This is a genomic window from Chromohalobacter sp. 296-RDG (assembly GCF_029889885.1).
Taxonomy (GTDB): Bacteria; Pseudomonadota; Gammaproteobacteria; order Pseudomonadales; family Halomonadaceae; genus Chromohalobacter.
On record NZ_JARANY010000014.1, the window covers coordinates 1 to 57,671 of the forward strand.

The following is a 57,671-nucleotide window of genomic DNA, read 5'->3' on the forward strand; positions in this document are numbered from 1 at the left end:
GTCGCCGGTGCGGTACTGCCACGCCACTTCGAGATCGCCGACGTTATCCGGGGTGACTTGATCGAGCGGCGAGTAACGCGTTGCGGCGCTGTCGCGCCCGTAGGCAACCCAGTCTTCATCGTCGGGCGTATCCGCCGGCTGAGCATCGCCGACATTGGTCGCCAATGAACTCTCGGCGACCTCCGGTACGTCCTCGATATGCTGATAACCGCGCGGCACGAACGCCAAGGCACCGGCGACGATCAGGCCCAGGCACAATACGCCCGCGACCGAGAAACCCACCTTGCGCGAGGGGCCGCCCTTGAGACTCGGCATGACCAGCGCGACCAGAATAGCCAGGATCAACGCGACATCGAGACGTGGAATCCAGCGCCAGTAATTCAGCCCAGACTCCCATGCAGCCCAGATCAGCGTCCCCACGAACGCAAGGCCGTAGAGCCAGGCGCCGGACATGCGACCGCGCACCAACTGAATACCGGAGACGAGCATCAGGATGCCCGCGATAGCGTAATACCAGGAACCGCCCAATGACGCTAGATAAAGCCCGCCGCCGCCCAGCGCGAGGCCGACGAGCGCAACGATGATACCCACGAGCTTGGCAAACGGACCGCCAACTCTGCGGGAAGATGTAGTAGCCAAAACATTTCTCCTTGAATGACAGTGACCCCTTGTATCGCCGGTGAAAGCGACACGCCATGCGGCTTGAAGCGCGTGTCCGACGCGCCCCATCACCTTGATGGCTCGCCCTAAGGATAGGTCATTTCAAGCCTTCTACATAATTGATTAATAAAAGATATAAGGAACGAAAGACAGGCAGGACGCTTGGCATGCGCGCACGAAAATGGACGCATGTCCCATCGACATCATCAGAGAAAGGAGATAGCTGGAACTTGCCGAAATGACCAGAGGCCATGAAGAAAGGTTGGTGCCCGAGGTCGGACTCGAACCGACACGGTGTCGCCACCGGCGGATTTTGAATCCGCTGCGTCTACCAATTTCGCCACCCGGGCAACGAGGACGTATTATACGGAGAAGATTGGTGACGTCAATCATTCGGGCCTGACTTCGTCGTCTGTCTCGACTATCATGGGCCGCCTTCGTCGAGCGCACACCGCACGTGCCTCATCTCCGATTTCAGTTTTTCGATTCCAGGTCGTTTTCTTCAATTCCATGCAGCGCGCCGATTTCCATTTCGATCTCCCCGATGAGCTTATCGCTCGTTACCCGTCCGAGACGCGCAGCGATTGCCGTCTACTCTGCCTGGATGATGAAAGCGGCGAGGTCCAGCACCGCCGTTTCACCGATCTGCTGACGCAGCTCGAGCCCGGCGACCTGCTGGTGTTCAACGATACCCGCGTGATTCCCGCGCGGCTTTTCGGGCAAAAGACTAGTGGCGGACGCGTGGAGATGCTCCTCGAACGCCCGCTGGATGCGCATCGCGGTCTGGCACACCTGCGCGCAAGCAAGACACCCAAGCCCGGTACCGAGCTGATGTTCGAGGGCGACATCCGCGCAGTGGTCGAGGAACGCCACGAAGCCTTGTTCGAGCTGCGCTTTTTGGGCGAGACACCGCTGATCGAGTTGCTCGAACGCCACGGGCACATGCCGTTGCCGCCTTATATCGACCGCGAAGACGAACTCGATGACCGCGAGCGCTATCAGACCGTCTATGCCCGTCGCGAGGGCGCGGTGGCGGCGCCTACCGCCGGCCTGCATTTCGACGCAGCGCTGATGGCCGCGCTGCGTGAGCGTGGCGTGGAGATGGGCTATGTCACCCTGCATGTGGGTGCGGGTACCTTTCAGCCGGTCCGCGTGGACGATATTCGCGAGCACCATATGCACAGCGAATGGCTGGAAGTCGACGAGACCCTATGTCGTCAGGTCGAGACCACCCGAGCGCGCGGCAAGCGTGTAATCGCCGTGGGCACGACCAGCGTGCGCTGCCTGGAAACCGCTAGCCAAGGACGCGACGACGGTCGCATCACGCCTTACCGGGGCGACACCGATATCTTCATCTATCCCGGTTACGCCTGGCGCTGCGTCGATGCACTGATCACCAACTTCCACTTGCCCGAGTCGACGCTATTGATGCTGGTCTCAGCGTTTGCCGGCTACCACCAGGTGATGCATGCCTACCACGCAGCCGTCGTCGAGCGCTACGCCTTCTTCAGTTATGGCGATGCCATGTTCCTCAGCCGAGCCGAGACGTCCCATCCTTTTCCCGAGACTGCCCATGCCTAACAAGGCCACCATGCCCAACGAGGTTCCCCATGCGTAACGAGAGCTTCATGCGTTTCGAGCGCCTCGCCGAAGATGGCATGGCGCGACGCGGCCGTTTGAGCTTCCCGCGCGGAACCGTGGAAACGCCCGCCTTCATGCCCGTCGGCACCTACGGCACGGTCAAGGGCATGACGCCCGAATCGGTCGAGCAGATCGGCGCCGAGATCATCCTCGGCAACACCTTTCACCTCTGGTTGCGACCGGGCACCGAGGTCATCGAAACCCACGGCGGCCTCCACGACTTCGCCCAGTGGCAAAAGCCGATCCTCACCGATTCGGGTGGCTTCCAGGTCTTCTCACTGGGCGAAACGCGCAAGATCACCGAGGAAGGTGTGCACTTCCGCTCGCCCGTGGATGGCGCCAAGGTCTTCATGGGGCCCGAGGAGTCGATGGCCGTGCAGCGATCGCTGGGCTCGGACATCGTGATGATCTTCGATGAATGCACGCCCTATCCAGCCACCGAGGAAGAAGCCAGGCGTTCGATGGAGATGTCGCTACGCTGGGCTCAGCGTTCGCGCGCCGCGCATGGCGATTCACCTTCGGCGCTGTTCGGCATCATTCAGGGCGGCATGTACCCCGAGCTTCGCGAGCGCTCATTGAAAGGCCTTCTGGACATCGACTTCGACGGACTCGCCATCGGCGGTTTGTCGGTGGGCGAATCCAAGGAAGAGATGCTCAAGGTACTCGACTATTTGCCGGGCTGGATGCCAGACGACAAGCCGCGCTACCTGATGGGTGTCGGCAAGCCTGAGGACCTGGTCGAAGGCGTGCGGCGCGGGGTGGATATGTTCGACTGCGTGATGCCCACGCGTAACGCGCGCAATGGCCATCTCTTCACTGCTGACGGTCCCGTCAAGATCCGTAATGCCCAGCATCGCCACTCCACACAGGCACTCGAAGAGGATTGCGATTGTCATACGTGCCAGTACTTCACGCGCAGCTATCTGCACCATCTGGACCGTTGTGGCGAAATGCTCGGCGCGATGCTCAATACCGTCCACAATCTACGCTATTACCAGCGTGTAATGGCTGGTTTGCGCACTGCCATTGAAGCGGGTACATTGACTGCCTTTGTCGAGGACTTCTACGCACGGCGCGGCATGCCGGTGCCGCCGCTATCAGCGTGATCGAAGGCCATCCGGGACACGCTCTCGGGCCCAGATTCACCCTCACTACCATCCGGAGATAATAATCCATGCTGGAGTTTTTCATTCCCGCAGCTCACGCGCAGGATGCCTCACCCGCGGGCGGCGGCATTGCCCAGATCGTCATGCTGGTCGGCTTCGTGCTGATCTTCTACTTTCTGCTATGGCGCCCGCAGTCCAAGCGTGCGAAGCAGCACAAACAGCTGATCAGCAATCTGGCCAAGGGCGATGAGATCGTCATCGGCGGCGGCCTGATGGGACGTGTCACCAATGTCGGCGACGATTTCATCAGCTTGGAAATCGCCGAGGGCACCGAGGTGAACGTTCAGAAGAACTCCGTCGCCGCGGTATTGCCCAAGGGCACCCTGAAGTCCATCTGATCTCCTATCAGGAGGCGCGAAACCGCACTCCTCAACGCCACCGGCCATGCTTTATGGTCGGTGGTTGTCTTCTGCGTCAGCAACAAGGACAGGGCTTCCATGCTCAACCGTTATCCCCTGTGGAAGTATCTGCTGATACTCATCGTACTTCTCGTCGGCATCATCTACGCGTTACCCAATCTTTACCCCGCCGACCCTGCCGTTCAGATCAGCAGCACTGCCAGCGGCACCGCACTCGATCAAGAGCGTCTCGACCGCTTGACTCAAGCGCTCGAGGATGAAGGTATCGACATCAAACAAAGCGAGCTGGATGGCAACAGTGCACTGATTCGCCTCGACCAGGCCGATCAGCAAATCGCTGCCCGCGACATTCTCGACGACCGTCTGGGTGACGCCTATACCGTAGCGCTCAATCTCGCCGATGCGACGCCCGACTGGTTGGCCGGCCTTTCCGCCACCCCCATGAAGCTCGGCCTCGACCTCCAGGGCGGGGTACACTTCCTGTTGGAAGTCGACATGGACGCCGCCGTCCAGCAACGTCTGGAAGCGAATGCCAGCGCCGTCCGCGATATCCTGCGTGACGAGCGGATACGTTATCGTGACACCGAGATCGGCGACCGCACGATCACGTTCCAGTTCGCCAACGAGGATGACCGCAACGCTGCGCGCGGCTTGATCGCCGATCAGTTCCCTGACTTCGATTACGAGAACGCAGACAGTGATAGCGGTACGGCCCTGACGATGACCTTCACCGAACAGGCCGTGCAGGATCTGCAGGACTACGCTGTCAACCAAAACCTGACGACGATCCGCAACCGCGTCAACGAGCTGGGCGTCTCGGAGCCACTCGTGCAGCGCCAGGGCCCCAGCCGCATCGTCGTCGAGCTGCCCGGGGTGCAGGACACCGCCGCCGCCAAGCGTATCGTGGGGGCCACGGCGAACCTGGAGTTCCGCCTGGAAGCGCGCCCGGATACGCCCGACCGCGAGATCGAAACGCTCAACTTTCGCAATGACGAAAATCGCAACGCTGAGTTGATGCGTGACGTCATCGTCACCGGCGATCATGTCTCCAGTGCCAGCCGCAGCTTCGATCAAAACAACCGTCCGCAGGTCAACATCAACCTCGATGGCACCGGCGGTTCGATGATGAGCCGCGCCACGCGCTCCAACATCGGGCGCAACATGGCGGTGGTCTTCATCGAGCACAAGACCCGTACACGCACGGTGATGGAAGACGGTAAAGAAGTCGAAAAGCGCGAAGGCTATACCGAGCGCGGCATCATCAGTCTGGCGACCATACAAAGCGCCTTGAGCAACCGTTTCCGCATCACCGGTCTCGATTCCTCGAGCGAGGCGGCAGACCTGGCCTTGCTACTGCGCTCCGGCTCGCTGGCGGCCCCCATCTATTTCGCCCAAGAGCGCACCATTGGGCCTAGCCTGGGCGCGCAGAACATCCACCAGGGCATTCTCTCGGTAGAACTCGGCTTGTTGCTCGTGGTGCTGTTCATGCTGGCGCGCTACAAAGCCTTCGGCGTGGTCGCCAACATCTCGCTAGGACTAAACCTCGTGATGCTGGTCGCGTTGATGTCGATGCTCGGCGCCACCCTGACGCTCCCCGGGATTGCCGGTATCGTGCTGACACTAGGCATGGCGGTGGATGCCAACGTATTGATATTCGAACGAATACGTGAAGAGATCAGAGGCAAGATGCCGGCCCAGCAAGCCATACACACTGGCTTCGAGCGCGCCTTCACTTCGATCGTCGACGCCAACATCACCACCCTGCTGGTGGCGGTCATCCTGTTCTCGATCGGCACCGGGCCGGTCAAAGGCTTCGCCGTCACGCTGTCGCTGGGCATTCTGACCTCGATGTTTACCGCCATCCTGGTCTCACGTGCCCTGATCAACCTCACCATCGGCGGACGCCCGCTGAAGAAAATCTGGATCTGAGGAGAGCGAGCGATGCGACAGTTAGACTTCATGGGCAAACGCCGCATAGCCTTCGTCATTTCCGTGCTGCTCGCGGTCATTGCGATCGGCGCCCTGGCATTCAAAGGCCTCAACCTGGGCCTGGACTTCACCGGCGGCACGCTGGTGGAAGTCCGCTATGAGCAAGCTCCAGCCCTGGACGACCTACGCAGCAAATTGAGCGACGAGGGCTTTGAGGATGCCCAGGTACAAACCTTCGGCACCTCCAACGACATCCTCGTACGCCTGCAGCAGACGTTCGACAACGACGTCGGGCAAAGCGTCGTGGGTATTCTGGACAGCGAAGCGAATCCGGTAGACCTGGTCCGCGCCGAGTTCGTCGGTGCGCAGGTCGGCGATCAGCTACGCGATCAAAGCGGCATGGGCATGCTGCTGGCCCTGGCGGTGGTCATGGTGTATGTGGCGTTCCGCTTCCAGTACAAGTTCGCACTCGGCGCCCTGATCTCCCTCGGTCATGACGTGGTGATCATACTCGGCATCTTTGCGTTGTTCGGACTGGACTTCGATTTGACGGTACTGGCCGCCATATTGGCGGTGATCGGTTACTCGCTCAACGACACCATCATCGTCTACGACCGAATACGCGAGAATATCCGCAAGTCGCAAATCGACGACATGGCGCAGATATTCAACGAGTCGATCAACCAGACCTTGGCGCGCACCATGGCGACGTCTGGGACCACATTGCTAGTACTATTGGCACTGTTCTTCCTCGGCGGGGACATGATCCACAACTTCTCGATCGCCTTGATACTGGGCGTCGTCGCGGGCACCTTCTCGTCGGTGTACGTGGCTGCCGCGTTGTTGCTGGCCATTAAACTGCAGCGCCAGGATCTGATCCGGACCAAGAAGGAAAACGACGAGGAAGAAGAACTGCCCTGAGACTTCAGCGGCCTAGCCGTTCGGTATCCGATACGCCTCCCCTCCCGGGAGGCGTATTGCGTTGGGGCTTGCATTGCGCTGAGAGCTAGTCGCGCGACACGATCTTCAATCCATGACGGCGCAGCTTGCGCACCACGCCGGGCTGACTGATCCCCAGACGCTCGGCCATGGCATAAGTGCTCGACAACCGCATCGCCAACTCGCCGAGAATCTCGGCCTCGACGGCCTCAAGCGTCTCGCGCAGGGTGTGCCCCTCTTCTAGCGTCGCCAGCGGACTGCCTCCACTTGCCGCTGTGCTCACACGCGCTGGGGCCACGTCTCGCTCCTCCATTGGCGCCCCGATGACGCCACCCTCGGCGGACAACCAGGCGCGTTCGAGCCAGTTTTCCAGCTCGCGGACATTCCCCAGCCAGTCACCCCCCATCAACTCCGGCCACACGCGAGGATGCAGTACCTTGTCCATGCCATAGCGCTCGTTGAGCCAGGCGAGCTGACGTTCCGCGAGGCCGGGGATATCTTCACGGCGCTCGCGCAAGGGCGGCAGCGTGACGGGGATCACGTTGAGCCGATAGTATAGGTCGAGGCGAAAACGCCCCTCCTCCACGCGTTGCGCCAGGTCCTGGTTGGTGGCGACCACCAAGCGAAAATCGACCCGCCGCGAGCGCGTATCGCCCAGCCGTGTCAGGTAACCGTCCTGAATCACCTTCAGCAGCTTGCTCTGCATGGCCAGGGGCAGCTCGCCGATCTCGTCGAGAAACAACGTGCCCTTGTGGGCCTGCTCCAGAAGCCCGGCCTTGCCCATCCGTGCGGCGCCGCTGAACGCACCGGGTTGATAGCCGAACATCTCGGATTCGAACAGCGACTCGGGGATCGAGGCGCAGTTGACGTCCACGAAAGCGCCATCGCACCGCTGGCTCCAGCGATGCAGCTGGCGCGCGAAGGCCGTCTTGCCGACTCCCGACTCGCCGAGCATCAGTACCGTGGCGTCGGTCGGTGCCACCCGCTTGATGAGCTGCGCCACCTCATGCATGACCTGGCTACGCACCTCCAGCGACTCCAGCTCCAATGCATCCCCCGATGCCGGCGCGCCGCCACGCTTGAGGTGCTCATTGAAGCGACGCTGTAGAAGTGCGTATTCATCCTGCAGCAGGCGCAGATCGGTCATGTCCATGGAGCGACTGATAACGCGCACCAAGCGCCCGGATGCGTACACCGGATATGCCTCAGCGATGACCTGACGCCCCGTACCGGTTCGCTGCATGACCTGCGCCGGCTGGCCAGTGCGAATGACCTCCAGCGAAACCGAGGGCGACAGCACGCCGCGTGCCTCCAGTTCGTAAACAGTGGTCGCGCACAGCGCCTCGCGGCTCAAGCCATAGACGGCAGCACTTCCCGGGCTGACATCCAATACCTGACCATCGACATCGACGATGAAGACATGATCGTGCCCGGTATGCACCAGTGCTTCGAGCGTTTGTGCGTCGATATCGTGATCTCGCATGCCGTCCTCGATTCATTTCTGTATCACGATGCAATATTGGATCACCTAAAGCCGTCGAGCAATACAAGACTGCATCACTCATGGAGCTAAGTCCTTGATTACAGGAAGACTACCACCTGGCATGGTTCATGCTAATAACAAGGAGGCACCAACAACGATCCACCGCTTCTACCAGGAGCCCAGCATGAGCGATCACGACACCCCGATTTTCAATCAACCCTTGGGCGGTAACGAGATGCCGCGCTTCGGCGGCATCGCGAGCATGATGCGTCTGCCCACCCAGGCGAGCGCCGACGGGCTTGATGCTGCTTTCGTCGGCATTCCCATGGACATCGGCACCTCGAATCGCCCGGGAACCCGCCTGGGACCGCGCCAGATCCGCGACGAGTCGCGCATGCTGCGGCCCTACAACATGGCCACCCGCGCGGCGCCGTTCGACAGCCTGCAAGTGGCGGACACTGGCGACGTAGCGATCAACACCTTCGACCTGAAGAAAAGCGTCGAGATCATCCGACAGCACTATCGTGAACTGCTCGGCCACGACGCCGTGCCACTGACACTCGGTGGCGACCACACCCTGACATGGCCGGTGCTGCAGGCCATCGCCGAGAAACACGGCCCAGTAGGGCTGATCCATATCGACGCCCATGCCGATATCAATCCACACATGTTCGGCGAAGAAGTCGCTCATGGCTGCCCGATTCGTCGCGCCCAAGAAGAAGGCCTGCTGGACAGCCAGCGCGTGATCCAGATCGGGCTGCGCGGAACAGGTTATGCCGCCGATGACTTCGACTGGTGCCGCGAACAAGGCTTCCGTGTCGTCACCGCCGAGCAGTGCTGGTACAAGTCGCTGGAACCGCTGATGGCCGAGGTGCGTGAGCAGATGGGCGATCGCCCCGTGTACATCACCTTCGATATCGACGCTCTCGATCCCTCGGTGGCGCCCGGTACCGGCACCGCCGAAGCAGCCGGCCTGGCCATGTCGCAAGGTCTAGAGATCGTCCGTGGCACCTGGGGGCTGAATATCGTCGGCGGCGATCTGGTCGAAGTCGCACCGCCCTACGACACCAGCGGCAACACTGCGTTGATGGGCGCCACGCTGCTCTATGAAATGCTCTGCGTGCTCCCCGGCGTCAAGCGCCGCTAAGCCATGCCCCATGCTTGGGGCTCTACAACAACAAGTGGTGACATCTATGTCCGCATCCCTCGATTCCACCGCACCTGGCGGTGGCGCTCCCCACAACGCACGGCTGACGCCGCGCGGGCTTCTCAAGTTTCTCGTCCCCTCACTGATCGGCATCGGCATGTTTCTGGTGCCCTTCTCGACGGGCGATACCATCAACATCGGCATGGGCATGCTCGCTGACGGTCTTCAGGACGTGCTCGGCGACGCATTGCCCGCCATTGCCACGCTGGTACTGTGCCTCTCGGCATTCGTCACCACCTACGTCAAGTTCGCCAAGCCCCACTGGGCCCGCGAGAATGCCTTGGGTGAACTGTTCGACGTCGAGCCGCTGTGGATGGCGATGCGCTTGCTGGGTGCTGCCTTCGCGATCATGACCTATTTCCAGGTCGGCCCCGAGTTCGTGACCGTTTCTTCCACCGGCGGGGTAATGCTCAACGACTTGGCGCCAGTACTGCTGACCTTTTTCTTCTTCGCCGCCATTCTGCTGCCTTTCCTGGTCGACTTCGGTTTCATGGAATTCATCGGCAGCCTAGTCCGCACTCCATTCCGCAAGATGTTCGGTCTGCCCGGACGCAGCGCCATCGACGCCACCGCTTCGTGGATGGGCTCGGGCACCGTGGGGGTGCTGATCACCACGCAGCAATACGAGCAGGGCTACTACAATCGGCGCGAGGCCTCGGCCATTGCCACCAATTTCTCCATCGTTTCGATTGCCTTTGCACTTCTGGTGACCAACTTCATCGGCATCAATCACCTCTTCGTGCCGTTTTATCTCACCGTGGTTGTGGCGGGATTGGTGGCTGCAGTGGTCGTCCCGCGCCTACCGCCACTCTCTCGCAAGCCGAACACCTACCATGAGCCGGTGGGTTGCCGCCTTGCCGAGGAACGCACCGGCACTCAAGGCCTGTTTCGCTATAGCCTGGACATGGCTGTGGAACGTGCTGACAAGGCGCCGGGACCGCGTCAATTATTGCGCCACGCATTGCTTAACGTAGCCGATATCTTCTTCGGACTGCTGCCGCTGGTCATCGCCATCGGCACCGTGGCATTGATCCTCGCCGAGTTCACCCCACTATTCACCTGGCTGTCCTACCCGATGGTGCCGATCCTCGAGTGGATGAACGTGCCCGAGGCGGCGGCCGCCGCGCCGGCCACGCTGGTGGGCTTCGCTGACATGTTCCTGCCCGCCGTGCTGGCCAGCGATATCGAGAGCGAACTGACCCGCTTCGTGATTGCCTGCCTGTCGCTGACACAGTTGATCTATATGTCGGAAATCGGCGCCTTGCTGCTCAAGTCCAAGATTCCGCTCAAGCTCTGGGAACTGGTCGTCATATTCTTGCTGCGTACCGCCATCACGTTGCCGATCATCGTCGTGATGGGCCACTGGCTGGTGGCTTAAGGAGCTCCCCATGACCAACGACACGAACGCACCTTCTCCTCGCTCGATCAGCTGCGCCGAGGCGCTGGTTCGCCTGCTACGTGACAATTACGCCGTGGATACCGTCTTCGGCATTCCCGGCGTGCATACCGTGCCGCTGTATCGTGGCTTGGAAGCGGGCGGCCTGCGCCATGTCACGCCGCGCCACGAACAGGGCGCGGGGTTCATGGCAGACGGCTATGCCCGTGCCAGCGGCAAGCCCGGGGTCTGTTTCATCATCACCGGGCCGGGAATGACCAATATCGCCACCGCCATGGGACAGGCGCTGGCCGACTCCGTGCCCATGCTGGTGATCTCCAGCGTCAACCGCCGCGATACTCTGGGACGCGGCCAGGGGCGGCTACACGAGTTGCCCAGCCAGCAGAACGTGCTGGCGGGCGTGAGTCGTTTTAGCCATACACTGCTCGACCCAAGCGCCTTGCCGGAAGTCCTGGCGCGCGCTTTTGCGGTCTTTCGTTCCGCACGGCCGGGGCCGGTACATATCGAGATCCCCATCGATCTTTTCGATGCGCCTATCTCCCTACCCGATAATCGCTCGCCAGCGCGGCTGTATCGCCCCGCGCCGCATCCCGACGGCGTGACACTCGCCGCCGAGTGGTTACGCGAGGCTCGTGCCCCGCTAGTGTTGTTGGGAGGCGGCTGTGCGGATGCATCAGAATCGGCTAGGGCGCTGGTCGAGCACCTCGACGCGCCGACCGTGACCACCATCAACGCCAAGGGGGTACTTGGGCGCGGGCATCCACTCAACCTGGGCGCTAACGCCACCTGGCCCGAGGTGCGTGCACTGGCTCGCGACGCCGACGTCATCCTCGCCGTGGGCACCGAGCTTGGCGAAACCGATTACGACGTGGTGTTCGACGACGGATTCACCCTGACGGGACGCTTGATTCGCATCGACCTGGAAGCGGAGCAGCTGGTACGCAATCAGGCCACGGCGCTGGGACTTGTCAGCGGCGCCGGCACCGCGCTTTCGGCTCTGCTAGCGCACTTCCCCACCCCGCTAGAGCGTCAGGGCGCGGAGCGCACCCGCGCCATCCATGCAGCGTTGGCGCTGAAGACGCGTCCCGACATGGCGCCGTTCGTGCCGCTTTATGCCGCGCTCGATCACGCCTTGCCCGAGGCCATCATCGTCGGCGACTCTACCGCCCCGGTCTACGCTGGCAATCATCTCGTCGAGCGTGCAGCGCCACGGCACTACTTCAACGCCTCGACCGGTTACGGGACCTTGGGATACGGCCTGCCGGCGGCGCTTGGTGCCCAGCTGGCCCAGTCCGGCACGCCGGTCGTGGCCCTGATCGGCGATGGCGGCGCAATGTTCACCCTGAGCGAGCTGGCCACCGCCGTCGACGAAGGACTGCCGGTCGTCGTGGTACTCTGGAACAATGCCGGCTACGAGGAAATCCGTCACTACATGGACGCGCATGGCGTCGCTCGCATCGGCGTCGATCCCACGCCGCCCGATTTCCAGCGCCTGGCGGAAGGATTCGGTCTCGCTTCGCATCGCGTCGAATCCCCCATCGAATTCGATCTCGTCCTCAGTAACGTCTCGCGCAACGCACCCACGCTGATCGAGATCGATGCCGAACGCTGGCAGGCGGCACTCGGATGAGCGCTCTGCCGAGACACACTTCCACCCATAGAGATAACATGGCCACCAAATCCTATGCAGACGCGCATCGTTCACGGCGGCCATTTTCCCAGTTTTTCCGGGTCACGCTTGCACGCCATGATCGATGATTGGCGCCGTGAGCACGCCCTTTGAAGGAGTCCTCATGCAACAACTCGATCATCAGTTCATCGACAATCGCTGGGTAGCCAGCCAGGGCACACGGCGCCTGGCGGTGATGGACCCGTATCATGAGCGCCAGGTCGCCGAGGTCACGGCTGGCGACGCCGCAGACGTCGACGCGGCAGTGGACGCCGCACGTCGCGCCTTTCCCGGTTGGAACGCCTTGGGCGGCGAGGCGCGCGGAGCGTATCTGGAGGCGCTGGCCGATACCCTGACGGCGCGTCGTGAAGCGCTGATGGAGATTTCTGCGACCAACAATGGCAAGGCCCTCGCCGAGGCCGGCATCGATCTCGACGACGCCATCGCCTGCTATCGTTACTACGCACGCCAGGCACGCGAGCTGGAAGCCCGGCAGGGTCGCCGTATCACGCATGACATCGAAGGTGTCGACGCCTATTGCTATGAAGACCCCGCCGGCGTGGTGGGCCTGATCACGCCGTGGAACTTCCCGCTGGTGACCAGCGCCTGGAAGATCGCATCTGCCCTGGCAGCGGGCTGCACGGTGGTCTTCAAGCCTTCCGAGGTCACACCGTTGCCGGAACAGGTCCTCGCCGAGATCGCCCTGGAGATCGCGTTGCCGCCGGGCGTGCTCAACCTGTTGCATGGCGATGGTGATGGCATCGGCATACCGCTGACGCATCACCGCGGCATCGACAAGCTGTCGTTCACCGGCAGTAACGCCGTGGGCGAACGCGTGATGCAGGCCGCCGCCGAGGGTAGTCGCGGGGTGTCGCTGGAGCTCGGCGGCAAATCGCCGATCCTGGTGCTCGACGATGCCGAAGTCGAACAAGCCGCCGACTGGGTCATGGCTGGCATATACTTCAACAGCGGGCAGATTTGCTCGGCGACCTCACGCTTGATCGTGCATCAATCGCTTGCCGAGGCGCTTTATGAGGCGCTAGCGACACGCATCGACGCGATCCGCCTGGGCAATCCGCTGGGCGCGGACACCGATATGGGACCGATGACCAGCCAGCGTCAGCGCGACCGAGTCCACGACTACCTAGCCATCGCCGAGCGCGAAGAGCTTCAGCCAGTACGCGACGCCCGTCATCGGCAGTTGCCGGATCAAGGCTATTTCATCGCCCCAACGCTGTATCGCGACGTGCCCACCGATAGCCGCCTGTGGTGCGAGGAGGTTTTCGGCCCGGTGCTGTGCGCACGCAGTGTCGCCTCCGACGAAGACGCCATCACGCTGGCCAACGCCAGCGACTTCGGCCTGGCCGCCACGGTGATCAGCGGCGACCCTCAACGCGCCAAGCGCGTCGGACGGGCCTTGCGTGCCGGCAACATCTGGTACAACAGCGAGCAAATCGTTATGCCGGAAGCCAGCTGGGGCGGCTTCGGGCATAGCGGCATCGGCCGCGAGCTCGGACCTTGGGGGTTAGCTGCCTATCTCGAGGTCAAGCATCTGATCGGCCCGACGGACTGACCGACACGAGCCGCACAATGAAAAATACCCCGTCAACGCGATGTCGGCGGGGTATTTCATGCGGACAAGCCCAAAGAGCTTACATCCGCGGCTTGAGCTGCTGTACCAGTGTCTTGTAAAGGCGTGGCGTAGCGGCCATGAGATTCTGTTCGATGCTGACCGTGGGACTACCGTCTGGACCGCCCAGCAGTGCACCGGCCTCCTTGAGGAGGAGGCTGCCAACCATTTGATCCTGTTCTTCGAGCCCCAGCACGAAGGCGACATCGACACGGCCAGCAGCGAGTTGCGCGAGATCCAGAAGGCCACTACCGCTGCTGAGGAAGTTTTCGACCTGCGGCCCGAGGCCTTGAACCAAGGCTAAATACGTCGGGAGATGGCGCGAACGCAGCCAGGGCTCCGGCAAACCGACAGCAATGCGCGCACCCTCGACCGCGATATGATTGGGCACGCGAATGCGGCGTCCATTGAGCTGCGCACCACGCCCACGGCTGACGAGATATTCATCGTCGCTGAAGGGGCAAACAATCACCGCATGCTCGGGCTTGCCCTTGACCAAACAGACAACGGAAATGGCAAAGCTGGGCGATGCCACGGCCAGGTTGGAATAGCCGTGGAACGGCTCGATACGCCAGTGGAAATCAGCGCCCTCACCTTCGCCGTCACGGTGCGCCGTATAGCGACCGGAAAGGCCATGCTGGGGGTAACTGCGACGAAACTGCGCGTCGATGAGTGTTTCTGCGTTACGCGCAGTATCTTCCAGCAGCTGATCGAGCTGCCGGTCGCCACGCGCGACTTCGATGCGGTCGCGAGCACGCACGAACTGCTCGGCGGCACTACGCGCGGCGCGCAGTGCGAATTGAACCATGGGATGCATGATACGGGCCTGAATCTCGGAAACTGTTAAAGAACGTCGCGCATCCTAGCAGAAGGCGCCCACGACGGGAAGTTTCGCGGCCTCAAGCCATGATAGACTCGCCACTCGTTTCTCAGCCGCGCGCCTATCATCATGCTCGACAAACTGCGTATCGTTCTCATTGGCACCAGCCACCCTGGCAACATCGGCGGCACCGCCCGCGCCATGCACAATATGGGTCTTGCAGATCTGGCCCTCGTCGCGCCGCGTTGCGAAGTATACGGCTCCGAATCCCACGCTCGTGCGTCCGGTGCCGATGCCCTGGTGAGCAATGCCACGGTGTATGCCACGCTCGAGGAGGCTGTCGGTGACTGCACCTTCGTGGTCGGCGCCAGCGCCCGCGTACGCCACCTCCCCTGGCCCATGCTCACCCCGCGCGCGCTGGGCGAACGCCTTCCCGGCGAGTGCGCACCCGAGGCCGCCCAGGCGGCGCTGGTTTTTGGGCGCGAGGACAGCGGCATGACCAACGGCGAACTGCAGCGCTGCCATGCCCATGTGCACATCCCCACCAATCCTGACTTCAGCTCGCTCAACTTGGCCGCTGCGGTCCAGGTGCTAACCTATGAATGTCGACTGGCGGCGCTGGGCGCGGACGATGCCCCGGAGACGCCGTTCGGTGTCGAGTGGGACAACCCGCCGGCCAGCCATGACGACATGGAGCGCTTCTTCGACCATCTCGAACAAACGCTGATCGACATCGACTTCCACGATCCCGACAATCCGCGTCAACTGATGGCGCGTCTGCGCCGACTCTTCATGCGCAGCCACATCGACAGCATGGAAATGAATATCTTGCGCGGCATTCTCGGGGCCGTGAACAAGCAAAGCCGGGCATTGGCACGCCAGGAGAGCCACGACGGGAATGGTTGACCGCGTTACTGGGTTTTCCCATAATACGAACACATTTCAGGCAAGCATTCCATACGGATTGTATGTCCTGCCTGGTCAATCGCTTCATCACCGACGCCCGATCACCTCGACTTATGCGCTTGACGACCAAGGGACGCTATGCCGTCACCGCGATGCTGGACTTGGCGTTACATGCCGATGCCGGCCCCATCAGCCTCGCCGACATTTCCAAACGCCAGACGATCTCGCTGTCCTATCTGGAACAGCTATTCGCGCGGCTCAAGCGTGCCGAGCTGGTCAAGAGCGTACGCGGCCCGGGCGGCGGTTATATGCTCGCGCATGCGTCCAGCGCCATTTCGGTGGCTGCGGTCATCGGCGCGGTAGATGAGTCCGTGGACGCAACGCGCTGCCAGGGACTCTCGGACTGCCAGCAGGGCGACACCTGCCTGACGCACCATTTGTGGTGCGATCTGTCGGACAAGATCCATGGCTTCCTCGACGCCATCACGCTCGCCGAGCTGGTGGAACGCCAGGAGGTCCGCGATATCGCCGCTCGCCAGCAGCGCGTCGCGCCGGAGACGATCAGCACTGATACCATCAGCATTGCCCAGCAATGATTGTGCAGGGCAGTAGACGCCAGCGCCATCATCGATACGAGCCGTCATGACCTCACCCGTGTATCTTGACTATGCCGCCACCACCCCCGTCGACCCACGCGTCGCCGAGGTGATGGCGCGTCACCTGACACTCGATGGCGTCTACGCAAATCCGGCGTCGCGTAGCCATATGCCAGGCTGGCTTGCCGAACAGGCGGTGGAAAGTGCCCGTCGCCAAGTCGCCGACTTGATCGCCGCCGATCCGCGAGAGATTGTCTGGACCAGTGGCGCTACCGAGGCCGACAACCTTGCGTTGATCGGCTTCATGCGCGCCAACCGCACGCGCGGTCGACATCTAGTCACCTCGCGTATCGAACATAAGGCTGTTGTCGATACCGCTATCGCGCTCGAGGCCGAAGGTTTCGACGTGACTTGGTTGACGCCCGGTGCGGATGGCCGCGTGACGCCCACGCAGCTCAACGACGCCATACGTGAAGATACCGTTCTGGTCTCGTTGATGGCCGTCAACAACGAGCTGGGCAGCATCCACGAGCTGGCGGCATTGGCCGGGGTCGTCCACGCGGCCGGCGCGGTCTTCCATGTCGATGCCGCCCAGGCCACTGGAAAAATCGCGCTGGATGTCAACGCCATGGGCATCGACCTGTTGTCGATGTCAGCGCACAAGACCTACGGTCCCAAAGGCGTCGGCGCGCTCTATGTACGCCGCAGCCCCGACATTCGCCTCGACGCACTGATCCATGGCGGTGGTCACGAACGTGGCATGCGCTCGGGCACCTTGCCCACGCATCAAATCGCGGGCATGGGCGAAGCCTTCGCCCTGGCGGTCGACGCACGGGAAGCCGATCACGCCCATGGCCTAGCCATGCGCCAGCGCTTTCTCGACGGCCTCGAGGCATGTGAAGGCGTGCACTGCAACACAACGCTCGACGTCTCGGTCCCCATGATCGTCAACCTGGCTTTCGACGACGTCGACGGTGAGTCGCTGCTGATGGCGCTGCGCGCGCTGGCGGTATCGACCGGCTCGGCGTGCAATTCGGCCAGTGTCGAGCCATCCTATGTATTGAAGGCCATCGGCACCGATCGCATTCGCGCCTTGGCGTCCATTCGCTTCAGTTTCGGCCGCTTCACTACCGAGGCGGACATCGACACCGCAAGCGCCGAGCTCAGACATGCACTCGGCGCCCTACGCCAATGATTCGAGGTCGCCGCACTGCGCATCGCGACCCAAGCAAGGAGGTCAACATGGCTAATATAAGTATCAGTTCCGCTGCTGCCGAACAGATCCAGCATGTGCTCGCCGAGCGCGGCAATGGCCTCGGCCTGCGCGTGGCGGTCAAGCCCAGTGGCTGCTCCGGCTACAGCTACGTGCTCAACATCGCCGATGAAGTGGGCACCAACGACGTACCCTTCGAGGATCACGGCGTCAAGGTGCTCGTCGACAAAGAGGCCTTGACCATGCTCGACGGCACCGAGGTGGACTACGTCAACGAAGGGCTTAACCGTTACTTTCGCTTCAACAACCCTAATACTACAGACGAATGCGGCTGCGGGGAGAGCTTCAGCGTCTAAAGGCGTCCCTCCATCAAGCGTGCGCCACGTTCGGCGACACGCTACAATGGCGCGCTTTTTTCGACATCCGTCGAGTTTAATGCAACGCGTCGCCTCGAGCGGCGCGTTAGCGTATCGATCAAGACCCTCGATTTCAGTCACGGAGACATTGACCTCATGGCCAACGAACGCACCCTGTCCATCATCAAACCCGACGCCGTCGCCAAGAACGTCATCGGTGAGATCGAAAGCCGCTTCGAGAAGGCCGGCCTCAAGATCGTCGCCGCCAAGATGCTCCAGCTTTCTCAGGTCCAGGCCGAAGGCTTCTACGCTGAGCATAAGGAGCGTTCCTTCTTCGGCGATCTGGTGGGCTTCATGACTTCCGGCCCGGTGATCGTGCAGGTACTGGAAGGCGATGACGCCATCGCTACCAACCGTGACCTGATGGGCGCGACCAATCCCAAGGAAGCCGAAGCCAGCACCATCCGCGCCGACTTCGCGCAGTCCATCGATGCCAATGCCGTGCACGGCTCCGACTCGCCGGAATCCGCCGAGCGCGAGATCGCTTACTTCTTCGGCAGCGAAGAGATCTGCGCACGCTGATCGCTTCCCGCGGGGGCCGCAAGGCCCCCGCACCGCCATCCACCGAGCGTACGACCCACCATGACCCTCGAGACCACCACGCCCCGTACCAACCTTCTCGGCCTAACGCGCGAGGAGATGGAAAACTTCTTCGTCTCATTGGGCGAGAAGAAATTTCGCGCCGCCCAAGTAATGAAGTGGATTCACCACGAAGGCTGCGACGACTTCGAGTCGATGACTAATCTCTCGAAGGCACTGCGTACGCGCCTGGAGGAGGTCGCCGAAGTGCGTGGTCCACGCGTGGTCTACGAAGGCGCCTCGAAGGATGGCACGCGCAAGTGGGTCCTCGAAGTGGAGGACGGCAGTCACGTGGAAACCGTGCTGATTCCCGCCGAGGGCGGCAAGCGCCGCACGCTCTGTGTGTCGTCTCAGGTAGGCTGTTCGTTGGATTGCAGCTTCTGCTCTACCGGTAAGCAAGGTTTTCAGCGCAACCTCACCAGTGCCGAGGTCATCGGTCAGGTGTGGGTGGCCAGCAACAGCTTCGACGCGCGGCGAGACACCAACCGCCCGGTCACTAACGTCGTGATGATGGGCATGGGCGAGCCGCTAATGAACTACAACGCTGTCGTGCCGGCCATGAAGCTCATGCTCGACGACAACGGTTACAGTCTTTCCAAGCGCCGCGTCACACTCTCTACTTCCGGCGTAGTCCCGATGATCGACAAGCTCGCCGACGAACTCGACGTGAGCCTGGCGATTTCGCTGCATGCTGCCAACGATGAGCTGCGCAATGAGCTGGTACCGCTGAATCGCAAGTACAACATCGCTACGCTGCTAGATGCCTGCCGTCGCTATCTCGATAAATGCGATGCCACGCGCATGCTGACCATCGAGTATACGCTGATGAAAGACGTCAACGATCAGCAGCACCATGCCCAAGAGCTGGCAACGCTACTCGAAGGGCTGCCGAGCAAGATCAATCTGATTCCTTTCAATCCGTTCCCGCACTCGGGCTACGAGAAGCCTGCACGCAATCAGGTCATGCGTTTTCAGCATTGGCTCGAAGAGCTGGGCCATACCGCCCCCGTTCGCATGACGCGCGGCGATGACATCGATGCCGCCTGCGGCCAGCTGGTGGGGCGCGTCAAGGACCGCACCAGGCGTCACGAGCGTTACATTCAATCCATTCAGATCGACGCCGATTGAGCCTTGCCTTGACTTCACTAAGGTGCGGCGCTTTGATGGGACACTTCCAGACGACGAATTCCGTCTCATCGCACCGATTGATGCCATTGTTTCGAGAGGGCTCCATGACGCGCCGCCATCGACCACCTTCGATCCGCTCGTTGAGTGCCGCGATGTCGCTCGTCTGGCTATTGAGCGGTTGCGCCATCCAGGTCGAAAGCAACTCCTCTTACGCATCGCCGAACAACGGTCAAGCGGTGTCGGCATATACCGAGCTGGGGCTGGCCTACCTCAAACGCGATAACTTGACGCGCGCCCGCGATGCGCTGGAACACGCCTTGGAACTGGGGCCCGACGACCCACGGGCGCTGGAAGGCATGGCTCTTCTCTATCAACGTCAGGATGAGCCGGGACTCGCCGAGGAATATTTCAAGCGTGCGCTGGATGCCGACGGCAATTATACTCGCGCGCGCAACAACTACGCTGCTTTCCTGTACGATGAAGGCAAGCTCGACGCCGCCTGTACGCAACTGCAGCAAGCAACACAAGACACCACGTATAATAATCGCGCCCAGTTGCTTGCCAATCTGGGCCGATGCCGGTTCGAGCAAGGCGATCTCGATGCCGCGCGACGCCCGCTGGAACAGGCCATCGCGTCCGACTCACGCGCTGCACAGAGCCTGCTCCTGCTGGCAAGACTCGACCATACGCAGGGTCATGATGAACGTGCCTGGGAACGCTTGCAGCGTTTCTTTACCTTGGCCGAGGCGACCCCAGAAAGTCTCGAATTGGCGAGCGAGATCGCTCGCGCACGGGGCGACGAGGAAGCCGCAGCCTTTTATCATCGGCAGCATGACGATTCCTGAGGCATGATCCGACCACACGAATTCGAGAAGGATGCTCTGGTATGAGCGACACTCACGAACAACACACTTCCCCCGCTGCCACCGAGGGTCATGAACCTCCGGGCACTCGTCTGCAGCGCGAGCGCGAGCAACAGGGGCTGTCGCTGGAAGAAGTCGCCGAGCAGCTCAACCTCCGGCCCGCCGTGGTCACCGGCCTGGAAGAAGACCGTTTTGATCAGGTGCCCATCGCCACCTATCGTCGAGGTTATCTGCGTGCCTACGCCAAGCTGCTGGGGCTCGACGACAATCGTGTGGCGCTAGACTACGACGCTCTGCATGGTCGTGATGATCTCGACCGCAAAGTCACGCCGCCATCGTACCGCTCGCAACCGCCCTCACGGATCGGTGCCTGGATCTTCAAGCTGGCCACGCTAGTCATCATCGTCGGCTTGATCGGCTTGACGCTGCTCTGGTGGCAAAGCCGCGAAGGCAACGAATTCTTCGGCCTCGGCGACGACCCTGCCGCCATGGAAAGTGCGGATGGCGCTAGCGCTCCTGAGGGCAGCGCGGGGAACGACGCCATGGCGAACGAAACGGCCTCCAACGATGACGTTTCCCCGGACGACGAGGCACAACGCGACAATGTCGCATCGCAGGCCGGTACGGACGAACCAGATAACGTGGGCGAACAGGACAACCTGCCGCCGCTACCCGACGAAGATGACAGCTTGGGGCTGGTCGGTAGCGACGACGCGAGCGCTGATGGCACCTCGAATAATGATGCCACCAGCCGCGACGATGTCGACGCGCAGGGCACGAACGTCGCCGCCAGCGGCACCTCGGCGGATGCCGCATCCGCCACGCAAGACGACGACCGCGATGGCGCTAGTAACGATGCCAGCGCTAACGGCGCCAATAGCTTGACACTGACCTTCAACGAACAATCATGGACCGAGATCTATGATGCCGACGATCAACGCTTGTTGGCAGGGCTTCAAGACCCCGGAACCAACACCCAGCTAGAAGGAACGCCGCCGTTTCGCCTGACCATTGGCAACGCCACCGGCGTCGAGCTCCGCTATCAGGACGAGGATATCGACCTGAGCCAGCATACCGGCGGCAACAATGTCGCCCGCTTCACCTTGGGAGAGTGATACGTCCATGCATATGCAATCTCCGATTCAACGCCGTCAATCTCGCCAGATTCATGTCGGGAATGTACCCGTCGGTGGTGGCGCGCCCATCGCCGTTCAAAGCATGACCAACACCGACACCCTGGACGTCGCCGCCACCGTGGCACAGATCCGCCAGCTCGAGGCCGCAGGCGCGGATATCGTGCGCGTTTCGGTGCCCACCATGGAAGCCGCCGAGACCTTCGGCCAGATCAAGCGCGAGGTCACGGTCCCGCTGGTCGCCGACATCCACTTCGACTACAAGATCGCCCTGCGCGTGGCGGAACTGGGTGTCGACTGTCTGCGCATCAACCCCGGCAATATCGGCCGTGAAGACCGCGTGCGCGCGGTGGTCGATGCCGCCCGCGAAAACGGCATCCCGATTCGCATCGGCGTCAACGCCGGCTCGCTGGAAAAGGATCTGCAGAAGAAATACGGCGAACCGACGCCAGAAGCTCTGGTCGAATCCGCCATGCGGCATATCGAGCACCTCGACCGCCTCGATTTCAAAGATTTCAAGGTCAGCGTCAAGGCCTCCGACGTGTTCATGGCGGTGGCTGCCTATCGCCAACTCGCGCAACGCATCGACCAGCCCCTGCATCTGGGCATTACCGAAGCCGGTGGCTTGCGTTCGGGGACCGTGAAGTCCTCGATTGGGCTTGGCATGCTGCTGATGGAAGGCATCGGCGACACCATTCGTGTCTCGCTGGCCGCCGACCCCGTCGAAGAGATCAAGGTCGGCTACGACATGCTCAAGAGCATGCGCCTGCGCTCCAAAGGCATCAACTTCGTCGCCTGTCCGAGTTGCTCACGCCAGAACTTCGACGTCATCGGCACCATGAATGCCCTCGAGGAACGCCTCGACGACATCATGACGCCGCTCGATGTGTCGGTCATCGGCTGCGTGGTCAATGGCCCCGGCGAGGCCAAGGAAAGCGATATCGGCCTCACCGGCGGCGACCCGGCCAACCTCGTTTATGTCGACGGCAAGCCGGCCAACAAGCTTCGCAACGACCATCTGGTCGACGACCTGGAAGCGCTGATCCGCGATAAGGTCCGCGAAAAAGAGGCCCGCGAACGCGATACCATCGCCCGCGAGGCATAAAGCGCCGCTCGCGCGCCCCGTACCGGTTCAGGAGTCAGCATTGAGCAACAAGATCCAGGCCATCCGTGGCATGAACGATCTGCTACCGGAGCAGTCGCCTGTTTGGCAATACTTCGAGCGTCAGATCCAGCATCTCATGCAGCGCTATGGGTATAGCGAAATCCGCACGCCCATCATCGAGCAGACCGCACTGTTCAAGCGCTCGATCGGCGAAGTGACCGATATCGTCGAGAAGGAGATGTACACCTTCGAGGATCGCAACAGCGATAGCCTCACACTGCGGCCCGAAGGTACCGCCAGCTGCGTGCGCGCGGCGCTGGAGAATGGTCTGCTTTACAACCAGACGCAACGCCTGTGGTATCAAGGCCCGATGTTTCGCCACGAGCGTCCGCAAAAGGGACGCTATCGCCAGTTCCACCAGGTCGGTGTGGAAGCCTATGGCATGTACGGGCCGGACATCGACGTCGAGATGATCCTGCTCAGTGCCCGGCTTTGGGAAGCGCTCGGGCTGATGCCCCACGTCCAGTTGGAGCTCAACTCGCTGGGCTCCAACGCGGCGCGCGGCGCCTACCGTGATGCGTTGGTCGCTCACTTCGAGGCGCATGCCGATGTCCTCGACGAGGATTCCCGGCACCGTCTAAGCACCAACCCGCTGCGCATCCTGGACTCCAAGAATCCCGACATGGCGCCGGTGCTCGCCGACGCGCCGCGCTTGATGGATCATCTCGACGAAGAATCGCGGACGCACTTCGCCGAGCTCACCGCCATGCTCGAGGCGGCCGGTATCGACTACGTCATCAATCCGCGCCTGGTGCGGGGGCTAGACTATTACAGTCGAACCGTGTTCGAGTGGACCACCCAAGTGCTGGGCAGCCAGGGCACGGTATGTGCCGGCGGTCGCTACGATGGCCTGGTCGAACAGCTCGGTGGCAAGCCCACGCCTGGCGTAGGGTTTGCCATGGGCGTCGAGCGGCTGATCCTGCTACTCGAAACGCTCGACCTGATCCCCGAGGCCGCGCGACCGCGCACCGACGTCTATCTGACGGCCATGGGCGATGCCGCCAGCCGCGAAGCGATGCTGCTGGGCGAGCGTCTGCGTAGCGACCTGCCCGGCATGCACCTGCAACTCCATTGCGGCGGCGGCAGCTTCAAGAGCCAGATCAAGAAAGCCGACAAGAGCGGGGCTCGCATGGCACTGTTACTCGGCGAGGATGAGCTGGCCAGCGGTCAGGTGGGGATCAAATTCCTGCGTGAAGATCGCGATCAAGAAAGCGTGGCCCTCGATGCGCTCGCGGCGCGTCTCCAGACGCTTCTCGCGGAGGCTTGAAGAGCGGACTTGAAGAACGGACTTGAAAAACAAGGCGCCGTTTTATACGCATAGCCATTGAAGGAGACCGCCCGTGGCGGAGCTTATTACTAGCGAAGATGAACAGCTTGAGACGCTCAAGCGCTGGTGGAAAGAGTACGGCAAGGCGATTATCGCCGGCATCGTACTGGCTGGCGCTGGGGTTTTCGCCTGGAACGCCTGGCAGGATTACCAAACTTCTCAAGCGGAAGCGGCGTCGCAACGCTACCAACAGCTCACGATGCTGATGCAGCAACCGCAGATGAGTGCCGAGCAACGCAAACAAGCCACGACCATGATCGATGGTCTGGAAAGCGAGCACGGTGGCACCCTATACGCCGAGCTTGCCGAGCTGATGCGTGCCCGCCTGGCCGTCGACGCCGATGACCTGGAGGGTGCACGCGATACACTGTCGTCCTTCATCGATGGCAGCGAACATGCCTATCTCAACGGCCTCGCACGCCTCAATTTGGCACGCGTGCAGCTTGCCCTGGACAACGTCGAAGGCGCCCTGACCACGCTCGAGGGCGATATTCCCACCGCGCTAGAGGCGCAAGCCGCCGAGATCAGCGGCGATGCCCACGCCGCGCTAGATCAACCCGGTGAGGCACGCCAAGCTTATCAGGACGCGCTCGCCCGCGCCGAAGAGCAGGATCAACCGCTTTCCGGCGTACGACTCAAGCTCGACAATCTCGGTGTAGAGGACGCCAGCTGATGAAATTGAACCACCTACTGTTACCGGCCGCGCTTACCTTGTCCACCTTGCTGGTGGGCTGTGCCGGCGACGTCGAGCCGCAATATCCGCCCAAGGAACTCCAGGACTTCTCGGCCTCGGTGACCCTCGACGAGCGGTGGTCCACCTCGGTCGGCGACGGTCTAGGGCGGGCACGTTACCCCTTGATGCCTCTACTCGCCGACGGCACCCTTTATGCCGCCGACGCAAGCGGCCTGTTACGCGCGCTCGACGCCGATAATGGCGACACCCAATGGGAAGTACGCTTCGACACGCCGCTTTCCAGTGGCATGTCCCGCGATAGTGCGCGTTTATATGCCGGTACGCGCAACGGTTCCGTCGTCGCCATCGACCGCGAGGACGGCAGCGAAGCCTGGCGTTCCAAGGTCTCCAGCGAAGTGTTGGCCGCCCCTCAGGTCAACAGCAAGCTGGTCGTGGTGCAGAGTGTCGACGGCACGGTGACAGCCCTGGATCGCACCTCCGGGCAGGAAGAATGGACCTACAGCAGCAACCGGCCTTCGCTGACTCTGCGCGGTACGGGTACGCCGCGTGTCATTGAGCCCGTCTCGTTTGTCGGCTTCTCCAATGGCCGCCTGGTGACGCTCGATAACCGTAGCGGACAACCGCTTTGGGACATGCGCGTCGCCGTGCCGCAAGGGCGTACCGAAGTGGAGCAGCTCGTCGATCTCAATGGCCAGCCGGTGCTGTCTCAAGACGGTCGCCTGTTCGTGACCAGCTACAACGGCCGCGTCATGGCGCTGGAAGCCACCAGCGGCGAAGTACTCTGGTCGCGCGACGAATCCAGTTATCTGACCCCGCTACGCGTCGGCAACTACCTCTTCACCGTCAACGAAGCCAGCCATGTCCTGGCGCTCGACGTCGATAGTGGCAATGTACTGTGGGAATCCGACGCCCTCGAAGGACGTGACTTGACCGCGCCCACTTTCGTCGACGGCAAGCTGGCGTTGGGCGACTATCAGGGTTATGTCCACCTGCTCAACGCCAGCGATGGTGAACTCGTGGGTCGCACAGAACTCGGCGGCGATGGCATCAGCCTGCCCTTGCTGGCTAACGACCAACGAGTCTACACCCTCACCAACGACGGCGAACTGGCGGCCTACGATATCGACGCAAGCAACGATTGAGAGACATCAATTGAGCTCATGAGCGGGCACCTCGCGATGAGGTGCCCGCGTCATTTGTGGGCCCTTAACGATCAGCAATGCTAGAATCACGCCACGACAACGTGACGCTTGCGTCATGTCTCCTTTGAAGCGACCTCGTCGCATGCCCAGCCTCACTCAACGCTTTTGTGCGCCGGTTTACGAGATAACATGAATCCTGTCATCGCCCTGGTAGGCCGACCCAATGTCGGCAAATCGACCCTATTCAATCGCCTGACTCGTACGCGTGACGCACTGGTCGCCGACTTTGCCGGCCTGACCCGTGACCGCAAGTACGGCAACGGTGCACTCGGCGACAAGACCTACACGGTCATCGACACCGGCGGCATCAGCGGCAATGAAGAAGGCATCGACGCCGCCATGGCCGAGCAGTCGCTGCTGGCCATCGACGAAGCCGACATCGTGCTATTCATGGTCGACGGGCGTAGCGGCCTCAGCGCCACCGACGAAGCCATCGCCAATCACTTGCGCGTCAATCAGAAGAAAACCTGGCTGGTGGTCAACAAGACCGATGGGCTCGAAGAACACTCGGCTGCAGCGGACTTCTGGCAACTCGGCCTGGGCGATCCGCGCCCGGTCGCCGCTGAGCATGGACGCAACGTGACCGCCTTGATCGACGAGGTGCTGGCGCCCTTTCCTCCGCGCGAGGCCAACGCCGCACCGCCGGATATCAGCAACGGCATTCGCATCGGGGTCATCGGTCGTCCCAATGTCGGCAAGTCGACACTGGTCAACCGCCTGCTGGGTGAAGAGCGCGTCGTCGTCTTCGATGAGGCCGGCACCACGCGCGATGCCATCGAGATCCCCTTCGAACGCCGCGGCAAGCCCTATGTGCTGGTCGACACCGCCGGCGTGAGGCGACGCAAGAACGTCAAGGAAACCACCGAGAAGTTCTCGATCGTCAAGACACTCGAAGCCATCAAGGACTGCCATGTGGCGGTCATGGTGCTCGACGCACGCAGCGGCCTGGTCGAACAGGATCTGCACCTGCTCGACTATGCCCTGAGCAGCGGGCGCGCGCTGGTACTGGCGGTCAACAAATGGGACGGCCTCGAGCAAGAAGCCAAGGACAAGATGCGCACGGAGATCAAGCGCCGTCTGGGCTTCGCCGATTACGCCGAAATGCACTTCATCTCCGCGCTGCACGGCACGGCGGTGGGCGATCTCTATCCGTCCATCACGCGGGCCTTCGACTCGGCCAATAGTCACTGGTCGACCAACCGCCTGACCACCCTCTTGCAGGATGCGGTAAGCGAGCATCAGCCGCCGCTGGTCCACGGTCGCCGTATCAAGTTGCGCATGGCCCACCAGGGCGGCAGCAACCCGCCCATCATCGTGGTCCACGGCAATCAGACCAGCTCACTGCCAGAGTCGTACAAGCGCTATCTGATCAACACCTTCCGCAAGGTGCTCAAGGTGCGCGGCACGCCGATGCGCTTCGAATTCCGCTCGGGCAACAACCCTTACGACGAAAATGCCGGCGCCAGCGACCGCGAGAAGGCCAAGAAACGCGAGCTGAACCGCACGCGCGAGGCGCGCAAGAACCGTCGCTGAGGCGTCTCACTCGTCGCCATTACCAAGCACACGATTGCGTCCCGCCAGCTTGGCGCGGTAGAGCCTTTGATCGACGATGTCGAGCCCTGCCTCGACGCTGGACGCATCATGCAGGCCCGCCACCCCGGCGGAAAACGTCACGTCGACATCGCAACGCTCGTTGTTCGTCTGCATCTGCGATTGGAACTGCAGGCGTATGCGCTCGATCGCGCGTTGCGCGTCCTCGGGGTTGCAGTGCGGCAACACGACACAAAATGCTCCCCCCGCGTAACGTCCCACTTGGTCGATGAAACGCAGCTGCTGCGTCAAGTGCTCCGCCAGGAGACGGATCACGTAGTCGCCGCTGGCATGCCCATGATGAGCATTCAAGGCCCCCACATGATCGATATCGATCAGCGCCAGGCTCGTCGGCGTATCACTACGCTGCGTGCGGGCGAATTCGACTTCCAACAGCTCTTGCAAGGCGGCATAGGTGAGCACGCCGGTCAAGCCATCGCGCGCCACCGAGCGCCGGGAGCCACGCGCTCGATGGACGTGTGACAAGACCGTGGCCACCAGGGCATCGTCATCCACCGGCTTGCCGAGAAAAGCATCGCCGCTACGCGTCAGGGCCTGCTCACGCACGTCATCATCGGCCGCCAGATACACCACGGGCAAGTCCCGCCAAGCGCCATCAAGGCGCATCACGCGGGCCATCTCGCGTCCTGTGCACATGGACAAGCGCGTGTCTATCAAGGCCAGGTCAGGGCGGTAATCGCGTAGTGCGAGCAGGGTCTCGGCCGGCACGTTGACCACCCATGAACCAATCCCCGCGCCGTCCAGCACTCGGTGATAATGTTCGGCCAGTTCGACATCGTCATCGACGATCAGCACACGCAGCGGTTCCGGCATAGGCCCCGACACCAAACGATCCAGGCACCTGTCGATCAGCGAGGCGTCCAACGGCGGCACGAAATAACCCGCCGCACCATGGCGAATCGCCGAGAGTCGCGCCGCAAAATCGTCCTCATCGGCGAATACCAGAAGATGCGGCGGAGACTGCCATCCGCTCCACCAGGCGCTCCAGCGCGAACGCGGCACGCTGCTCTCATCGATCAGCACGGCGGTGGGTTGCCATGCCGTGAGGGCGTCGACATCATGCATGGCATACTCGCGACATACATACCCCAACGCGCTCAATGCCTCACCCAGCGCGCGTCGCTGTAGTGGCTCGTCACCCAGCAAGGCGACACGCACCGACGCGATCTCTCGCTGGGCCGTCGTGGCGTGTGCAGGCAGTAGATCGTCGAGATTGGGCAGTTGCTCCGCCCCGTATTGCAGACGCGATTGTAGCGCCGCCAACGTGTAGGGAGCGGGCAACACGTCTCCATCGAGCCACTGACGGGTCTGGCGTGCCACTTCGCCGCATATTTCGCTCAAGGTGTCATAGCCGAAGCGACCGGCGGAATCCGCGATACGTTGCAGGGCCTCGCAGACTGCCTCCAGTTCCACCCCCGATGCAGCATTATCGCGGGTACTCATCTCCTTGACTTGCGCCATTACCGCCTGCAAGTCGTCATGCAATCTCTCGACGTATTGCACGCATAATGCCTCGAGGCGCCGACTGCGTCCGCTCTCTTGCATATCCGCCCACCCCCTGACCGTAAGTCCGCCTCGCAGCACTGAATATCACGACTCTTGCGCCTCTTGCTCCGCACCTACCCATTGGCAGGCAAACTGCCAGGCGGCACGCCCGCTTCTCACCCCGCGCAAGGTGGCAAAGCGTACCGCGTCCTCGCGGGCCGCATCGCTCCAGGCGTCTTCACCGCCCAGATAGTGTACCCAATGCTGACATGCCGTCAGGTACGCATCCTGATTGAAAGGATGGAAGGCCAGCCACAGCCCGAAGCGGTCCGAGAGCGAGATGCGCTCCTCCACCGCGTCGCCATGATGGAGCTCGCCGTCGACCAGCCGCGAGTCCTGATTGTCGGCGAGCGACTCAGGCAACAGGTGGCGCCGGTTGGATGTGGCATACAACAACACGTTTTCGGGCGGGCCGGTCAAGGTTCCATCGAGCACGCTCTTGAGCGCTTTATAGGCGTCGTCGTGGCCTTCGAAGGATAGGTCGTCGCAATACACGATGAAACGATGCGTCGAGCCGCGCAGCCGCTGCACCAACGCTGGCAAGCCAACCAGGTCGTGGCGGTCGACCTGAATCAAACGCAGTCCTTCCGATGCCAGCGTGTTAAGCAAGGCTCTAACCATCGACGATTTGCCGCTACCGCGTGCGCCCCAGAGCAGCGCATGATTCGCCGGACGCCCATGCAAGAAAGCGCGCGTATTGTTCAAAAGCGCCGTCTTCTGACGCTCGATGCCGACCAGGTCATCTATGCTGACGCTATCGCGCGCGGCCACCGGAACCAGTTGGCCGCCAAGCGCGTTACGCTGCCAGATTGCCGCCACATCACGCGACCAATCGACAGCTTCCGGCTCCGGCGGCAACCATGCCTCGACCCGGTCCAGCACCTTGTGCAAACGTTGCGCTAGGTCGGCGTCCATCTTTACCTCCTTCACTGTTGATTTCAGAATCCTGCCTATATATCGCTGGTTGACCCAACGGAGCATCGGGGTATCTTGGAGCCGTTTGGTTGCCGGGTCCAGAGCCCATCAGGAGATTCTCATGCAAAGGACGTTGCCGTCTCGCCTGCGCACGCCGCTCGCCATCGCCATGGTCGGCCTCATGCTTGCCGCCTGCAGTACTTCGCCCCTGGGACGCAACCAGTTGGCGCTGTTTTCCAACGATGAACTCGAGCAGATGGGGCAGCAAAGCTTCACCCAATATCAGGAAGAATTGCCCGAGGTCGGTGGCGCTACGCACGATTACGTGCAGTGCGTCGCCAATGCCATTACTGCCGAGGTGCCCGCCGATGCGCAGGTCGAAGACTGGGAAGTCAAGGTCTTCAAGGACGACTCGGCCAACGCCTTTGCACTGCCGGGGGGTTACATCGGGGTCAATAGCGGCTTACTGGATATTGCCGAGGGCCAGGACCAACTGGCCGCCGTCATCGGCCACGAGGTAGCACACGTCCTCGCGCATCACGCCAACGAGCGTGTGTCGACGCAAGCCGCCACACAGACCGGACTCTCGATCCTGCAGTCGGCCGCGGGGCTGGAAGGCGCTACCGGCGAACAGCTCATGGGGCTTCTCGGCGCGGGCGCCCAATACGGCGTGATCCTTCCCTTCTCACGCAAGCACGAATCGGAAGCCGACAAGCTCGGCCTGGACTTGATGGCGGAAGCCGGCTTCAACCCCAGCGCCAGCATCGATCTATGGCAGAACATGGCCTCACAAAGCCAGGGCGCGCCCCCGGAATGGCTCTCCACCCATCCCAGCAACCAGTCACGCATTCAAGGCTTGCAAGATCGTCTGGACGAAGCCACGCCGCTTTACGAGCAGGCCCGGGCCAACGGCAAGCGCCCCAACTGCCAACGCTGATCGCCCCCCGAAAGCGAGACGCCGCCTCTGGAAGTCGGCGTCTGTTTGCGGCCGGCGCACGGCCATCAAAGCTCGTGGCGTAGCGTATCGCGTACCGCCCCAGTGTCTGGGTGCACGTGCCGCCAAAGGAAGAACGACTCGGCCGCCTGCTCGACCAACATGCCCAGGCCATCGATCGTGCGTGCGCCACGCGCGCTCGCCCATTGCAGAAAGACGGTCGGATCGGCGGCATACATCATGTCGTAGGCCACGCCATCAGCCGCCAATAGCGTCTCCGGCAAGGGCGGCAGCTCACCGCTCAATGAGGCGCTGGTGCCATTGATAACCACCTCGAAAGGGCCTTCCAGGGCATCATGGCCGCTGCCCGTCACGTCTCCCTCCTGCTGGAAGTCAGCGGCCAGGCCAACCGCCTTCTCGGCGGTACGGTTGGCAATATGCAATGCTCGTGGCCCCGCCGCCAGCAATGGATCGAGCACGCCGCGCACGGCACCGCCCGCACCAAGCACGAGAACACGCGCATCGTCGAGCGTCACGCCGTGCGCCTCGAGATCACGTACCAGGCCCACGCCATCGGTGGTATCGGCATAGGTGCGCCCATCGCGGCCGTGTACCAGCGTATTGACGGCTCCCGCTCTACGCGCACGCTGGCTGAGCACGTCCGCCACGCGATACGCCTCTTCCTTGAACGGCACGGTGACATTGGCACCCAGACCGCCCGCCGCCACGAAGGCGCGCCAGGCGCCGACGAAGTCCTCGCGCGGCGCCTCGATGGCCTCGTAGGTCATGGTCTGCCCGCACTGCTCGGCGAACAGTGCATGAATGCGCGGCGAGCGCGAATGCCCGATGGGATGCCCGAAGACACAATAACGATCGCTCATGCCTCGGCCTCCTCGAGCCACTCGCGTGGGTGCAGAAACTCATCGCCCAGGCGCGCCTCGTCGCTGCCCGGCTCAGGCGACCAGCAATACTGCCACTGGGCCAGCGGCGGCATCGACATCAGGATCGATTCGGTACGCCCACCGCTTTGCAGCCCGAACAGGGTGCCGCGATCCCAGACCAGATTGAACTCGACGTAACGGCCGCGCCGGAACGCCTGGAAGTCGCGTTCGCGCTCACCATAAGGCGTCTCGCGCCGCCGCCGCACGATGGGCAGATAGGCGTCGAGGAAGGTATCGCCCACCGCCTGCTGGAACGCGAAGCAATGCTCGAAGTTCCATTCGTTGAGATCATCGAAGAACAGCCCGCCGACGCCACGCGTTTCGCCGCGATGATGGAGGACAAAGTAGTCGTCGCACCACTGCTTGAAGCGCGGATAGACATCATCGCCGAACGGTGTGCAGGCATCGCGGGCCACACGGTGCCAGTGGACCACGTCCTCGAATACCGGGTAAAAGGGCGTCAGGTCGAAACCACCGCCGAACCACCAGACGGGTTCGGCCCCCTCTTTTTCGGCAATGAAGAAGCGCACATTGCCATGCGCAGTGGGCACATGCGGGTTATGCGGATGCAGCACCCAGGACACACCCACGGCATGAAAGCTGCGTCCGGCCAGTTCGGGCCGCGCAGCCGATGCCGAGGCCGGCAGTTGTTCGCCGAAGACATGCGAGAAATTGACCCCGCCCTTCTCGAACACGTTACCGTTCTCGATCACCCGCGAGCGACCGCCACCACCCGACTCGCGTGTCCAGCTATCTTCGCGAAAGGCCTCGCCATCCTCGGCGGCCAGGCCTTCACAGAGACGTTCCTGCAAGTCGAGTAGATACTCCTTCACCTTGTCGAGATGTGGGTGTGCCACGTCACGCTCCTCGGATTTTCGGTTGGTTTGACTCATGTAGCGCCCGGCCATGACGCCAGGCATACGACACACCGACACGCCTCAATCGCGCAGGACCTCGCCGTTTGCCAGATCGCGGATCGTGCTCGGCCGCGCGTACCCACCCAGCGCGCCATCGACGCGCGTCACCGCCTCGCCGAAGGCCGCGCGTATGTCATCGGCGCTCATCGCGGGCGGCTCACCGGCACGATTGGCCGAGGTCGAGACCAGCGGCCCGCCGAAGACGTTGCACAAGGCCTGTACCAGGGGATGATCGCTGACGCGCACCGCCAGGGTGGCGTGCTCGCCGCGCAACAACGGGCGTGCCCGGCCGTTGTCCGGCACCAGCCAGGTAGTGGGCGCCGCTTGGCTGGTCGCCAGACGCGCGCGTTGCGCCTCGTCGAGCCCTTCCAGCCAAGGCGCCAGTTGCGACACCGACCCAGCGATCAGGATCAGCCCCTTGGCAGGATCGCGTTGCTTGAGTTCGATCAACCGCGCCAAGGCGGCATCGTCATCGGGGTCGCAGCCCAGCCCCCACACTGCCTCGGTGGGATAAGCCACGATGGCGCCGCGGCGCAATGCCGCCACGGCGTGACTAAGAGTGTCGGACGTCTCTGACATGACGAAGGATTTCACTTCACGGCGATACAAGATGCAGTCATCTTATCACGCACGCAGGGCGAGACGCCGTGCCACGCTGTCGCAGGCCTAGCGTGTGGCGCGGCGCACCCACCCCCCACTCACCTGCGCGGCCTGGCCGGCGAGCTCCAGTTCCAGCAGGCGCATCTGGCATCCGCCGACATCCAGCTCGCTGCGCTCGACGAGCACGTCCAGCGGCGTAGGGGCCGTATCCAACAGCGCCAGTAACGGGTCCTGGGGCACATCGAGGGGCACCGGAGCGTCTTCATGCATCGGTGGCGTCGCCGTATCGGCCTCAGACGATGCCGCGTTCAACGCCTGCCAATGGCCGAACTGCTCGAGAATATCGTCGCGTCCGCGTACCAGGCAGGCCCCGTCGCGGATCAGCCCCAGATTGCCGCGTGCCTGCACGTTGTGCAGCGAGCCGGGAATCGCGAAGACTTCGCGGTTCTGTTCCATCGCCAGCCGTGCGCTGACCAGCGAACCGCTCTTCTCGGCCGCCTCGACGACCAGCACGCCCAGTGACAACCCAGTGATGATGCGATTGCGGCGTGGAAAATAGCGCGCATGGGCCCGCGTCTCGGCGGGATGTTCGGAGAGCAGCAGGCCGCCTTCGTCGAGCAGACGGCGATACAAATCGGCATGACGCGGCGGATAGATCACGTCTACGCCGCAGCCGAGCACCGCGACGCTGCGTCCGCCAGCCTCCAGCGCCGTGCGTTGGGCCACGCCGTCGACACCCAGTGCCATGCCGCTGACGATGCCGAAGCCAGCATCTACGAGTTCTCGGGCGAAGAAAGCCGCGTTGTCGCGGCCTTCACGGGTCGGTCGCCGCGTGCCGACCATAGCCAAACCCGGCAGATCGAGCGCAGCCAGGTCGCCCTTGGCCCATAGCAGTGCCGGCGGGTCGACGATTTCATCGAGCAAGGCAGGCCAGGCCGGATGACCGGGATACAAGAGATGATGCGATGGCTGGCTCGACTCCCACGCCAGAGCCGCCGTAACCGGCGCCTCCAGAGGGCTCTTCGCGGGGTGGTCGAGCCAGTGCCGCAGCGTGTCGCGTGGCTCAGCGGGCATCGCCGCTAGCCAGGCCTCGGGCCAATCATCCGCCAAACCTTGCGCGGCCAGCTCTCGGCGGATGACCGCCAGACGCCGCGCGCCGAGTTTGGGTAAATGCGCCAGGGCACACCACTCTTTCGCTGTCATCATGCGCGCCTTCCTCACCGTGCTTCCAATGACGTCAACACACGCCGTTCGGGCGTGCTCACGCCATCGCCCACTTCCAGTGGCCGCGAGGCCTCCATGACCAGCGCGTAGCTGACCCGCTCGAAGCTCTCGAACACCATCGCCACACCGCCGGGTTCGCCCGCCACGTGCAGGGTGTCATCCTCGAGGGGGTCGCTTACCTGCGCCGGCGCGGCATCCAGGGTCAGCACAGTGCCCGGCGCGATGCCATTCGTACGTCCCAGATCGAGCGCCACGATGGTGTGTCGGCCGACATAGTTCACGCCTTCGGGCACGCCCAGAATCTCACCATCGACGACATGGTCTGGAACATGGGGAGAAAACGTCAGTGAGAGACGCTCTTCGCGATACGGCAGCAGGCGATCGCCGGGGCGTATTTCCTGACGTGCCTTGCGCACTTCGAAGACATCCAGGTCGCCGTCGCGCTTCACCCAACGGGCTTCGCCCACTGCGCGCAGCTCAATGCCCAGCAACGCGTCACTTTCCGGATCATGGTAGATCGTGCCGGGGCGATAGATGACAAGCCGCGCATCACGCGAGCGCGCGGCCTCCTCGGCTGCACGGACATAAAACCGGTCGCCACTGCCGATCAGTTGATGCCCCTCTTCGCCCGCGACGACGTAGGGCGTAGCGTCCAGCGTGGCCTGCGAGTCGACAAGACGATATTCGTGCAGGAAGGGCGCCACCGTCTGACGCTCGATGGTGGAGACCGCCTCGCTCAGCGGCACTTCACGCACACGTGGGGACAGATGCACGACCTCACGCGGTTCATCGCGTCCCTCGGCAGCGTAGGCCGTGCCGAAAATAGCGACCAATGCCAAGCCGAGTCCCACTCGCATGCCGCCACACCACCGTCCAGCAGCGCTCCCGCCATATCCTGCCCACATGATCGTCTCTTCTTCTGATTGCCAGCACGTCAACCTGCACCGCACCGAGGCTTTGGGCCCTCGGCATGCGTCAGGACGCACTGCTATACTATTCCCATATTCCGTCGCCCTGCTTCACCGCTGCTGGCGGCGCATCGCCTAGTCATTCGCTCTCGGGGGCATCGGCGTCCTTTCGGTTCCGTTCCCGCCGACGGCGCATTACACTAGCGGACAAATTTCACGTGACAGCATAACGGTTTTCTTAACGCCATGGCCAAGCTGACCATTCTCGAATTTCCCGATGGACGCCTGCGCAAGAAGGCGGCGCCCGTCGAGACCGTCGACGACGAGATCCGTACGCTGGTCGACGACATGCTCGACACCATGTACGACGCCCAGGGCATCGGCCTGGCCGCGACCCAGGTCGACGTGCATCGCCGCGTCATCGTCATGGATGTCAGCGACGATCGCTCACAGCCCCGCGTACTGATCAATCCCGAATACACGCCGCTGGGTGAAGAACGCGAGCCCATGCAGGAAGGCTGCCTGTCGATCCCCGACCATTACGCCGAGGTGCCGCGTGCGTTGCGGGTATCGCTCAAGGCGCTGGATCGCGATGGCACGCCCTACGAGCTGGAGGCCGATGGCCTGCTCGCTCACTGCATCCAGCATGAGTGCGATCACCTCGAGGGAACGCTGTTCGTCGACTATCTCTCGCCGCTCAAGCGCGACCGAATCATGAAAAAGATGCAGAAACGCCACAAGGCCATGCAGGACGCCTGAGGCCACGCAAACCTCTCGCCTCGCACTCGCCAAACGGGCCGGCACTTGCCGGCCCGTGGCATTGAACGAACATGCCCGCCAGCGCAATGCGGCTTCTGCCATCGCCGCCGTATCCGCTATCATCCAGATCCCGCAAGCCGTTACGGAAGTCCGCCCGATGTCCCAATCTCTGCGCGTCGCATTCGCCGGCACGCCCGATTTCGCCGCCGCCAGCCTCGCGGCGCTGCTCGAAAGCCGCCACGAGGTGGTCTCGGTGCACACTCAACCCGACCGTGGTGCAGGACGCGGACGCAAGCTCACGCCCAGCCCGGTCAAGGCGCTGGCGCTCGAACACGCGCTGCCCGTCCATCAGCCCACCACGCTCAAGGACGCCGATGCCCGGCAAACACTCGCCGACTGTAATGCCGACGTGCTGGTCGTCGTCGCCTATGGATTGATACTCCCGCAAGCGGTACTCGATATCCCGCATCTGGGCTGCCTCAACGTGCATGCCTCGCTGTTGCCCCGTTGGCGCGGTGCGGCGCCCATTCAGCGCGCCATCGAAGCCGGCGACACGCAAAGCGGGGTGACCATCATGCAGATGGACGCCGGCCTCGATACCGGCGACATGCTGCTGGTACGCGACACGCCTATCACCGCGACGACGACCAGCGGCGAGCTGCACGACCGTCTTGCCACATTGGGTGGAAAGGCCATCGTCGAGGCGCTCGACGCCCTGGCGGACACGGGCCTGACCGCGACGCCTCAACCGGCGGAGGGCGTCACCTACGCCACCAAGCTGAGCAAGGCCGAGGCCGAACTCGACTTCACACGCCCTGCCGCCGAACTCGCCGCCCGTGTGCGTGCCTTCAATCCCTGGCCGGTGGCCTGGACGCGCCTCGCAGGCGACGCACTGCGTCTGTGGTTGGCCGACCCTGCCCCCGAAACCGGCGCCGCCGAGGTCCCCGGCACGCTGCTGGAAAGTACCCCGGACGCCCTGCGCATCGCCTGCGGTCCCGACGGCACCCAGGTGCTGCACATCACCCGCGCCCAGCTTCCCGGCGGCAAGCCGCTCGCGGTGCGCGATCTGCTCAATGCCCGTGGCGAGCGCTTCGCTCCGGGACAGCGACTGGGTCAGGAGACCAACTCATGAGTACACCGGACATTCGCGCCGTCTGCGCCTCCGCCCTGTCTCCCGTACTCGACGGCAAGGGATCGCTGAACGCCCTCGATAGCACCTTGGAATCCGCGGGTGTCGAAGGTCGCGATCGCGGCCTGGCCAAGGCGCTGTGCTTCGGGGTCTGTCGCACGCTGCCGCGTCTCGAGGCACTCTCCAAAATCCTGCTGCGCCAGTCATTCAAGCGCCGCGACCAGGACGTCCAAGCGCTGCTGCTGCTCGGCCTCTATCAGCTCTTGTATATGCGTGTCCCCGAGCACGCCGCCGTGGGTGAAACCGCTGGCGCCGCCCGCACGCTGGGTAAGGGCTGGGCCACGCGCGTTCTCAATGGCTGCCTGCGCCGCTTTCAGCGCGATACCCAGACACTTCAAGCGCAGGTCGATCGCGATCCCAGCATCGCGCTGCTGCATCCCGAATGGATGCTCACGCGTTGGCGCGAGGCTTGGCCCGACGACTGGCGCACATTGGCCGAGGCCAACAACCAGCCCGGTCCCATGACGCTGCGCGTCAATCGTCGCCATGCAGACCGCGAAGGCTACCTGGCCCGCTTGCGGGACGCCGGACTGGCCGCCGAGCTCACGCCGTACGCGGCGGATGGCGTGACCTTGCACGAGGCCTGCGACGTGCGCGCCCTGCCCGGTTTCGAAGAAGGCGCAGTCAGCGTGCAGGACGAGGCCGCGCAACTGACCGCATCACTGCTCGAGCCGGCCCTGGCCACGACATCCAAAGCCCGCGTGCTGGATGCATGCAGCGCCCCCGGCGGCAAGACCGCCCACCTGCTCGAAACCTTCGATCTCGAACTCACCGCCCTGGACAGCGACGCCGAGCGGCTCGACCGCGTCGACGCCACCCTGGCACGCCTCGGGCTCGAGGCTACCACAGTGGCCGCCGACGCCAGCCGCCTCGACTGGTGGGACGACCAAGCCTTCGATGCCGTGCTGCTCGACGCGCCCTGCTCGGGCACTGGTGTCATTCGCCGCCACCCGGATATCAAGCGCTTGCGCCGCCCCCGCGATATTCGTGAACTCGCCGCCCTACAGGCGCGTCTGCTCGACACCCTGTGGACGACCCTCGCCCCCGGCGGCACGCTGCTCTACGCCACCTGCTCGGTGATGCCCGAAGAGAACCAGGACCAGATCGCAGCCTTCCTCGCCCGTACCCCGGACGCCAGCGCCGACGAACTCGACGTCGCCTGGGGCCGCTCCGCCGGTGCCGGGCGCCAGCTCCTGCCGCACATCGAAGGTCACGATGGCTTCTTCTACGCGCGTCTGCACAAAAGCACGTCTGCGCAACACTGAGGCGTCACCGCCGGCCTACGCCGCTTCCGCCTTGCCAGCGGCGTACGCGGCTTCGATACTGTAAGTATCGCACCCCTAAGTGGAGCCCTCGTGTTGCAGGATGCCCTCGAGATCATCGATACGCGCTGTGCCCTGCTCGTCATCGACGTACAGCCCGACTTCATGCCCGGCGGCCCCCTGGCCTGTGCCGACGGCGACGCCATCCTGCCGGGATTGAGCCAGTTGCTCGGCGAGCGACGTTTCGCGCACGTCGTGGCGACCCAAGACTGGCATCCCGCTCGGCACGTCTCCTTCGCCAGTGAGTATGCAGATTATCAACCCTTCGACACCCTCGACCTGTACGGCGAGCCGCAGACTCTATGGCCCGATCACTGCGTGCAAAACACGCCTGGTGCCCGCCTGCATCCCGAGCTCGACTGGGCGCCGGTGGATCTGATCGTGCGCAAGGGATGCGATCCTCGCGTCGATTCCTACAGCGCCTTTCGCAACAACCTGGGGCCCGATGGCACACGTCCCACTACGGGGTTGGCCGGCTGGCTACGCGAACGTGGTGTCGACAGCGTCTATCTCTGCGGCCTGGCGCGTGACGTATGTGCGTTATGGAGCGCCGAGGACGCCGTCGCCGCGGGTTTCAAGACACGCTTTCTGTGGCCGCTGACACGCCCGGTCACCCACGACACGGACGCCGCCACGCGGCAGCGTCTCACTCGGCTCGGTATCGAGATCATCGGCGCTTGAGCCAACCCATCGCACTTGAAGCGCAAGGAGAACGCCATGAGCGATCACGTCTACAAGCACATCGAACTGACCGGTAGCTCGCCGCACGGTATCGAGGATGCCGTGAACAAGGCGCTGGAAAAGGCCCGCGAGAGCCTGCACGGCATGCGTTGGTTCGAGATCATCGACACTCGCGGCCATCTCGAGGACGGCCGCGTGGGCCACTGGCAAGTCACCCTCAAGGTCGGCCTCTCCCTCGACTGACCGGGCTCGTGCCCACGCGCCGTGGCGCCCCTGTCATTGGGGGCGCCGCCTGGTTTATGCTACGCGCCAGTCACTGAGCGCGGATTCCCTCGCATGAAGATCATCATCCTCGGCGCCGGCCAGGTCGGCGGCACACTGGCCGAACATCTGGCCAGCGAAGAAAACGACATCACCGTCGTCGATGTCGATACCAAGCGTCTGCGCGAACTGCACAACCGTCTGGATATCCGCACGGTCGTCGGCACGGCGTCCTACCCCATGGTGCTACGCCAGGCCGGGGGCGAGGACGCCGACATGCTGATCGCGGTGACCAACTCCGACGAAGTCAACATGATCGCCTGCCAGGTCGCGCATACGCTTTTTCGCACGCCGACCAAGATCGCCCGCGTCCGCGCCACCGCCTATCTGACGCGCAAGGGGCTGTTTTCCCACGATGCGATTCCCGTCGATGTGCTGATCAGCCCCGAGCAGGTAGTCACCGACCATATTCGCCGCCTGATCGAATATCCCGGCGCGCTGCAGGTGCTCGATTTCGCCGGCAGCCTGGCCCAACTGGTGGCGGTCAAGGCCTACTACGGCGGCCCGCTGGTGGGTCAGGAACTCGGCTTCCTGCGGCGCCACATGCCCAATGTGGATACCCGCGTGGCAGCGATCTATCGCCGCAACCGAGCACTCATCCCTCACGGCGACACCGTCATCGAAGCCGACGACGAAGTCTTTTTCATCGCTGCGCGCAAGGATATCCGTGCAGTGATGAGCGAGTTGCGCAAGGTCGACCGTGACTTCCGCCGAGTGATCATCGCCGGTGGCGGCAACATTGGCGAGCGCCTCGCCGAGACACTCGAGCACAGCCACCAGGTGAAGATCATTGAGCATGAGCTGGAACGCTGCACGGTACTCTCGGAGCGCCTCGACCGCACCGTGGTGCTGCACGGCAGCGCGACCAGCAAGCGCTTGCTGCTGGAAGAGAACATCGAGGACTGCGATATCTTCTGCGCGCTGACCAACGACGACGAGGTCAACATCATGTCGTCGATGCTGGCCAAACGCCTGGGGGCCAAGAAAGTTCTGACGTTGATCAACAACGCCGCCTATGTGGATCTCGTCCAGGGCGGCGAGATCGATATCGCCATCTCGCCGCAGCAAGCCACCATCGGTGGTTTGCTCACGCATGTACGGCGCGGCGACATCGTCAACGTACACTCGCTGCGACGTGGCGCGGCAGAGGCCATCGAGGCCATCGCCCACGGCGATTCGCGCTCCTCGAAGGTGGTGGGACGCACCATCGACGAGATCGACTTGCCCAACGGCACCACTATCGGTGCCATCGTGCGCGGCAAGGAGGTTCTCATCGCCCACGACGATATCATGGTGGAAAGCGGCGACCATGTGATTCTCTTCGTCATCGATAAGCGCCGCATCCGCGACGTCGAACGCCTTTTCCAGGTAGGGCTGACGTTCTTCTGATGAGTAATCGGTTACCCACGACTCCCGTTTCTACAAGGCGACTACCATGAGCTTTCTGGTGATCCTGAGGATCGTCGGGCTGTTGCTCATGCTGTTCAGCCTGACCATGGTGCCACCGGTGGTGATTTCGTTGATTTTCGACGACGCCACCTGGGATGCCTTCGTCATTGGGTTGGGCATCACTTTCATCACCGGGGCGCTGCTTTACTGGCCCGCACGTCATGCTCGACGCGAACTGCGTACTCGCGATGGTTTTTTGATCACCGTGATGTTCTGGAGCGTACTGGGGCTGTTCGGTTCGCTGCCGCTGATGCTTGCCGCAGACCCGTCACTATCGTTCACCGATGCCGTATTCGAGTCGTTTTCCGGCCTCACTACCACCGGTGCTACCATTCTCACCGGCATCGACCTGCTGCCCGAGTCGATCCGCTTCTATCGCCAGCAACTGCAATGGCTAGGCGGCATGGGGATCGTGGTGCTGGCGGTGGCGATCCTGCCGACGCTGGGCATCGGTGGCATGCAGCTCTACCGCACCGAGATTCCCGGTCCGCTCAAGGACTCCAAGCTGACGCCGCGTATCACTGAAACCGCCAAGGCCCTGTGGTACATCTATGCCGCCCTGACCCTGACGTGTTTCCTGGCGTATTGGCTGGCGGGCATGAGCTGGTTCGACGCCATCGGTCACAGCTTCTCGACCGTCGCCGTCGGTGGCTTCTCGACCCACGACGCCAGCATCGGCTATTTTGACAGCGCGACCATCGAACTGATTTGCGCGTTCTTCATGATCGTCTCGTCGCTGAGCTTCGGGCTCCACTTCGCGGTGTGGCGCGAAAAGCGCCTGAGCCATTATTTGCTCGACCCCGAATTTCGCTTTTTCGTGATCTTCCTGGCGCTGCTGGTCAGCGTCACCATCGCCACGCTCATGTTGAGCGGCACCTACGACGATACTCTAGGATTGCGCCACGGCTTGTTCGAGACGGTCTCGATAGCCACCACCACCGGGTTCGGCGTCGCCGACTTCACCGCTTGGCCGGGGGTTTTGCCGTTCATGCTATTCATCGCCGCTTTCGTCGGCGCCTGCTCGGGTTCCGCCGGCGGGGGCATGAAGGTGATTCGCATCCTGTTGATCCTCAAGCAAGGCCTGCGCGAGATTCACCGCCTGATTCACCCCAATGCGGTGTTTTCGGTCAAGGTCGGCAAGATGCGCATCTCCGGGGGCGTGGCCGAAGCTGTGTGGGGATTCTTCTCCGCTTATATGCTGCTTTTCGTGCTGATGTTGTTGATCCTGCTTGCCACCGGGCTGGATCAGGTGACGGCCTGGTCGGCGGTGGGCTCGGCCCTCAACAACCTGGGTCCGGGACTGGGCAGCGTGGCCACGCATTACGGCGACATGCCGGATCTCGCCAAGTGGACCCTGGTAATGGCAATGATGTTCGGGCGCCTGGAAATCTTCACTATCTTGGTGCTGTTTACACCCGCCTTCTGGCGACGCTGATCCAACACGGCACTATTCACCATGAAATAGCGAAATCTCTCCGATTCATGCTATATGAGCGGAACTTCACACTCTCTTTTAACTAAAGGATAAAACCAGCGAGGTCGATTCGTCGGGTATCGCGATGGCGGCAATGCTACCATGCGCGCTTCCCGGCCCACCGCGACGGGCCTTTATCCGTTATTCAGCCTCGAGAAAGCGTCATGTCCACCAGCCTCGCAAGCCCTCTACGCGCGGTAACCCGCCTGGGGCTCATCCCGCAAATCGTCATCGGTATCGTGCTTGGCATCGTCGTGGCCACCGCCTGGCCCGATGCTGCCGCCTCGATATCGCTTCTGGGTGAGGTGTTCATCTCAGCCCTGAAAGCGGTGGCACCGGTGCTGGTCTTACTGCTGGTCATGGCAGCCATCGCCAACCACCGTCGTGGCCAGCGCACGCATATTCGCGGTGTACTGGTGCTGTACGTTGTCGGCACCCTGTGCGCCGCTTTGGTGGCCGTCGTCGCCAGTTTCGCAATTCCCACCACGCTGATCATCGATGCACCCCAGGCGAGCGGCGAGCCGCCGGGCGGCATCGCTGAAATCCTGCGCAACCTGTTGCTCAACGTCGTGGACAATCCCATCCATGCGCTGATGAACGCCAACTTCGTGGGTATTTTGGCTTGGGCGATCGGGCTGGGCATGATGCTGCGCGGCTCCTCGGAGACGACGCTCGGGATGCTCAACGCCTTCTCCGATGCCGTCTCCAACATCGTACGCTTGGTGATCCGCTGCGCACCGCTGGGCATCTTCGGGCTGGTCGCAGGCACGCTCGCGGATACCGGTATGAATGCCCTCCTCGACTACGCCCATCTGCTCGCCGTCATCGTCGGCTGCATGGTGTTCGTGGCACTGGTCACGAATCCCTTGATCGTATTCCTGGCCACCCGGCGCAACCCGTACCCACTGGTCTTCGCCTGCCTGCGCGGCAGTGCCATCACCGCGTTTTTCACACGCAGCAGCGCCGCCAACATTCCCGTCAACATGGAGCTTTGCGAGCGCCTCGATCTGGACTCCGACACCTATTCGATCTCGATTCCGCTGGGCGCCACCATCAACATGGCCGGTGCCGCCATCACCATCTCGGTGATCACCTTGGCAGCCGCCCATACCCTGGGGATCGGCGTGGACTTCGCCTCGGCGCTGCTGCTGTGCATCGTCGCCTCGCTCGCTGCCTGCGGCGTTTCCGGCGTGGCCGGCGGGTCTCTGCTGCTCATCCCGATGGCCGCCAGCCTATTCGGCATTTCCAATGACGTAGCCATGCAGGTCGTCGCCATCGGCTTCGTCATCAGCGTCGTGCAGGATGCCACGGAGACCGCGCTGAACTCGTCCACCGATGTGTTGTTCACTGCTGCGGCGTGCCGCGCCAAGCGCTGATTCATACATTCGACGCCCCGCTCACCGTATCATCGAGCGGGGCCGGGTTTGGCCCGCCCCCTGCCATCGTGGATAATCGAGCTTTTCTGCCACCGAAGCGAAACGCCGCATGCCCGATACTCACGCCGGCCCTCGCCAGGTCATCGATCAGGGTGAGACCCGTTATACCCTCCTGGGGACCGCCCACGTCTCGCGCGCCAGCGCCGACGAGGTTCGCGAGCTGATCCGCTCTGGCGACTTCGACGCCGTGGCCATCGAGTTGTGCCCCACACGCCACCAAAGCGCCACGCAGCCAGACGCCATGGCCAAGATGGATCTCTTCCAGGTCTTGCGCCAAGGCAAAGCCGGCATGGTCGCCGCCAGCCTTGCGCTAGGCGCCTTCCAGCAGCGCGTCGCCGAGCAATCCGGCGTGACGCCGGGTGCCGAGATGCAGATGGCAATCAAGGAAACTCAGCGTGCGGACTTGCCGTTGTATCTCGTCGATCGCGACATTGGCGTGACCCTCAAGCGCATCTATCACAATGTGCCCTGGTGGCAACGTATGAGCCTGGTTTCAGGGCTTCTGGGCAGCGTGGTCTCGCGCAAGAAAGTCTCCAGCGAGGAGATCGAACGCCTCAAGGAAGGCGATGTGCTCGAGTCGACCTTCGCCGAGTTCGCCGAACAGTCGGAGTCGCTTTACGCGCCACTGATCCGTGAGCGCGATCGTTACATGGCACTACGCCTGCGCGAGGAAGTCGCCGGGCAAGCGCCACGGAATATCCTGGTGGTCGTCGGCGCCGGCCACATGAAAGGTCTGGGAAAGCATCTTCAAACGCTAGGGCAACAACCGCCCAGCGCCGAGGCCATCGACGAGGAGCGGCGTTTACTGGAAGTCACTCCGGCCCGCTCCAAACTTTGGAAAGCCCTGCCGTGGGTCATCGTCGCACTGGTACTGACCGGCTTCGCCATCGGCTTCTCCCGTGATTCAGGACTCGGCTGGTCGCTGGTCGGCGAATGGTTTCTGATCAACGGCGCACTCTCGGCGCTGGGTACCGCCATTGCGCTGGCCCATCCACTGACCATCATCGCGACCTTCATCGCCGCGCCGCTGACCTCACTCAACCCCACCATCGGTGCCGGTTTCGTCGCCGCTGGTGTGGAACTCGCCATACGCCGCCCCACGGTGGGCGACTTCTCGCGCCTGCGCCATGACGTCAGCACACCGCGCGGCTGGTGGAAAAACCGCGTCGCCCGCACGTTACTGGTGTTCCTGCTCGCCACGCTGGGCTCCGCCGCCGGCACCTGGATCGCCGGACTGCGTATCGCGGGGCAGTTGTTTGGGTAAGCCTGGACGCTGTTATGTTCCAAAGCGCTAGCCAACGCCGGGTTTAAGCAGGGATGGTCGCTCGATGCAAGGCTAGCACTGCAGAACAGTCATCAGGGATGCCGATGATCCGACGCTATACGGCGCAGCGCCTGTGGTGTCTGGCCAAAGCAACGCAGGAAGGCGCGACGCATGCGTTCCGGGTCATTGAAACCGACTAGGCAAGCGATCGTTTCCACAGGCTTTAGGGTCTGCTCGACACGCCAGCGGGCGGCTTCGGCCCGCAGCCTTTCAACGGCGCGTGCAGGCGTCTCGCCGGTTTCGCGCTTGAATATTCGTGTGAACTGGCGCGGACTCTGGCAAGCAACGCTAGACAGAACATCCACTGTCAGCGAAGCATCCAAGTGACGACGTATGTAGTCGAGCACGAGCCGAGTCCCATCGGAATCGGGCTCGAGATCGGAGAGCGTGGAAAACTGTGATTGCCCGCCTGGGCGGCGATAATAGACTACCAGCTCACGGGCGACGGCCTGGCTGATATCATGACCACAGTCTTCCTCGATCATGGCTAACGCGAGATCGATACCGGCACTGGTACCGGCCGACGTCCAGATGTGTCCATCGCGAACATAGATCCGATCCGCCTCGACGTGAATATCGGGATAAGACTGCTGCAATCGTAAAGCACCGCGCCAATGCGTGGTCGCACGCCGACCACTCAAGAGCCCGGCGCCAGCGAGAATAAAAGCCCCCGTGCAAACACTGGCCACACGCCGAGCGCGATACGCTGCCTGCTTCACAGCCTCGAAGCTACTATCCGGTAGTTTTTCGGGCTGACCACCGCCCACCACGATCAGCGTATCCACCGAGCATTCATTCAGCGCACGAGTGGTGATCTCCACGCCGACACTATTTTCCAACCGGCCACCCTGCTCCGAGAATACGTGCAATTCGTAGGGCGATGTTTCACCCACCCGTCCGGCAAGACCAAACGCCGACATCGGCCCGGCTAGGTCCAGCGTTTGATGATTCGGATAAACGAAAAAACCGATCGATAGCGTCATGGCGGAAAACGAGGGTTATAGGTCATTTGAGACTATCACGGTACAGGCTAATCTAAACCTCCCACCCGTTCTACAGAGGAAACTATCGTGGACTCAAAGCTACGTATTGTCATACCGATCTACCCCGGTGTAACGCACCTGGATTTCACCGGTCCTCATCAATTCTTCTCGCGTACGCCGCAGGTCGACGTGGTGGTCGCCTCTATCGGCGGGGAGCCCGTCGACGCCCAGGGATTGACGTTTTCCAACCTGGACGATTTGACAGACATCGCGGCTTGTGACGTTCTCTGCGTTCCCGGTGGCCTGGGCTGCCTCGATGCAGCCGAGGACAGCCGTTTTCTCAACGCCATTCGACATCTGGCCAGTACCGCACAGTTCGTGACCTCGGTCTGCACCGGCTCATTGATTCTGGGAGCGGCGGGCCTGCTCCACGGAAGACGAGCCGCCTGTCACTGGGCGTGGCGCGACATGCTGCCATTGTTCGGCGCCACCCCGGACCCGGCGCGTGTCGTGCGCGATGATGAGATCATCACGGGCGGCGGTGTCACCGCCGGGATCGATTTCGCGCTGACCGTCATCGCAGTACTGTTCGATGACGAGACCGCTCAGCGCTCTCAACTGACTCTCGAATATGCGCCCGCGCCGCCGTTTGATGCCGGACGCCCGGAGACGGCCCCGGCCACCATCCACGACCATGTCGTCGCCGACATGGCCGAGATACAGGCCTCGCGACATCAACAGGCACAACGCCTAGTCGAACGTTACGCTGCTAGACGCTAGGCTTGCTGATCGCCCTCCTCCAGTACCTCGGCGATCAAGGCGACGAAGTCGTCGAAGGCCGGGTGCATCGGGCTGGGGGAGCGATGTACCTCGAGCACGGCCGGCGGTAATGGTGGCAAGCCTTCGGCGGCGCCCATAACTTTCCATCCCTCGGGTAGCAGGCGCCGCTCCCCGACCGTCAAGGTCTGGCCCTGCCCGACGATGACTTTCAACCCGCTGGGGCTCTGACTGGTGGAGACGAGCTGCCAATCACGACCGATGTCGGCCAGTGCGGCCAACGCCCGGCGCCGATAGGCGCACTGCTCCGGAAACAGCGCCAACGGGATCGGTCGCTCGGCATCGAGTTCGAAACGCCGATGCGCCGTCCAGACCACCTCTTCCGTGATCACGGGACGCCCGCCGCTACTCGGTTCATGCTGCACCGCCAGCACGATATCCAACGACCCCTTCTCAAGCTGCTCCAGCAGTTCCGTCGACATGCGGCAGTGGATATGCACATGAACGTCGGGATGCCGGGCGCCGAAGCGTTCGAGCAATGCCGGCAACCAGGTATCGGCATAGTCCTCGGGAAGGCCGAAGCGCAGCGTCACCGGCCGGGAGCGCCCAAGCGCGGCGATCGCCTCGCGCTGCAGCTGCAGCAGGCGCCGCGCGTAGACGAGGAAGGTCTCGCCATCGCCGGTCAGCTTGAGCTGGCGACTGTTGCGCTCGATCAGCAACGTATCGAGGCGCGACTCAAGAGTGCTGATGCGCAGGCTGATCGTCGACTGCGTCTTGTGCAGGTAACGTGCCGCCGCAGTGAAACCACCGCTATCGGCCACGGTGACGAAGGCCAACAGCAGGTCGCTGTCCAGCGCGGCCAACGCTGTGCTATCGGGATTTCCGATGGCTACCATTGAAATGACTCGTTTTACTGATGGAATGGTTCTGTCCAGCATAGAGGACATCGACGGGCCGCCCAAACCTTCACGGCGGCAACGTCCTGTCACCTGACACCTTGCTGATCGAGAGGACGCCTCCCATGCCGACGACCGCTGCCGCGACCGACCCCGACATCGACTCCAAGCCGGCTCAGCGCTGGCTCGCCGATGCCGAGCGCACCGACCTGAGCGAACTAGTCGACACCGACCGCTACCCGCTGCATGACGCCGACGACCCACGTATCCAGGCCGAGATCGCCCGGGTTCGCGAGGATCTGGACCGCGAAGGCTGCGCCGTACTGCGCGGCTTCCTGCGCCCCGACGCATTGGAGCAGGCCCGCCAGGAAGGGCGTGAATTATCGACCAAGAGCTATTACGCCAGCCGCCGCGTCAACGCCTGGTTTACCAGCGACGACGAGAGCCTCCCCGAGACCGACCCTCGGCGGCATTTCATGGAGCGCACCAGCGGTTTCGTGACCCGCGACATGATTCCAGCGGATACGGTGATTCAACAGCTTTACGTCTCGCCGGCGATGAAGCGTCTGGTGGCCGAGTGCCTACAGGAGGACGAGGTCTATGAGTACGCCGACCCCTTCGCCGGGCTGGTGCAGAACGTATTGCCGCCAGGCACCGAACAGCCCTGGCACTACGACACCAACGAATACATCGTCACCATGATGACCGACATGCCGGACAGCGGTGGCGAGTTCCAGTACTGCCCCAACATCCGCACGCCAGCGGGCGAGAACTACGACGGCGTCGGCGCGGTGATTCGCGGCGAGGACACCGCTACGCCGCGTACGTTGCTGCTGCGTCCCGGCGACCTGCAACTCTTCAAGGGCCGTTACTCGCTGCATCGGGTAACGCGCGTCAGCGGTGAGCGCGAGCGTCACACGGCGATCTTCGCCTACTCGCAACAGCCAGGCGTGGTAGGCCGTCTGGAGCGCACGCGCCAGCTCTACGGGCGGGTCTCGGAAGCGCACATCGAGGCAGAAAAACGCCGTGAAGTTCGCGCCGACGGGCTGCTCGACTGATCGATCTATCGCAACGCCTTCGTTCCAGCGCGTTTCGATATTTCTGTCTAGATAAATCACGCTGATTCAACTTCCATGACTGGACCGACAACTATGACCCGCTTGTCATCCACGCTGCCTTCCCTGTTGGAAGGCACCGATATCCTGGCGCCGACGCACGATCCCGCCGAGTGCGAACCGACGCCGTCAGAAATCCAGCAGATTCTTCTGGATCGATTGGCACGTACCCGGACGGAGTTGAAGAAACGCGATATCGTCGCCGCCGTGCTGTTCGACCCGACCCACGTGCGCTACGCCACCGGCGCGCGCAACATGCAGGTCTACTCGGCGCGCAACCCGGCCCGCTACGCCTTCGTGCCGGCGGAAGGCCCGGTGGTGATGTTCGAATTCTCCGGCTGCAGTCACTTGACCGAAGGCTTGCCCGGCATCGACGAGACGCGCCCGGCGACGGCGATCTCCTATTACTTCTGTGAAGATAATCTGCAGCAGACCACCCAGGCTTGGGCGAATGAGATCGACGAATTGGTACGCCAGTGCGGCGGGCAGAAAGGTGACAAGGTCGCCATCGAAAGCGCCACCTCACACGCAGCCTTTGCACTGCTCGAACACGGCTGGCAGATCTGCGATGCCCAGATTCCATTGGAGCGGGCACGCGCGATCAAGGTGCCAAACGAAATCAAGATGGTACGCAGCTCTCTGCGCGCGGTGGAAAACGGCGTACGCAAGCTGGAAGCCGCGATTCATCCCGGTGCCACAGAAAACGAAGTCTGGTCGCAGCTGCACCAGCACATCATCGCCACCGACGCGGACTATGTCGAAACGCGGCTGATGAACTCCGGACCGCGCACCAACCCCTGGTTTCAGGAATGCTCCAATAGAGCAATGCAAGCCGGCGAGCTGGTCGCGCTGGATACCGACGTGGTCGGCCGCTATGGCTACTACGCCGATTTCTCGCGCACCTTCCTGTGCGGCGATGGCAAGGCGACGTCTACCCAGCGCGAGCTCTATCGCATGGCCTTCGACCAGGTGCGCCATAACATGGCCCTGATCGCACCGGGCATGTCATTCAAGGAGTACGCCGAGAAGGCCTGGCAGATTCCCGAGCCCTACAAGGCGCGGCGCTACTTCGCGTTGGCCCACGGCGTCGGCATGACCGGCGAATATCCCTACATCGTTCACCGCGAGGACATCGACGACAAGGGCTACGACGGCATCATGCAACCAGGCATGACACTTTGCGTGGAGAGCTACATCGGCCACGAAGACGGTGGTGAAGGCGTCAAGCTCGAGGAGCAGCTTTACATTCGCGACGACGGTCAGGTCGAATTGCTTTCCGACTATCCTCTCGATGCGCGGTTGCTGGCCGAGTGACACGCCAGCCGACGCCATCTGACAACCGTTTCGTCCATTCGCCACAAGAGGCTTCCATGAGCCAGACGCTGATTCCGCATATCGACCTGACGCCACTGCTCGCCGGCGCCCCGGCACGCGACGAGACGTGCCAGGCAATCGTCGATGCCGCCTGCGACTCCGGCTTCATGACCGTGGGCATAGCGCCGGCGCAACTGGGGCTCGCTGATGACATTCACGCCCACTTGCTACGCTTCTTCGAGCTCGATGCGACGCACAAGCAGCCACTGGCGCGACACAAGTTCGAACCGGCCAACCGTAACGTCTATCGCGGCTATTTTCCGCCCCAGAACGAAGACCCGACCTGGAAGGAAGGCATCGATCTCGGCCCGGACATTGCTCACCCCGAGCGTGCGGATACCCAGAGCGGCGACCCACTGCGCGAGCCCACGCCACGACCGCATGAATCCGCTCTACCCGGTTGGACGGTGGATCTCGCCGCTTACTATGTCGCCATGGAATCGCTAGGTGGCGTGATCGCCGGAGCGTTGGCGGAGGGGCTGGGCATACCGCGCGAGACACTCACGCGCCCTTTCGAGCACGGCAATTCGACACTGCGCCTGATCCATTATCCCCAGCGTCCGGCCGAGACGCTGGCCGCCATGCCGGCCGTCGACGGCAGTGGCGATACGCGGCGCTGGCTGGTCGGCGTGCCGCATTGCGACAACGGTTTCATCACGCTGCTATGGCAAGACCAGGTCGGCGGCCTGCAAGTGCACACCCCGAGCGGCGGCTGGGAAGACGTCCCGCCCCGTGAGAATGCCCTGGTGGTCAATTTCGGCCGCCTGCTGGCGGACTGGTCCGGCGGACGCATTCAGGCCACGGAGCATCGTATCGTCGGCGGCACCCGTTCGCGGCACTCGGTCCCGTTCTTCTTCGAACCGGCGGTGGATGCCCATATCGAGGCGCCCGATGCCGCCGGCGACGGCGGCTATGTCTACGGCGATCGGCTGTGGGAGCGCATGCGGGTCTTCGTCGAGTTCCAGGGCCTGGAGCGCGCCCCAGCCGCCGACACCTGAACCGACACTTCATCTAAAGATAGCGACGATACACTCAATCGCTATAATAATGTGTTTTTAACTTACACAAAAAAGAGGATTTTCGTTATGAAAAAAGTTCTATACCCCCTAGCTGCTGCGGCATTGTTCAGTGCCGCGACAACGGCCAACGCTGAGGATAAAGAATTGGTCATCGGCACCAACAACTGGGCCGAGAACATCGCAGTCGCCAATATGTGGAAAATCATCCTCGAAGATAAGTACGATTACGATATCGAAATCTCGGATGTGGGCAAAAACGCCCTATACAGCGGCCTCGCCAATGGCGATTTCGATATCTCCCTGGAAATCTGGCTGCCCACCACCGATGCGCCCTACCTCAAGCCCTATAAAGATCGGGTCGAGATCAACGATGCCTGGTATGAAGGCACCGGACTGGGCGTCGTAGTGCCCACCTATGTCGATATCGATACGCTCGACGAGCTCGGCAAACATGCCGACGATTTCGCATACCAAGGCAGCCCCACCATTCTGGGCATCGACTCCGGATCATCGATTGCCGGCCTGACCGACGAGGCAATCGATGAGTACTCGCTGCCACTCAAGCAGGTCAACAGTTCCGGGCCGGCGATGATGGCGGCGCTCGACGATGCCTACAGCCGTGAGGAGCCCATTGCCGTGACACTCTGGAGTCCTCACTGGGCCTTCGCCGAATACGATCTCAAATATCTCGAGGACCCCAAGAACGTCTACGGCGACAACGAGACCATCTACTGGTTCTCGCGCCAGAACTTTACCGATGAAGACCCGTGGCTCACCCAGGTGCTCAACGAATGGCACATGGATGACGACAGCCTGGGCGGTTTGATGGCCGATATCGAAAAAGCGGGCGACCCGGTCGAAGGCGCCCAGACGTGGATCGATAACAACCAGGATCTCATCGACGAATGGCTCGCCGCCGGCAAATGATCTACTAGCCGCGACGCCGAGTCCATAAGAGGCCTGGTCCATACTGGGCCTCGCCCACAACGACAAGCGCCCCGGCATCGAACGTCGATTACGACGTAACGATTCTCTGACGCTTGGCCATGGCATGCGCGGCGCGCGGCCCCAGCCACAGCGTAGGCAGCAGCACCAGCGACACGGGGAACGCGGTGATCACGATGAACTGCTGCAAGACGCTGATCTGTCCCGCCCCCATGTACAGCAGAATCGCCGCCATCAACGCCATGGCCAAGCCCCAGAACGCGCGCAACGCCGGCTGGGGATCGTCATGACCGGCATTGACCACGGAAACCGCATAACTCATGGAATCGCCGGTGGTGGCCACGAAGATCGTGGTCAGCAGCAGAATCGCCAGCGCCATCAGCTTGCCGCCCGGCAGCGCTTGGGCCACCGCCAGCGTGGCAACATCGAACTGGAAGTTTTGGAGCGCGTCGCTCAGATCGATGGCACCGCTCATCTGGTAGAAGATGCCCGAGCCACCCAGCAGCGTGAACCAAACCGACGTGGCCACGGGGGCGAGCACGGCCACGGCGACGACCATTTGACGGATGGTACGGCCCCGTGAGATACGCGCCACGAAGATCGCCATCAGCGGCGCGTAGCCGATGAACCAGGCGAAGAAGAATACCGTCCACCATTTCATCCACCAGTCCGGCGCAGTCTGCGAGGTCATGGTGGACATCTCGAAGAACGACCCCAGATAGGTGCCGAAGCCCTGAAGCCAGCTATCGAACAAGAACTGGGTCGATCCGAACAGCAAGATCACGGCACCGATACCCAACGCCAGCATGACGTTGAAACGGCTCAGAAACTGGATGCCTCGGTCGATACCGGTGATCGCCGAACTCACATAGAGCCCGCCCAGTACGACGAGGATCATTAACTGGGTGCCATAGCCCTCGGTCACGCCAAACAGGGTATGCAGACCGAAATTCATCTGCGTGGCCAAAAAGCCAATGGGGCCTACGGTACCGGCCACCACGGCGATGACGCAGACGGCATCCACCACGCCACCCAAGGCACCGTGCATGCGTGCCTCGCCCAGTAGCGGCGCCAACAGCGTGCGCGGTTGCAGCGGCAAACCGCGATCGTAGTGATGATACGACAATACGATAGCCGCCAAAGTACCCAGCACCGACCAAGCCTGAAATCCCCAGTGCATGAAGGCCTGTGCCAGCGCATTGGGCACCGCTGCCGGCGTGCCCGGCTCACTGGAAAACGCCGGTGGCGTCACCACGAAATGGTAGATAGGTTCGCCGGCAGCAAAGAATACACCGCCGCCGCCCAGCAGCGTGCACAGAATGATCGACACCCACTTGAAGGTGCCCATATCCGGCTGTTGTCGATTGCCGATGCGCGCGCGACCCGCAGGTGATACGGCCACGCACACGGCAATCAGGAAGGTCAGCAGTAATAGTAGCTGGAAATAGGCTCCCAGATTCTTCGCCGTCCAGGCGAATCCGATGCCGATCACCGCTGTCATGGCGTCGGCATCGGTCAACGACAACACCACAAACAGAATGATGAAGCCGATAGTTAGCCCCATCACCGTCGGGTCGCCAAAACGCGTGCCCGAGCGCGTGGCGCTCGCTTCATATTGAGTCATCTGTTTCCGGTTCCGGTCATCGCGTGAGGGACGCACCCTACCGACCTTCGTCAAACACGGCAAATCGAAATTTCAACATCGAGCGCGCCGAGCGCCGTAAAAGAAGACAAGGTCACCAATCATATGCAATGCACACCGTGTATTTCATCCGAGCCATGACACCCCGCCGATAACGACAAGCGCCCCGACATGCGATATGCCGGGGCGCTTTTTCATGCAAGGCATCGAACGTCGGTTATGATGCGACGACTCCCTGACGCTTGGCCATGGCCTGCGCGGCGCGCGGCCCCAGCCACAGCGAAGGCAGCAGCACCAGCGATACGGGGATCGCGGTGATCACGATGAACTGCTGCAAGACGCTGATCTGCCCCGCGCCCATGTACAGCAGAATCGCCGCCATCAACGCCATGGCCAAGCCCCAGAACGCGCGCAACGCCGGCTGGGGATCGTCATGGCCGGCATTGACCACGGAAATCGCGTAGCTCATGGAGTCGCCGGTGGTGGCCACGAAAATCGTGGTCAGTATCAGTACCGCGAGTGCCATCAACTTGCCACCCGGTAGCGCCTGAGCCACCGTCAACGTAGCGACATCAAACTGGAAGTTTTGGAGTGCTTCGCTCAGATCGATAGCGCCGCTCATCTGGTAGAAGATGCCCGAACCGCCCAGCAGCGTGAACCACACCGACGTGGCCACGGGGGCGAGCACAGCCACGGCGACGACCATCTGACGGATGGTGCGACCCCGCGAGATACGCGCCACGAAGATCGCCATCAACGGCGCATAGCCGATGAACCAGGCGAAAAAGAACACCGTCCACCATTTCATCCACCAATCCGGGGCGGTCTGCGAGGTCATGGTGGCCATCTCGAAGAACGACCCCACATAAGTACCGAAGCCCTGGAACCAACTATCGAACAGGAACTGCGTCGGCCCGAAGAGCAGGATGACAGCGCCGATCGCCAACGCCAGCATGACGTTGAAACGGCTCATCAGTTGGATACCTCGGTCAATGCCGGTGATCGCCGAACTCACATAGACCCCGCCCAGCACGATGAGGATCATCAACTGCGTGCTATAGCCCTCGGCCACGCCGAACAGCGTATGCAAGCCGAAGCTCATCTGCGTGGCCAAAAAGCCGATGGGCCCCACGGTGCCAGCCACCACGGCGATGACGCAGACGGCGTCTACCACGCCACCGAAGACGCCACGCATGCGCGCCTCACCCAACAACGGTGCCAACAGCGTGCGCGGTTGCAGCGGCAGGCCACGATCATAGTGATGATGCGAGAGCACGATGGCCGCCAGAGTGCCGAGCACCGCCCAGGCCAGAAAGCCCCAGTGCATGAAGGACTGCGCCAACGCATTGGGAATGGCTGCCGCAGTCTCCGGCTCGCTGGAAAACGCCGGCGGTGTGACCACGAAGTGATAAACCGGTCCCCCGGCAGCAAAGAAGACGCCACCACCAGCCAACAGCGTGCACAGGATGAGCGACACCCACTTGAAGGTGCCTATGTCCGGATGTTCTCGATTGCCGATACGCGCACGTCCCGCAGGCGATGCAGCCACGCCCACGGCGATCAGGAAGGTCAGCAGCAAAAGCAGCTGGAAATAAGCCCCCAGGGTTTTCGCCGTCCAGGCGAACCCGGCGCCGATCACCGCCGTCATGGCGTCGGCATCGATCAGCGAAAGCGCCACAAACAGTACGATGAAGCCAATCGTCAGCCCCATCACCGTCGGGTCGCCAAAACGCGTGCCCGAGCGCGTGGCGCTCGCGTCGTGTTGAGTCATCTGTTTTCGGTTCCGATAGTCGCGTGAAGGGCGCACCCTACCGACCTTCATCGAACACGGCAAATCGAAACTTCAAGATCACGCGCGTCCGGCGCCGTAAAAGCAGACAAGGTCGCCGATCATGTGTAACTCACATCACTCGCGCCATCTGTGTCGCCAGCTCGCGGCGGATCACCGCATAATGGCGCCGGTCAAGTTCCGCCTCGTGCAGGCTCAGCAAGCGCTCGAACGTCTAGACGAGCACCTGATCGTCGCGATTGCCGGCCACACGACGCGCCAGGTCGCGAAAGCGCCGATTCTCCCGGCAATAGCGTTTGTTACCCAAAGCCAGACGCAGCAGCGTCCGAAGCTTCTTGCAGCGCTGGCGCAGCGCATGAGTGGCGGTGATCAGATCCGACCACGCGCGCGTACCCAATGGCGCAGCGTGGTTAAGCTATCCACGCTCCCCATCTTCGTCTCAGCCCCCAAGAGCATCTCGGGTTTTCACATTTGGTGAAGACGAGTCACGGACTCTCAATCAATCATTATCTAAATGACTCTCATTATATATTTTACAGCGTCTAGCCATAAATGATGCGAGCTTATGAGGTCGCGATGACTGGCCAGTTCTCAGTGGCCGCGCGCTCGGCTAGGATGGTGCCGGCCCCCACTGCTACCGGGTAGCCGACAACATTAAGCATAGGCAGGTCTGAAAGATCATCACCGAATGCATAACAGCAGCGCGGGGATGCGGCATGGTGCTGAAGAAAGTCCTGAACTGCTAAGGCTTTGCCCATGCCAATAGTCTGAGGAGGTATAATGTTGCCGGTATATCGGCCGTCTACACCGACTTCTAGCTTAGTTGCAAGAATATGGGAGACTTCCAAAGTGCGCGCTATTGGTTCGAGAAGGGCATGGAAAGAACCCGAAATAAAAACTGGAGTGATCCCTTCGCTTTGTAGCCGCTGCAGCTCTTCTACCACTGGTGCAACGAAGAAGCCATTAGAACGCGTTAGACGATCCGTAGCCCAGTCCGCCCCGGCCCGGTCAAGCAATTGTGGGTCGACTCCTGTGAAGTAACGGTAATAAGAGGAGTTGAGTTTTTCCCTGGCACACCCCTCTAAAAACATGCGGGAGAATGTAGCCTCGAAGTCATCATGCATCTCAGGGCGATGCCAAATTTCATAACACCAAAAGCGGTAGAAGTCGAACATGCTTTTTATATTTATCAGAGTGTCGTCAACGTCGAAAAAAGCAAATCGGATCTCGTTTTTCATTATTCTTTCCCCTCATCATAAGACTTCCGGCGACTTCGAATCTGGAATTTTGGATCGGAGCCCAATACTCCTGCATCAGTCCATCGGAATGGCTCGACTTCGGTCAGGTAAGCACTAATCTTGTCGAGCGGAACACCAGTGACTCGATGCATCGCGGCGGTGACCTCTTCCAGAAGCACTTTGGCTTTTTTCTGATCTGTCATCTTGAAAGTAGAGATATGA

The 57,671-nt window shown here is 62.2% G+C and carries 53 protein-coding genes, 1 tRNA gene and 1 pseudogene (1 of these 55 running past the window's edge); 38 read left to right on the forward strand and 17 right to left on the reverse strand.

Translation table 11 applies throughout. From position 1 onward, the window contains the following. Window positions 1-639: pseudogene (locus OP495_RS07580) on the reverse strand (membrane-bound PQQ-dependent dehydrogenase, glucose/quinate/shikimate family); the annotation flags it as partial. Between the two features lie 284 nt (window positions 640-923). After that, window positions 924-1,010: transfer RNA gene (locus OP495_RS07585), tRNA-Leu, on the reverse strand. Between the two features lie 160 nt (window positions 1,011-1,170). Here OP495_RS07585 and queA point away from each other — a divergent pair. The 5 genes from queA (at window position 1,171) to secF (ending at window position 6,676) form a co-directional block, all read left to right on the forward strand. After that, window positions 1,171-2,241, forward strand: a complete 1,071-nt coding sequence (gene queA / locus OP495_RS07590; RefSeq protein WP_280568308.1) for a tRNA preQ1(34) S-adenosylmethionine ribosyltransferase-isomerase QueA — start codon at window positions 1,171-1,173, stop codon at window positions 2,239-2,241. A gap of 47 nt (window positions 2,242-2,288) precedes the next feature. Further along, window positions 2,289-3,407 (forward strand): tRNA guanosine(34) transglycosylase Tgt, encoded by a 1,119-nt coding sequence (tgt, locus tag OP495_RS07595; RefSeq protein ID WP_280563952.1) that lies wholly within the window; start codon window positions 2,289-2,291, stop codon window positions 3,405-3,407. Between the two features lie 68 nt (window positions 3,408-3,475). Beyond that, window positions 3,476-3,805, forward strand: coding sequence for a preprotein translocase subunit YajC (yajC, locus tag OP495_RS07600; protein ID WP_040242920.1), 330 nt, complete (start codon window positions 3,476-3,478; stop codon window positions 3,803-3,805). Window positions 3,806-3,904: 99 nt separating this feature from the next. Further along, window positions 3,905-5,755: a protein translocase subunit SecD gene (secD, locus tag OP495_RS07605; protein WP_280563912.1), complete on the forward strand. Its 1,851-nt coding sequence runs from the start codon at window positions 3,905-3,907 to the stop codon at window positions 5,753-5,755. Between the two features lie 12 nt (window positions 5,756-5,767). After that, a complete protein-coding gene (secF, locus tag OP495_RS07610; RefSeq protein WP_280563911.1) occupies window positions 5,768-6,676 on the forward strand; it encodes a protein translocase subunit SecF in 909 nt (302 codons plus the stop codon). An 85-nt stretch (window positions 6,677-6,761) separates the two neighbouring features. On the opposite strand, the gene OP495_RS07615 is transcribed toward secF, so the two are convergent. Then, complete coding sequence (locus OP495_RS07615) at window positions 6,762-8,177, reverse strand: sigma 54-interacting transcriptional regulator (RefSeq protein ID WP_280563910.1); 1,416 nt, start codon at window positions 8,175-8,177, stop codon at window positions 6,762-6,764. Between the two features lie 184 nt (window positions 8,178-8,361). Between OP495_RS07615 and speB the strand changes: the two genes are divergently transcribed. From speB to OP495_RS07635, 4 genes are all read left to right on the forward strand, one after another. Further along, window positions 8,362-9,324: an agmatinase gene (gene speB / locus OP495_RS07620; RefSeq protein ID WP_280563909.1), complete on the forward strand. Its 963-nt coding sequence runs from the start codon at window positions 8,362-8,364 to the stop codon at window positions 9,322-9,324. A gap of 46 nt (window positions 9,325-9,370) precedes the next feature. Continuing rightward, window positions 9,371-10,762, forward strand: coding sequence for a YjiH family protein (locus tag OP495_RS07625; RefSeq protein ID WP_280568313.1), 1,392 nt, complete (start codon window positions 9,371-9,373; stop codon window positions 10,760-10,762). 10 nt (window positions 10,763-10,772) lie between these two features. Beyond that, complete coding sequence (locus OP495_RS07630) at window positions 10,773-12,410, forward strand: 5-guanidino-2-oxopentanoate decarboxylase (RefSeq protein WP_280568316.1); 1,638 nt, start codon at window positions 10,773-10,775, stop codon at window positions 12,408-12,410. Between the two features lie 163 nt (window positions 12,411-12,573). After that, the gene (locus OP495_RS07635; protein WP_280563906.1) at window positions 12,574-14,022 is read left to right on the forward strand and encodes an aldehyde dehydrogenase family protein; all 1,449 of its coding nucleotides are present in this window, start codon (window positions 12,574-12,576) and stop codon (window positions 14,020-14,022) included. A 79-nt stretch (window positions 14,023-14,101) separates the two neighbouring features. On the opposite strand, the gene OP495_RS07640 is transcribed toward OP495_RS07635, so the two are convergent. Further along, complete coding sequence (locus OP495_RS07640; protein ID WP_280563905.1) at window positions 14,102-14,896, reverse strand: inositol monophosphatase family protein; 795 nt, start codon at window positions 14,894-14,896, stop codon at window positions 14,102-14,104. Window positions 14,897-15,028: 132 nt separating this feature from the next. Between OP495_RS07640 and OP495_RS07645 the strand changes: the two genes are divergently transcribed. The 13 genes from OP495_RS07645 (at window position 15,029) to der (ending at window position 27,654) form a co-directional block, all read left to right on the forward strand. Further along, entirely contained in the window at window positions 15,029-15,805 is a 777-nt protein-coding gene (locus tag OP495_RS07645) for an RNA methyltransferase (RefSeq protein WP_280568318.1), read from the forward strand. Window positions 15,806-15,918: 113 nt separating this feature from the next. Then, on the forward strand, window positions 15,919-16,401 hold the full coding sequence (gene iscR / locus OP495_RS07650) for a Fe-S cluster assembly transcriptional regulator IscR (RefSeq protein ID WP_280563903.1): 483 nt from the start codon (window positions 15,919-15,921) through the stop codon (window positions 16,399-16,401). Window positions 16,402-16,447: 46 nt separating this feature from the next. Next, entirely contained in the window at window positions 16,448-17,596 is a 1,149-nt protein-coding gene (locus OP495_RS07655) for an aminotransferase class V-fold PLP-dependent enzyme (RefSeq protein ID WP_280563902.1), read from the forward strand. A 47-nt stretch (window positions 17,597-17,643) separates the two neighbouring features. Next, window positions 17,644-17,970: an iron-sulfur cluster assembly accessory protein gene (locus OP495_RS07660; protein ID WP_280563901.1), complete on the forward strand. Its 327-nt coding sequence runs from the start codon at window positions 17,644-17,646 to the stop codon at window positions 17,968-17,970. A gap of 156 nt (window positions 17,971-18,126) precedes the next feature. Next, a complete protein-coding gene (ndk, locus tag OP495_RS07665) occupies window positions 18,127-18,552 on the forward strand; it encodes a nucleoside-diphosphate kinase (protein WP_280563900.1) in 426 nt (141 codons plus the stop codon). 60 nt (window positions 18,553-18,612) lie between these two features. Beyond that, the gene (rlmN, locus tag OP495_RS07670; protein WP_280568321.1) at window positions 18,613-19,737 is read left to right on the forward strand and encodes a 23S rRNA (adenine(2503)-C(2))-methyltransferase RlmN; all 1,125 of its coding nucleotides are present in this window, start codon (window positions 18,613-18,615) and stop codon (window positions 19,735-19,737) included. A gap of 104 nt (window positions 19,738-19,841) precedes the next feature. After that, window positions 19,842-20,582: a type IV pilus biogenesis/stability protein PilW gene (gene pilW / locus OP495_RS07675; RefSeq protein WP_280568324.1), complete on the forward strand. Its 741-nt coding sequence runs from the start codon at window positions 19,842-19,844 to the stop codon at window positions 20,580-20,582. A gap of 41 nt (window positions 20,583-20,623) precedes the next feature. Further along, window positions 20,624-21,715, forward strand: coding sequence for a RodZ domain-containing protein (locus tag OP495_RS07680; RefSeq protein WP_280568326.1), 1,092 nt, complete (start codon window positions 20,624-20,626; stop codon window positions 21,713-21,715). A gap of 7 nt (window positions 21,716-21,722) precedes the next feature. Beyond that, on the forward strand, window positions 21,723-22,838 hold the full coding sequence (gene ispG / locus OP495_RS07685) for a flavodoxin-dependent (E)-4-hydroxy-3-methylbut-2-enyl-diphosphate synthase (protein ID WP_280563896.1): 1,116 nt from the start codon (window positions 21,723-21,725) through the stop codon (window positions 22,836-22,838). A gap of 40 nt (window positions 22,839-22,878) precedes the next feature. Continuing rightward, on the forward strand, window positions 22,879-24,165 hold the full coding sequence (gene hisS, locus OP495_RS07690) for a histidine--tRNA ligase (protein WP_280563895.1): 1,287 nt from the start codon (window positions 22,879-22,881) through the stop codon (window positions 24,163-24,165). Between the two features lie 73 nt (window positions 24,166-24,238). Next, complete coding sequence (locus OP495_RS07695; RefSeq protein ID WP_280568329.1) at window positions 24,239-24,898, forward strand: tetratricopeptide repeat protein; 660 nt, start codon at window positions 24,239-24,241, stop codon at window positions 24,896-24,898. Further along, window positions 24,898-26,061, forward strand: coding sequence for an outer membrane protein assembly factor BamB (gene bamB / locus OP495_RS07700; RefSeq protein ID WP_280568331.1), 1,164 nt, complete (start codon window positions 24,898-24,900; stop codon window positions 26,059-26,061). The genes OP495_RS07695 and bamB overlap by 1 nt, the downstream gene beginning before the upstream one ends. Before the next feature lie 189 nt (window positions 26,062-26,250). Then, complete coding sequence (gene der, locus OP495_RS07705) at window positions 26,251-27,654, forward strand: ribosome biogenesis GTPase Der (protein ID WP_280563892.1); 1,404 nt, start codon at window positions 26,251-26,253, stop codon at window positions 27,652-27,654. Between the two features lie 6 nt (window positions 27,655-27,660). Here the strand turns inward: der and OP495_RS07710 are convergent, their stop codons facing one another. Both OP495_RS07710 and OP495_RS07715 read right to left on the reverse strand, forming a co-directional pair. Continuing rightward, window positions 27,661-29,277 carry a diguanylate cyclase gene (locus OP495_RS07710; RefSeq protein WP_280568334.1) on the reverse strand — a complete coding sequence of 539 codons (1,617 nt, stop codon included), beginning with the start codon at window positions 29,275-29,277 and terminating at the stop codon, window positions 27,661-27,663. Window positions 29,278-29,322: 45 nt separating this feature from the next. Further along, complete coding sequence (locus OP495_RS07715) at window positions 29,323-30,192, reverse strand: ATP-binding protein (RefSeq protein ID WP_280568337.1); 870 nt, start codon at window positions 30,190-30,192, stop codon at window positions 29,323-29,325. A gap of 121 nt (window positions 30,193-30,313) precedes the next feature. Here OP495_RS07715 and OP495_RS07720 point away from each other — a divergent pair, with 121 nt between their 5' ends. Beyond that, window positions 30,314-31,129: a M48 family metallopeptidase gene (locus OP495_RS07720; RefSeq protein ID WP_280563889.1), complete on the forward strand. Its 816-nt coding sequence runs from the start codon at window positions 30,314-30,316 to the stop codon at window positions 31,127-31,129. 65 nt (window positions 31,130-31,194) lie between these two features. Here the strand turns inward: OP495_RS07720 and aroE are convergent, their stop codons facing one another. From aroE to OP495_RS07745, 5 genes are all read right to left on the reverse strand, one after another. Then, window positions 31,195-32,007 (reverse strand): shikimate dehydrogenase, encoded by an 813-nt coding sequence (gene aroE, locus OP495_RS07725; protein WP_280568340.1) that lies wholly within the window; start codon window positions 32,005-32,007, stop codon window positions 31,195-31,197. Beyond that, window positions 32,004-32,924 (reverse strand): oxygen-dependent coproporphyrinogen oxidase, encoded by a 921-nt coding sequence (gene hemF / locus OP495_RS07730; RefSeq protein ID WP_280568343.1) that lies wholly within the window; start codon window positions 32,922-32,924, stop codon window positions 32,004-32,006. The genes aroE and hemF overlap by 4 nt, the downstream gene beginning before the upstream one ends. An 81-nt stretch (window positions 32,925-33,005) precedes the next feature. Beyond that, complete coding sequence (locus OP495_RS07735; RefSeq protein WP_280568346.1) at window positions 33,006-33,563, reverse strand: Sua5/YciO/YrdC/YwlC family protein; 558 nt, start codon at window positions 33,561-33,563, stop codon at window positions 33,006-33,008. An 87-nt stretch (window positions 33,564-33,650) separates the two neighbouring features. Next, window positions 33,651-34,790 (reverse strand): DNA-processing protein DprA, encoded by a 1,140-nt coding sequence (dprA, locus tag OP495_RS07740; protein ID WP_280568349.1) that lies wholly within the window; start codon window positions 34,788-34,790, stop codon window positions 33,651-33,653. Between the two features lie 11 nt (window positions 34,791-34,801). Continuing rightward, window positions 34,802-35,713, reverse strand: a complete 912-nt coding sequence (locus OP495_RS07745; RefSeq protein ID WP_280568353.1) for a peptidoglycan-binding protein — start codon at window positions 35,711-35,713, stop codon at window positions 34,802-34,804. 249 nt (window positions 35,714-35,962) lie between these two features. Between OP495_RS07745 and def the strand changes: the two genes are divergently transcribed. From def to OP495_RS07790, 9 genes are all read left to right on the forward strand, one after another. Beyond that, on the forward strand, window positions 35,963-36,475 hold the full coding sequence (gene def, locus OP495_RS07750; RefSeq protein WP_280563883.1) for a peptide deformylase: 513 nt from the start codon (window positions 35,963-35,965) through the stop codon (window positions 36,473-36,475). A 157-nt stretch (window positions 36,476-36,632) separates the two neighbouring features. Further along, window positions 36,633-37,607, forward strand: a complete 975-nt coding sequence (fmt, locus tag OP495_RS07755) for a methionyl-tRNA formyltransferase (protein WP_280568356.1) — start codon at window positions 36,633-36,635, stop codon at window positions 37,605-37,607. Further along, window positions 37,604-38,929 (forward strand): 16S rRNA (cytosine(967)-C(5))-methyltransferase RsmB, encoded by a 1,326-nt coding sequence (gene rsmB, locus OP495_RS07760; protein WP_280563881.1) that lies wholly within the window; start codon window positions 37,604-37,606, stop codon window positions 38,927-38,929. Before fmt ends, rsmB begins: the two co-directional genes overlap by 4 nt. Window positions 38,930-39,019: 90 nt before the next feature. Next, entirely contained in the window at window positions 39,020-39,667 is a 648-nt protein-coding gene (locus OP495_RS07765) for a nicotinamidase (RefSeq protein ID WP_280563880.1), read from the forward strand. A 36-nt stretch (window positions 39,668-39,703) separates the two neighbouring features. Continuing rightward, window positions 39,704-39,910 carry a dodecin gene (locus OP495_RS07770; RefSeq protein ID WP_280563879.1) on the forward strand — a complete coding sequence of 69 codons (207 nt, stop codon included), beginning with the start codon at window positions 39,704-39,706 and terminating at the stop codon, window positions 39,908-39,910. A 93-nt stretch (window positions 39,911-40,003) separates the two neighbouring features. Continuing rightward, a complete protein-coding gene (gene trkA / locus OP495_RS07775) occupies window positions 40,004-41,377 on the forward strand; it encodes a Trk system potassium transporter TrkA (RefSeq protein WP_280563878.1) in 1,374 nt (457 codons plus the stop codon). A 46-nt stretch (window positions 41,378-41,423) separates the two neighbouring features. Then, a complete protein-coding gene (locus OP495_RS07780) occupies window positions 41,424-42,872 on the forward strand; it encodes a TrkH family potassium uptake protein (RefSeq protein WP_280563877.1) in 1,449 nt (482 codons plus the stop codon). 203 nt (window positions 42,873-43,075) lie between these two features. Then, window positions 43,076-44,287: a serine/threonine transporter SstT gene (sstT, locus tag OP495_RS07785; protein ID WP_280568359.1), complete on the forward strand. Its 1,212-nt coding sequence runs from the start codon at window positions 43,076-43,078 to the stop codon at window positions 44,285-44,287. Between the two features lie 109 nt (window positions 44,288-44,396). Then, complete coding sequence (locus tag OP495_RS07790) at window positions 44,397-45,611, forward strand: TraB/GumN family protein (RefSeq protein WP_280568362.1); 1,215 nt, start codon at window positions 44,397-44,399, stop codon at window positions 45,609-45,611. A 92-nt stretch (window positions 45,612-45,703) separates the two neighbouring features. Here OP495_RS07790 and OP495_RS07795 read toward each other — a convergent pair whose 3' ends face one another. Further along, the gene (locus tag OP495_RS07795; RefSeq protein WP_280568364.1) at window positions 45,704-46,654 is read right to left on the reverse strand and encodes a GlxA family transcriptional regulator; all 951 of its coding nucleotides are present in this window, start codon (window positions 46,652-46,654) and stop codon (window positions 45,704-45,706) included. Window positions 46,655-46,741: 87 nt separating this feature from the next. On the opposite strand from OP495_RS07795, the gene OP495_RS07800 reads away from it, so the two are divergent. Further along, a complete protein-coding gene (locus OP495_RS07800; RefSeq protein ID WP_280568367.1) occupies window positions 46,742-47,434 on the forward strand; it encodes a DJ-1/PfpI family protein in 693 nt (230 codons plus the stop codon). Here the strand turns inward: OP495_RS07800 and OP495_RS07805 are convergent. Beyond that, on the reverse strand, window positions 47,431-48,327 hold the full coding sequence (locus OP495_RS07805) for a LysR family transcriptional regulator (RefSeq protein WP_280568369.1): 897 nt from the start codon (window positions 48,325-48,327) through the stop codon (window positions 47,431-47,433). The genes OP495_RS07800 and OP495_RS07805 overlap by 4 nt on opposite strands. 125 nt (window positions 48,328-48,452) lie before the next feature. On the opposite strand from OP495_RS07805, the gene OP495_RS07810 reads away from it, so the two are divergent. From OP495_RS07810 to OP495_RS07825, 4 genes are all read left to right on the forward strand, one after another. Then, a complete protein-coding gene (locus tag OP495_RS07810) occupies window positions 48,453-49,385 on the forward strand; it encodes a phytanoyl-CoA dioxygenase family protein (protein WP_280568372.1) in 933 nt (310 codons plus the stop codon). A gap of 93 nt (window positions 49,386-49,478) precedes the next feature. Beyond that, entirely contained in the window at window positions 49,479-50,756 is a 1,278-nt protein-coding gene (locus tag OP495_RS07815) for a Xaa-Pro peptidase family protein (RefSeq protein ID WP_280568374.1), read from the forward strand. 56 nt (window positions 50,757-50,812) lie between these two features. Then, entirely contained in the window at window positions 50,813-51,814 is a 1,002-nt protein-coding gene (locus OP495_RS07820; RefSeq protein ID WP_280568376.1) for a 2OG-Fe(II) oxygenase family protein, read from the forward strand. Window positions 51,815-51,901: 87 nt separating this feature from the next. Then, window positions 51,902-52,762, forward strand: coding sequence for a glycine betaine ABC transporter substrate-binding protein (locus OP495_RS07825; protein ID WP_280568378.1), 861 nt, complete (start codon window positions 51,902-51,904; stop codon window positions 52,760-52,762). Between the two features lie 88 nt (window positions 52,763-52,850). Here OP495_RS07825 and OP495_RS07830 read toward each other — a convergent pair whose 3' ends face one another. Beyond that, window positions 52,851-54,404 (reverse strand): BCCT family transporter, encoded by a 1,554-nt coding sequence (locus OP495_RS07830; protein WP_280568380.1) that lies wholly within the window; start codon window positions 54,402-54,404, stop codon window positions 52,851-52,853. Window positions 54,405-54,639: 235 nt separating this feature from the next. After that, on the reverse strand, window positions 54,640-56,193 hold the full coding sequence (locus OP495_RS07835) for a BCCT family transporter (protein WP_280568383.1): 1,554 nt from the start codon (window positions 56,191-56,193) through the stop codon (window positions 54,640-54,642). 181 nt (window positions 56,194-56,374) lie between these two features. Between OP495_RS07835 and OP495_RS07840 the strand changes: the two genes are divergently transcribed. Beyond that, entirely contained in the window at window positions 56,375-56,689 is a 315-nt protein-coding gene (locus OP495_RS07840) for a hypothetical protein (protein ID WP_280568385.1), read from the forward strand. Window positions 56,690-56,774: 85 nt separating this feature from the next. Here OP495_RS07840 and OP495_RS07845 read toward each other — a convergent pair whose 3' ends face one another. Together OP495_RS07845 and OP495_RS07850 are read right to left on the reverse strand one after the other, a co-directional pair. Continuing rightward, window positions 56,775-57,449 carry an HAD-IB family hydrolase gene (locus tag OP495_RS07845; RefSeq protein ID WP_280568388.1) on the reverse strand — a complete coding sequence of 225 codons (675 nt, stop codon included), beginning with the start codon at window positions 57,447-57,449 and terminating at the stop codon, window positions 56,775-56,777. Further along, on the reverse strand, window positions 57,449-57,671 hold the 3' portion of the coding sequence (locus tag OP495_RS07850; protein ID WP_280568390.1) for a tautomerase family protein. The gene runs 11 nt beyond the window's last position; only the last 223 of its 234 coding nucleotides appear in the window; its start codon lies off the right edge, out of view; the stop codon is at window positions 57,449-57,451. The genes OP495_RS07845 and OP495_RS07850 overlap by 1 nt, the downstream gene beginning before the upstream one ends.

What these genes read in the sequence shown, in the direction of transcription:
- yajC (WP_040242920.1), top strand. Translation starts at nt 3,476, where the DNA reads ATGCTGGAGTTTTTCATTCCCGCAGCTCACGCGCAGGATGCCTCACCC.
- OP495_RS07780 (WP_280563877.1), top strand. Translation starts at nt 41,424, where the DNA reads ATGAGCTTTCTGGTGATCCTGAGGATCGTCGGGCTGTTGCTCATGCTG.
- ndk (WP_280563900.1), top strand. Translation starts at nt 18,127, where the DNA reads ATGGCCAACGAACGCACCCTGTCCATCATCAAACCCGACGCCGTCGCC.
- OP495_RS07795 (WP_280568364.1), bottom strand. Translation starts at nt 46,654, where the DNA reads ATGACGCTATCGATCGGTTTTTTCGTTTATCCGAATCATCAAACGCTG.
- OP495_RS07815 (WP_280568374.1), top strand. Translation starts at nt 49,479, where the DNA reads ATGACCCGCTTGTCATCCACGCTGCCTTCCCTGTTGGAAGGCACCGAT.
- OP495_RS07680 (WP_280568326.1), top strand. Translation starts at nt 20,624, where the DNA reads ATGAGCGACACTCACGAACAACACACTTCCCCCGCTGCCACCGAGGGT.
- pilW (WP_280568324.1), top strand. Translation starts at nt 19,842, where the DNA reads ATGACGCGCCGCCATCGACCACCTTCGATCCGCTCGTTGAGTGCCGCG.
- OP495_RS07625 (WP_280568313.1), top strand. Translation starts at nt 9,371, where the DNA reads ATGTCCGCATCCCTCGATTCCACCGCACCTGGCGGTGGCGCTCCCCAC.
- OP495_RS07645 (WP_280568318.1), top strand. Translation starts at nt 15,029, where the DNA reads ATGCTCGACAAACTGCGTATCGTTCTCATTGGCACCAGCCACCCTGGC.
- OP495_RS07640 (WP_280563905.1), bottom strand. Translation starts at nt 14,896, where the DNA reads ATGCATCCCATGGTTCAATTCGCACTGCGCGCCGCGCGTAGTGCCGCC.
- ispG (WP_280563896.1), top strand. Translation starts at nt 21,723, where the DNA reads ATGCATATGCAATCTCCGATTCAACGCCGTCAATCTCGCCAGATTCAT.
- queA (WP_280568308.1), top strand. Translation starts at nt 1,171, where the DNA reads ATGCAGCGCGCCGATTTCCATTTCGATCTCCCCGATGAGCTTATCGCT.
- secD (WP_280563912.1), top strand. Translation starts at nt 3,905, where the DNA reads ATGCTCAACCGTTATCCCCTGTGGAAGTATCTGCTGATACTCATCGTA.
- tgt (WP_280563952.1), top strand. Translation starts at nt 2,289, where the DNA reads ATGCGTTTCGAGCGCCTCGCCGAAGATGGCATGGCGCGACGCGGCCGT.
- OP495_RS07770 (WP_280563879.1), top strand. Translation starts at nt 39,704, where the DNA reads ATGAGCGATCACGTCTACAAGCACATCGAACTGACCGGTAGCTCGCCG.
- fmt (WP_280568356.1), top strand. Translation starts at nt 36,633, where the DNA reads ATGTCCCAATCTCTGCGCGTCGCATTCGCCGGCACGCCCGATTTCGCC.
- OP495_RS07720 (WP_280563889.1), top strand. Translation starts at nt 30,314, where the DNA reads ATGCAAAGGACGTTGCCGTCTCGCCTGCGCACGCCGCTCGCCATCGCC.
- OP495_RS07735 (WP_280568346.1), bottom strand. Translation starts at nt 33,563, where the DNA reads ATGTCAGAGACGTCCGACACTCTTAGTCACGCCGTGGCGGCATTGCGC.
- bamB (WP_280568331.1), top strand. Translation starts at nt 24,898, where the DNA reads ATGAAATTGAACCACCTACTGTTACCGGCCGCGCTTACCTTGTCCACC.
- trkA (WP_280563878.1), top strand. Translation starts at nt 40,004, where the DNA reads ATGAAGATCATCATCCTCGGCGCCGGCCAGGTCGGCGGCACACTGGCC.
- sstT (WP_280568359.1), top strand. Translation starts at nt 43,076, where the DNA reads ATGTCCACCAGCCTCGCAAGCCCTCTACGCGCGGTAACCCGCCTGGGG.
- rlmN (WP_280568321.1), top strand. Translation starts at nt 18,613, where the DNA reads ATGACCCTCGAGACCACCACGCCCCGTACCAACCTTCTCGGCCTAACG.
- OP495_RS07790 (WP_280568362.1), top strand. Translation starts at nt 44,397, where the DNA reads ATGCCCGATACTCACGCCGGCCCTCGCCAGGTCATCGATCAGGGTGAG.
- OP495_RS07745 (WP_280568353.1), bottom strand. Translation starts at nt 35,713, where the DNA reads ATGTGGGCAGGATATGGCGGGAGCGCTGCTGGACGGTGGTGTGGCGGC.
- OP495_RS07845 (WP_280568388.1), bottom strand. Translation starts at nt 57,449, where the DNA reads ATGAAAAACGAGATCCGATTTGCTTTTTTCGACGTTGACGACACTCTG.
- iscR (WP_280563903.1), top strand. Translation starts at nt 15,919, where the DNA reads ATGCGCTTGACGACCAAGGGACGCTATGCCGTCACCGCGATGCTGGAC.
- secF (WP_280563911.1), top strand. Translation starts at nt 5,768, where the DNA reads ATGCGACAGTTAGACTTCATGGGCAAACGCCGCATAGCCTTCGTCATT.
- def (WP_280563883.1), top strand. Translation starts at nt 35,963, where the DNA reads ATGGCCAAGCTGACCATTCTCGAATTTCCCGATGGACGCCTGCGCAAG.
- OP495_RS07830 (WP_280568380.1), bottom strand. Translation starts at nt 54,404, where the DNA reads ATGACTCAATATGAAGCGAGCGCCACGCGCTCGGGCACGCGTTTTGGC.
- speB (WP_280563909.1), top strand. Translation starts at nt 8,362, where the DNA reads ATGAGCGATCACGACACCCCGATTTTCAATCAACCCTTGGGCGGTAAC.
- OP495_RS07655 (WP_280563902.1), top strand. Translation starts at nt 16,448, where the DNA reads ATGACCTCACCCGTGTATCTTGACTATGCCGCCACCACCCCCGTCGAC.
- OP495_RS07660 (WP_280563901.1), top strand. Translation starts at nt 17,644, where the DNA reads ATGGCTAATATAAGTATCAGTTCCGCTGCTGCCGAACAGATCCAGCAT.
- OP495_RS07810 (WP_280568372.1), top strand. Translation starts at nt 48,453, where the DNA reads ATGCCGACGACCGCTGCCGCGACCGACCCCGACATCGACTCCAAGCCG.
- OP495_RS07840 (WP_280568385.1), top strand. Translation starts at nt 56,375, where the DNA reads ATGGCGCCGGTCAAGTTCCGCCTCGTGCAGGCTCAGCAAGCGCTCGAA.
- aroE (WP_280568340.1), bottom strand. Translation starts at nt 32,007, where the DNA reads ATGAGCGATCGTTATTGTGTCTTCGGGCATCCCATCGGGCATTCGCGC.
- rsmB (WP_280563881.1), top strand. Translation starts at nt 37,604, where the DNA reads ATGAGTACACCGGACATTCGCGCCGTCTGCGCCTCCGCCCTGTCTCCC.
- OP495_RS07710 (WP_280568334.1), bottom strand. Translation starts at nt 29,277, where the DNA reads ATGCAAGAGAGCGGACGCAGTCGGCGCCTCGAGGCATTATGCGTGCAA.
- OP495_RS07805 (WP_280568369.1), bottom strand. Translation starts at nt 48,327, where the DNA reads ATGGTAGCCATCGGAAATCCCGATAGCACAGCGTTGGCCGCGCTGGAC.
- OP495_RS07825 (WP_280568378.1), top strand. Translation starts at nt 51,902, where the DNA reads ATGAAAAAAGTTCTATACCCCCTAGCTGCTGCGGCATTGTTCAGTGCC.
- OP495_RS07635 (WP_280563906.1), top strand. Translation starts at nt 12,574, where the DNA reads ATGCAACAACTCGATCATCAGTTCATCGACAATCGCTGGGTAGCCAGC.
- dprA (WP_280568349.1), bottom strand. Translation starts at nt 34,790, where the DNA reads ATGATGACAGCGAAAGAGTGGTGTGCCCTGGCGCATTTACCCAAACTC.
- OP495_RS07835 (WP_280568383.1), bottom strand. Translation starts at nt 56,193, where the DNA reads ATGACTCAACACGACGCGAGCGCCACGCGCTCGGGCACGCGTTTTGGC.
- OP495_RS07715 (WP_280568337.1), bottom strand. Translation starts at nt 30,192, where the DNA reads ATGGACGCCGACCTAGCGCAACGTTTGCACAAGGTGCTGGACCGGGTC.
- OP495_RS07820 (WP_280568376.1), top strand. Translation starts at nt 50,813, where the DNA reads ATGAGCCAGACGCTGATTCCGCATATCGACCTGACGCCACTGCTCGCC.
- OP495_RS07630 (WP_280568316.1), top strand. Translation starts at nt 10,773, where the DNA reads ATGACCAACGACACGAACGCACCTTCTCCTCGCTCGATCAGCTGCGCC.
- der (WP_280563892.1), top strand. Translation starts at nt 26,251, where the DNA reads ATGAATCCTGTCATCGCCCTGGTAGGCCGACCCAATGTCGGCAAATCG.
- OP495_RS07615 (WP_280563910.1), bottom strand. Translation starts at nt 8,177, where the DNA reads ATGCGAGATCACGATATCGACGCACAAACGCTCGAAGCACTGGTGCAT.